General features: G+C 54.5%; 47 protein-coding genes and 3 pseudogenes (1 of these 50 cut by a window edge). 23 read left to right on the top strand and 27 right to left on the bottom strand.

Annotated elements, in window-relative coordinates; genetic code table 11:
* From HMPREF1024_RS0125805 to HMPREF1024_RS20410, 4 genes and pseudogenes are all read left to right on the top strand, one after another.
* Window positions 1-228, top strand: a pseudogene (locus HMPREF1024_RS0125805) (transposase); the annotation flags it as partial.
* Window positions 210-419, top strand: coding sequence for a hypothetical protein (locus tag HMPREF1024_RS32050; RefSeq protein ID WP_317978289.1), 210 nt, complete (start codon window positions 210-212; stop codon window positions 417-419). The pseudogene HMPREF1024_RS0125805 and the gene HMPREF1024_RS32050, both read left to right, overlap by 19 nt.
* A gap of 147 nt (window positions 420-566) precedes the next feature.
* Window positions 567-680 (top strand): annotated as a pseudogene (locus tag HMPREF1024_RS31685) (DNA mismatch repair protein MutT); the annotation flags it as partial.
* A 245-nt stretch (window positions 681-925) separates the two neighbouring features.
* Window positions 926-1,963 (top strand): aldo/keto reductase, encoded by a 1,038-nt coding sequence (locus HMPREF1024_RS20410; protein ID WP_004176170.1) that lies wholly within the window; start codon window positions 926-928, stop codon window positions 1,961-1,963.
* Window positions 1,964-2,014: 51 nt separating this feature from the next.
* Here the strand turns inward: HMPREF1024_RS20410 and HMPREF1024_RS20415 are convergent, their stop codons facing one another.
* The 3 genes from HMPREF1024_RS20415 to HMPREF1024_RS20425 all read right to left on the bottom strand — a co-directional run bounded on the left by HMPREF1024_RS20415 (window position 2,015) and on the right by HMPREF1024_RS20425 (window position 5,239).
* Window positions 2,015-2,959, bottom strand: a complete 945-nt coding sequence (locus HMPREF1024_RS20415; protein WP_009307859.1) for an SMP-30/gluconolactonase/LRE family protein — start codon at window positions 2,957-2,959, stop codon at window positions 2,015-2,017.
* Window positions 2,960-3,024: 65 nt separating this feature from the next.
* The gene (locus HMPREF1024_RS20420; RefSeq protein ID WP_009307858.1) at window positions 3,025-4,206 is read right to left on the bottom strand and encodes an aldo/keto reductase; all 1,182 of its coding nucleotides are present in this window, start codon (window positions 4,204-4,206) and stop codon (window positions 3,025-3,027) included.
* Between the two features lie 46 nt (window positions 4,207-4,252).
* A complete protein-coding gene (locus HMPREF1024_RS20425) occupies window positions 4,253-5,239 on the bottom strand; it encodes an aldo/keto reductase (protein ID WP_009307857.1) in 987 nt (328 codons plus the stop codon).
* A 216-nt stretch (window positions 5,240-5,455) separates the two neighbouring features.
* On the opposite strand from HMPREF1024_RS20425, the gene HMPREF1024_RS20430 reads away from it, so the two are divergent.
* Window positions 5,456-6,364 (top strand): LysR family transcriptional regulator, encoded by a 909-nt coding sequence (locus HMPREF1024_RS20430; protein ID WP_002904893.1) that lies wholly within the window; start codon window positions 5,456-5,458, stop codon window positions 6,362-6,364.
* Window positions 6,365-6,544: 180 nt separating this feature from the next.
* Here HMPREF1024_RS20430 and HMPREF1024_RS20435 read toward each other — a convergent pair whose 3' ends face one another.
* The 4 genes from HMPREF1024_RS20435 to pgtC all read right to left on the bottom strand — a co-directional run bounded on the left by HMPREF1024_RS20435 (window position 6,545) and on the right by pgtC (window position 11,657).
* On the bottom strand, window positions 6,545-7,063 hold the full coding sequence (locus HMPREF1024_RS20435; protein ID WP_009307856.1) for a GrpB family protein: 519 nt from the start codon (window positions 7,061-7,063) through the stop codon (window positions 6,545-6,547).
* A 127-nt stretch (window positions 7,064-7,190) separates the two neighbouring features.
* Window positions 7,191-8,441 carry a two-component system response regulator PgtA gene (gene pgtA / locus HMPREF1024_RS20440; protein WP_002904899.1) on the bottom strand — a complete coding sequence of 417 codons (1,251 nt, stop codon included), beginning with the start codon at window positions 8,439-8,441 and terminating at the stop codon, window positions 7,191-7,193.
* On the bottom strand, window positions 8,431-10,425 hold the full coding sequence (pgtB, locus tag HMPREF1024_RS20445; protein WP_009307855.1) for a two-component system sensor histidine kinase PgtB: 1,995 nt from the start codon (window positions 10,423-10,425) through the stop codon (window positions 8,431-8,433). Before pgtB ends, pgtA begins: the two co-directional genes overlap by 11 nt.
* Before the next feature lie 11 nt (window positions 10,426-10,436).
* Window positions 10,437-11,657 carry a phosphoglycerate transport regulator PgtC gene (gene pgtC / locus HMPREF1024_RS20450; RefSeq protein ID WP_009307854.1) on the bottom strand — a complete coding sequence of 407 codons (1,221 nt, stop codon included), beginning with the start codon at window positions 11,655-11,657 and terminating at the stop codon, window positions 10,437-10,439.
* A gap of 406 nt (window positions 11,658-12,063) precedes the next feature.
* Here pgtC and pgtP point away from each other — a divergent pair, with 406 nt between their 5' ends.
* The gene (pgtP, locus tag HMPREF1024_RS20455) at window positions 12,064-13,455 is read left to right on the top strand and encodes a phosphoglycerate transporter PgtP (protein WP_004184088.1); all 1,392 of its coding nucleotides are present in this window, start codon (window positions 12,064-12,066) and stop codon (window positions 13,453-13,455) included.
* A gap of 136 nt (window positions 13,456-13,591) precedes the next feature.
* Here pgtP and lysM read toward each other — a convergent pair whose 3' ends face one another.
* The gene (gene lysM, locus HMPREF1024_RS20460; protein WP_004184091.1) at window positions 13,592-14,041 is read right to left on the bottom strand and encodes a peptidoglycan-binding protein LysM; all 450 of its coding nucleotides are present in this window, start codon (window positions 14,039-14,041) and stop codon (window positions 13,592-13,594) included.
* A gap of 454 nt (window positions 14,042-14,495) precedes the next feature.
* Here lysM and HMPREF1024_RS20465 point away from each other — a divergent pair, with 454 nt between their 5' ends.
* Complete coding sequence (locus HMPREF1024_RS20465) at window positions 14,496-15,368, top strand: alpha/beta fold hydrolase (RefSeq protein ID WP_004151646.1); 873 nt, start codon at window positions 14,496-14,498, stop codon at window positions 15,366-15,368.
* A 52-nt stretch (window positions 15,369-15,420) separates the two neighbouring features.
* Here HMPREF1024_RS20465 and HMPREF1024_RS20470 read toward each other — a convergent pair whose 3' ends face one another.
* Both HMPREF1024_RS20470 and HMPREF1024_RS20475 read right to left on the bottom strand, forming a co-directional pair.
* The gene (locus tag HMPREF1024_RS20470; protein ID WP_009307853.1) at window positions 15,421-16,065 is read right to left on the bottom strand and encodes a TenA family protein; all 645 of its coding nucleotides are present in this window, start codon (window positions 16,063-16,065) and stop codon (window positions 15,421-15,423) included.
* Window positions 16,065-16,910 carry a BtpA/SgcQ family protein gene (locus HMPREF1024_RS20475; protein ID WP_009307852.1) on the bottom strand — a complete coding sequence of 282 codons (846 nt, stop codon included), beginning with the start codon at window positions 16,908-16,910 and terminating at the stop codon, window positions 16,065-16,067. The genes HMPREF1024_RS20470 and HMPREF1024_RS20475 overlap by 1 nt, the downstream gene beginning before the upstream one ends.
* A 26-nt stretch (window positions 16,911-16,936) precedes the next feature.
* Between HMPREF1024_RS20475 and HMPREF1024_RS20480 the strand changes: the two genes are divergently transcribed.
* Entirely contained in the window at window positions 16,937-17,809 is an 873-nt protein-coding gene (locus tag HMPREF1024_RS20480; protein ID WP_004213032.1) for a PfkB family carbohydrate kinase, read from the top strand.
* A 1-nt stretch (window position 17,810) separates the two neighbouring features.
* On the opposite strand, the gene HMPREF1024_RS20485 is transcribed toward HMPREF1024_RS20480, so the two are convergent.
* Entirely contained in the window at window positions 17,811-18,764 is a 954-nt protein-coding gene (locus HMPREF1024_RS20485) for a substrate-binding domain-containing protein (RefSeq protein WP_004176159.1), read from the bottom strand.
* A 347-nt stretch (window positions 18,765-19,111) separates the two neighbouring features.
* Between HMPREF1024_RS20485 and HMPREF1024_RS20490 the strand changes: the two genes are divergently transcribed.
* From HMPREF1024_RS20490 to HMPREF1024_RS20520, 7 genes are all read left to right on the top strand, one after another.
* Window positions 19,112-20,134, top strand: coding sequence for a LacI family DNA-binding transcriptional regulator (locus HMPREF1024_RS20490; RefSeq protein WP_004176158.1), 1,023 nt, complete (start codon window positions 19,112-19,114; stop codon window positions 20,132-20,134).
* Between the two features lie 380 nt (window positions 20,135-20,514).
* A complete protein-coding gene (locus HMPREF1024_RS20495; protein ID WP_004198552.1) occupies window positions 20,515-21,261 on the top strand; it encodes an ATP-binding cassette domain-containing protein in 747 nt (248 codons plus the stop codon).
* An 18-nt stretch (window positions 21,262-21,279) separates the two neighbouring features.
* Window positions 21,280-22,281 (top strand): ABC transporter permease, encoded by a 1,002-nt coding sequence (locus HMPREF1024_RS20500; RefSeq protein WP_009307851.1) that lies wholly within the window; start codon window positions 21,280-21,282, stop codon window positions 22,279-22,281.
* 3 nt (window positions 22,282-22,284) lie between these two features.
* The gene (locus HMPREF1024_RS20505) at window positions 22,285-23,364 is read left to right on the top strand and encodes a phosphotriesterase (RefSeq protein ID WP_004176149.1); all 1,080 of its coding nucleotides are present in this window, start codon (window positions 22,285-22,287) and stop codon (window positions 23,362-23,364) included.
* A 14-nt stretch (window positions 23,365-23,378) separates the two neighbouring features.
* Window positions 23,379-24,134, top strand: coding sequence for a glutamine amidotransferase (locus tag HMPREF1024_RS20510; protein WP_002904983.1), 756 nt, complete (start codon window positions 23,379-23,381; stop codon window positions 24,132-24,134).
* Window positions 24,134-25,276 carry a M20 family metallopeptidase gene (locus HMPREF1024_RS20515; RefSeq protein ID WP_004199916.1) on the top strand — a complete coding sequence of 381 codons (1,143 nt, stop codon included), beginning with the start codon at window positions 24,134-24,136 and terminating at the stop codon, window positions 25,274-25,276. The genes HMPREF1024_RS20510 and HMPREF1024_RS20515 overlap by 1 nt, the downstream gene beginning before the upstream one ends.
* Window positions 25,277-25,388: 112 nt before the next feature.
* Window positions 25,389-25,817, top strand: coding sequence for a cell envelope integrity protein TolA (locus HMPREF1024_RS20520; RefSeq protein WP_009307850.1), 429 nt, complete (start codon window positions 25,389-25,391; stop codon window positions 25,815-25,817).
* A gap of 104 nt (window positions 25,818-25,921) precedes the next feature.
* Here HMPREF1024_RS20520 and attM read toward each other — a convergent pair whose 3' ends face one another.
* Complete coding sequence (gene attM, locus HMPREF1024_RS20525) at window positions 25,922-26,716, bottom strand: N-acyl homoserine lactonase AttM (protein WP_072198141.1); 795 nt, start codon at window positions 26,714-26,716, stop codon at window positions 25,922-25,924.
* 160 nt (window positions 26,717-26,876) lie between these two features.
* On the opposite strand from attM, the pseudogene HMPREF1024_RS20530 reads away from it, so the two are divergent.
* A pseudogene (locus tag HMPREF1024_RS20530) lies at window positions 26,877-27,765 on the top strand (LysR family transcriptional regulator).
* A 41-nt stretch (window positions 27,766-27,806) separates the two neighbouring features.
* Here HMPREF1024_RS20530 and HMPREF1024_RS20535 read toward each other — a convergent pair.
* Window positions 27,807-28,709, bottom strand: a complete 903-nt coding sequence (locus HMPREF1024_RS20535; RefSeq protein ID WP_009307847.1) for a LysR family transcriptional regulator — start codon at window positions 28,707-28,709, stop codon at window positions 27,807-27,809.
* 103 nt (window positions 28,710-28,812) lie between these two features.
* Here HMPREF1024_RS20535 and HMPREF1024_RS20540 point away from each other — a divergent pair, with 103 nt between their 5' ends.
* Window positions 28,813-30,021, top strand: a complete 1,209-nt coding sequence (locus HMPREF1024_RS20540; RefSeq protein WP_009307846.1) for an MFS transporter — start codon at window positions 28,813-28,815, stop codon at window positions 30,019-30,021.
* Window positions 30,022-30,078: 57 nt separating this feature from the next.
* Here HMPREF1024_RS20540 and HMPREF1024_RS20545 read toward each other — a convergent pair whose 3' ends face one another.
* The 8 genes from HMPREF1024_RS20545 to HMPREF1024_RS20580 form a co-directional block, all read right to left on the bottom strand.
* The gene (locus HMPREF1024_RS20545) at window positions 30,079-30,699 is read right to left on the bottom strand and encodes a LysE family translocator (protein WP_004190051.1); all 621 of its coding nucleotides are present in this window, start codon (window positions 30,697-30,699) and stop codon (window positions 30,079-30,081) included.
* Between the two features lie 205 nt (window positions 30,700-30,904).
* The gene (locus HMPREF1024_RS20550) at window positions 30,905-32,011 is read right to left on the bottom strand and encodes a PTS fructose transporter subunit IIC (protein WP_009307845.1); all 1,107 of its coding nucleotides are present in this window, start codon (window positions 32,009-32,011) and stop codon (window positions 30,905-30,907) included.
* Between the two features lie 42 nt (window positions 32,012-32,053).
* On the bottom strand, window positions 32,054-32,365 hold the full coding sequence (locus tag HMPREF1024_RS20555) for a PTS fructose transporter subunit IIB (protein ID WP_004176139.1): 312 nt from the start codon (window positions 32,363-32,365) through the stop codon (window positions 32,054-32,056).
* A gap of 56 nt (window positions 32,366-32,421) precedes the next feature.
* Window positions 32,422-32,892, bottom strand: a complete 471-nt coding sequence (locus tag HMPREF1024_RS20560; protein ID WP_002905131.1) for a PTS sugar transporter subunit IIA — start codon at window positions 32,890-32,892, stop codon at window positions 32,422-32,424.
* A 116-nt stretch (window positions 32,893-33,008) separates the two neighbouring features.
* Window positions 33,009-33,689, bottom strand: coding sequence for a D-allulose 6-phosphate 3-epimerase (gene alsE / locus HMPREF1024_RS20565; RefSeq protein ID WP_004179925.1), 681 nt, complete (start codon window positions 33,687-33,689; stop codon window positions 33,009-33,011).
* A gap of 20 nt (window positions 33,690-33,709) precedes the next feature.
* Window positions 33,710-34,972 carry a PTS ascorbate transporter subunit IIC gene (locus tag HMPREF1024_RS20570; RefSeq protein ID WP_009307844.1) on the bottom strand — a complete coding sequence of 421 codons (1,263 nt, stop codon included), beginning with the start codon at window positions 34,970-34,972 and terminating at the stop codon, window positions 33,710-33,712.
* Window positions 34,973-35,002: 30 nt separating this feature from the next.
* Entirely contained in the window at window positions 35,003-35,269 is a 267-nt protein-coding gene (locus HMPREF1024_RS20575) for a PTS sugar transporter subunit IIB (RefSeq protein WP_004176134.1), read from the bottom strand.
* 11 nt (window positions 35,270-35,280) lie between these two features.
* On the bottom strand, window positions 35,281-35,718 hold the full coding sequence (locus HMPREF1024_RS20580; protein ID WP_009307843.1) for a PTS sugar transporter subunit IIA: 438 nt from the start codon (window positions 35,716-35,718) through the stop codon (window positions 35,281-35,283).
* Between the two features lie 217 nt (window positions 35,719-35,935).
* Between HMPREF1024_RS20580 and HMPREF1024_RS20585 the strand changes: the two genes are divergently transcribed.
* On the top strand, window positions 35,936-36,988 hold the full coding sequence (locus tag HMPREF1024_RS20585) for a LacI family DNA-binding transcriptional regulator (RefSeq protein WP_004151868.1): 1,053 nt from the start codon (window positions 35,936-35,938) through the stop codon (window positions 36,986-36,988).
* A gap of 110 nt (window positions 36,989-37,098) precedes the next feature.
* Here HMPREF1024_RS20585 and HMPREF1024_RS0125795 read toward each other — a convergent pair whose 3' ends face one another.
* Window positions 37,099-37,317, bottom strand: a complete 219-nt coding sequence (locus HMPREF1024_RS0125795) for a hypothetical protein (RefSeq protein WP_074186409.1) — start codon at window positions 37,315-37,317, stop codon at window positions 37,099-37,101.
* 217 nt (window positions 37,318-37,534) lie between these two features.
* Here HMPREF1024_RS0125795 and oxlT point away from each other — a divergent pair, with 217 nt between their 5' ends.
* Window positions 37,535-38,833, top strand: a complete 1,299-nt coding sequence (gene oxlT, locus HMPREF1024_RS20590; RefSeq protein WP_009307842.1) for an oxalate/formate MFS antiporter — start codon at window positions 37,535-37,537, stop codon at window positions 38,831-38,833.
* Window positions 38,834-38,870: 37 nt separating this feature from the next.
* Here oxlT and HMPREF1024_RS20595 read toward each other — a convergent pair whose 3' ends face one another.
* Entirely contained in the window at window positions 38,871-39,449 is a 579-nt protein-coding gene (locus HMPREF1024_RS20595; protein ID WP_014907574.1) for a GNAT family N-acetyltransferase, read from the bottom strand.
* A gap of 70 nt (window positions 39,450-39,519) precedes the next feature.
* Window positions 39,520-39,708 carry a hypothetical protein gene (locus HMPREF1024_RS0125790; RefSeq protein ID WP_004148407.1) on the bottom strand — a complete coding sequence of 63 codons (189 nt, stop codon included), beginning with the start codon at window positions 39,706-39,708 and terminating at the stop codon, window positions 39,520-39,522.
* A 338-nt stretch (window positions 39,709-40,046) separates the two neighbouring features.
* On the opposite strand from HMPREF1024_RS0125790, the gene HMPREF1024_RS20600 reads away from it, so the two are divergent.
* Window positions 40,047-40,625 (top strand): TetR/AcrR family transcriptional regulator, encoded by a 579-nt coding sequence (locus tag HMPREF1024_RS20600; RefSeq protein ID WP_009307841.1) that lies wholly within the window; start codon window positions 40,047-40,049, stop codon window positions 40,623-40,625.
* On the opposite strand, the gene HMPREF1024_RS20605 is transcribed toward HMPREF1024_RS20600, so the two are convergent.
* Complete coding sequence (locus HMPREF1024_RS20605; RefSeq protein ID WP_004148409.1) at window positions 40,601-41,701, bottom strand: iron-containing redox enzyme family protein; 1,101 nt, start codon at window positions 41,699-41,701, stop codon at window positions 40,601-40,603. The genes HMPREF1024_RS20600 and HMPREF1024_RS20605 overlap by 25 nt on opposite strands.
* 200 nt (window positions 41,702-41,901) lie before the next feature.
* Here HMPREF1024_RS20605 and HMPREF1024_RS20610 point away from each other — a divergent pair, with 200 nt between their 5' ends.
* Entirely contained in the window at window positions 41,902-42,816 is a 915-nt protein-coding gene (locus tag HMPREF1024_RS20610) for a DMT family transporter (RefSeq protein ID WP_004224889.1), read from the top strand.
* 40 nt (window positions 42,817-42,856) lie between these two features.
* Here HMPREF1024_RS20610 and HMPREF1024_RS20615 read toward each other — a convergent pair whose 3' ends face one another.
* Window positions 42,857-44,089, bottom strand: a complete 1,233-nt coding sequence (locus HMPREF1024_RS20615; RefSeq protein ID WP_004148411.1) for an MFS transporter — start codon at window positions 44,087-44,089, stop codon at window positions 42,857-42,859.
* A 275-nt stretch (window positions 44,090-44,364) separates the two neighbouring features.
* On the opposite strand from HMPREF1024_RS20615, the gene HMPREF1024_RS20620 reads away from it, so the two are divergent.
* Both HMPREF1024_RS20620 and HMPREF1024_RS20625 read left to right on the top strand, forming a co-directional pair.
* Window positions 44,365-45,972 (top strand): FAD-NAD(P)-binding protein, encoded by a 1,608-nt coding sequence (locus tag HMPREF1024_RS20620; protein ID WP_009307840.1) that lies wholly within the window; start codon window positions 44,365-44,367, stop codon window positions 45,970-45,972.
* 107 nt (window positions 45,973-46,079) lie between these two features.
* Entirely contained in the window at window positions 46,080-47,180 is a 1,101-nt protein-coding gene (locus HMPREF1024_RS20625) for an NADH:flavin oxidoreductase/NADH oxidase (protein WP_002905225.1), read from the top strand.
* Between the two features lie 231 nt (window positions 47,181-47,411).
* Here HMPREF1024_RS20625 and HMPREF1024_RS20630 read toward each other — a convergent pair whose 3' ends face one another.
* On the bottom strand, window positions 47,412-47,546 hold the 3' end of the coding sequence (locus HMPREF1024_RS20630) for a hypothetical protein (protein ID WP_004179939.1). The gene runs 399 nt beyond the window's last position; the window shows 135 of its 534 coding nt (coding positions 400-534); its start codon lies off the right edge, out of view; its stop codon occupies window positions 47,412-47,414.

Raw genomic sequence — 47,546 nt, 5'->3', positions numbered from 1 at the left:
GAAGCAGCATCCGCGCAAGACAAAACGGCCATCAACATCGAATACATGAAAGCCAGCATCCGTGCCAAGGTGGAGCACCCGTTTCGCATCATCAAGCGGCAGTTCGGCTTCGTGAAAGCCAGATACAGGGGGCTGCTGAAAAACGATAACCAACTGGCGATGTTATTCACCCTGGCCAACCTGTTTCGGGTGGACCAAATGATACGTCAGTGGGAGAGATCTCAGTAAAAACCGGAAATAACGCCAGAAATGGTGGAAAAAATAGCCTAAATAGGCTGATTCGATGTGTTTGCGGGAAAAAAATCGGCCCAGATCCGCGAAATTTTAATCAGCGAGTCAGCTTGGGAAGAAATGACCTGCTTATTCGCACCTTCCCTAGACAACGTCCGCCTCTGGCACGGAGTGGGCGGATTCGCTGAGCAGAAAGTCCGCTATGAGCGAGAAGCGGACGATAAGCGCAGTTGACGTGGTAAGAAAAGGTATTCTCAATGTGCACTTATAGACTGTAATCTATATTTATTGGAAAATCCGAAATGAGGGTTTAAATTTTATTTAAGAGGGATTACATGCGTACTCGTCCAGCCTCTCGATTGATAGTCCTTTCACCTGAAAATCACGTTCTGCCCTTTAGATTCTGCCATAAAGATGATGCTCTGGAAGGAAAAACATGCTGGGCAACGCTTCAATATCTTCTTGCAGCGTGTAGTTCAGGTAAATAACAAACGTTAAGTTGAAAATATAGCAGGGATGTTTGATACGATCACCGATGTTACTTTGTCGGGACTGTACTTCGATTTTAATTCCATTGTCGACTACTTGTGAAAAAAACTCATAACACCATTCAATGGCGCATGCTGGTTCCCTTCATACCAGTGCAATACCCTGTCACATACATAATTGCTGGCAATAAAAGAAGGAACACCGAATGAAGTATGTGAATCTGGGTCGTAGCGGGTTGAAAGTCTCCCGTCTTTGTCTCGGTTGTATGAGTTATGGCGAACCTGAACGTTTGCCTCAACCCTGGTCCCTGGATGAAAAGGCGTCACGACCGCTCATTCGTCAGGCGCTTGAAGCCGGCATTAATTTTTTTGATACCGCGAATATCTACTCGGGCGGTAGTTCAGAAGAAATTACAGGAAAAGCGCTGAGAGAGATGGCCAGACGCGACGAGATCGTTGTAGCGACAAAGACCTTCTTTCCGTGGCGCAACTCACCCAATACCGGGTTTCTTTCCCGCAAGGCCATTTTTCAGTCTATTGACGATAGCCTGATGCGCTTAGGCATGGATTATGTGGATCTCTTTCAGATTCATCGCTTTGACTACTCCACGCCTGTTGAAGAGACCATGGAGGCTCTGCATGACGTCGTTAAAGCAGGAAAAGCGCGTTATATCGGCGCATCTTCTATGGAAGCCTGGCGCTTTGCAAAAATGCAGCATACCGCTGAGCGTAACGGTTGGACCCGATTTATCACGATGCAACCGCAATACAACCTGCTTTACCGGGAAGAAGAGCGCGAGATGCTGCCCCTGTGTGAAGACCAAGGCGTTGGGGTGATCCCCTGGAGTCCGATGGCACGCGGCAGGCTCACGCGCGACTGGAGTGTCACGTCCCGACGAACGCAAAACGATGCCTTTGCGTTAAAAATGTATGAGAACGCAGCCCTTCTGGATAAGCCCGTGATTGATGTTGTTGCCAGCATTGCCGAAAAGCACGCGGTGCCAAGAGCTCATGTTGCAATTGCCTGGCTGTTATCAAAATCCGTCATCACAGCACCGATCATTGGCGCAACGAAACCAGAACATCTTTCCACGGCTATCAGCGCGCTGGACTTTTCACTTAGCGATGCCGAAATCACGGAACTGGAAGCTCGCTATCTGCCACACCCCGTTGACGGGATCATTCCCCCGCTTCCGGATACGCCGCCTTCCCTCACGCCACCTTCAGCGATCCAGAACTATTAACACCCTGCCCTGGCCCGGCGTTGCCGGGTCTCCCAGACCACTCATTCCCGGTCACTGATGTGAAAAGGGAAACGGTGCCGGCGCGAATGCGCCCGATCGAAAAATCATCGCTCCACCAGGTTCGGTCCCGCTGTTAGCGACAATAAACAACTCGCGATGCCCGGGGCGGATCGCCAGGCTTGTCGATTTAAGGTTACGGCCTTTGTCGCGGTCAGGCAGCACAATTTGCCCAATAGGCAGTCCGTTGCGGTTGAAGACCATGACGCGGCCCTGGCCTGAGATGGCCACATATACATTGCCTTCGCTGTCGACACGGGCCCCGTCTGGCGCCGGCCCGGTGAACTGATAGGTAACAACTGAACCAAACGGGGCGACCGTGGTGGCGTCTGACAGTCTTACGCGATGAAGCCTGTTTTTAGCGTGTTCTGTGGCCCATATCTGAGAGCCGGCGGGGTCAATCGCTATGCCGTTCCCGACCGCTAGTCCAGGCAGGATGGCATGAATTGACCCGACATTGGGACTAACGTAGAACACCCCACCCTGTGGATCGGCTGAATTTCCCCGGCTGTCAGTGAAATAAAATCCGCCCTGATTATCAAAGACCAGATCGTTGACAAGAAATCCAGTATCAGGGGCAACAATCATCTGCTCACGGGTGCCGTCGGGTTCGATAGCCCGGACAGAACCTCGCTGCATATCGCCCACCGAGGCGATAAAGATCCGTCCATCTTTGTGTACCGCCAGGCCGGAAGCACCGAATGAATTCTCCTTAAGGACAATGGAAAGCTGCCGCTCCGGGGTTAGCTTAAACACGCGCCCCGTCGCCACATCAACAAACAGGAGGTTATTGTTCCGATCGAACACGATCCCTTCGAGCACGAGCGACGCCTGTGAAACGCTGAAGTACGGCTGGGCCTCCACGGTCTGGAGAGGACGCTCCCAGGGCGGTATGGGGACGGCACTGCATGTAAGCGCGTTATGATTTAGTCCATTCATGTGGTTTATCCCCGGCAATAATACAGAGGGAGACTTCACCTGCAGTCTCCCTGTGACAGCAGGTATTAACTTTTATCAAACTGACTTTCGGTAAACGGATCGGCGCGACCGCCCTGCAATGGGATTTTGGCAAGCGCCGCATCGATTTCGCGTAGCTCGCTGTCCGTCAACCGGACTTGCGGTGCACCGCTGTTTTCTATCAGGTGCGGATATTGCGTCGTACCCGGGATAGGGACAATCCAGGGCCGCTGCGCCATCAGCCAGGCCAGCGCGAACTGAACCGGAGTGGTGTTTTTGCGACGGGCCCACGACTGCGCAAATTCAAGCAGCACCATGTTTTTGGCCAGGGCATCGGGCTGGAAGCGTGGCAGGTTATGCCGCCGATCGGTGCTGTCGAACCGCTGGCTTGGATTGACTGCTCCGGCGAGGAAGCTGCGGGCAGTCGGGCAGTAAGGTACGAAACCGATACCCAGCTCTTCGAGCGTTGGAAATATCCGCGTCTCCGGTTCCCGCCACCACATGGCATACTCACTCTGCACCGCAGTCACAGGGAGTACCGCATGTGCGCGGCGAATTGTCCTGGCACTCGCTTCCGACAGTCCCCAGTGTTTCACTTTACCCTCCTGGATCAACGCCTTCACGGTTTCCGCCACATCCTCGATCGGCACATTCGGATCGGGGCGATGCTGATAGAGAAGATCGATGTGGTCCGTTTTCAGACGCTTTAGCGAGCCTTCTACGGCGCGGCGGATATGGTCAGGATGGCTGTTAAGGGAAGTGGGCTTCCCCTCCTCCACGCCGAAGCCGAACTTGGTGGCAATCACCACACGATCGCGAACAGGGGCCAGTGCTTCCCCGACAAATTCTTCACTGAGATGGGGGCCGTAGACCTCGGCAGTATCAAAGAACGTGATACCTTGTTCGAAGGCTGCCCGGATAAGCGAAACCATGGCTTTACGATCGCGCGGACCTCCGCCGTAATAACCCACCATCGGCAGGCACCCGAGTCCCATGCTGGACACCTCCAGCGAGCCGAGTTTACGCGTGGTTAAGGTTTCCTTCCGGACGGGAGCAGCATCCGAAGGGGCGTTCGGCGTGTCCTGACCAGCCGGTTTCGCCATCACGGCGCCGCTCCTGCCAAGGGTGGTTGCGGCCAAAGCCAGACCGGCGCCGGCGATCAGAAAATTGCGCCGGTCCCGGGAAGCGGGTACGGCAGCAGAAGGCTGGTCATGCATCATCTTGCTCATAAACTGGAACTCCCTATAACGAAGAAAGGATTCATTAATTTGGTCATTACCAGGCATAAGCCTGGGGCGCTTCTCCCCCGGGGCCGGGCCAGATTTCGTCGAGACAGCTCATGGTGTCGTCTGATAGCGTGACTGTCGTTGCGTGAAGCGCCTGCTGGAGTTGTTCGACCGTACGAGGCCCAATCAGTGGAGCGGTAACGACAGGATTCTGCAGGAGCCACGCCAGGGCCACATCGGAGGGGGTTTCGCCGAGGTCCTCACATAATCCCTCGTAGGCTTCCAGCTGCGGACGATACTGTTCGATTAGACGGGCAAACGCGGGCCTGGCACGGCGCCCGCTTGCCATCTTTTTCAGTACGCCGCCAAGCAGCCCTCCGGCAAGCGGGCTCCAGGGGATCAACCCCAGGCCAAAATGGCGGCATGCGGGAATGACCTCCAGCTCAATGGTGCGGGCTGTCAGATTATAAAGACTTTGCTCGGCGACCAGGCCCAGGAAATGACGGGCCGTGGCGACTGACTGCGCAGTCGCAATGTCCCAGCCCGCGAAATTGCTGCTACCGATATAAAGAACCTTTCCCTGCTGAACAAGCAGTTCCATGGCCTGCCAGATCTCTTCCCACGGCGTATGACGATCGATGTGATGCATCTGATAGACGTCAATATGGTCGGTCTTAAGCCGTCGCAAACTGTCCTCGCAGGCTTTGCGAATATGGTAAGCAGAAAGCCGGCGATCGTTCGGGCCCGGTCCCATAGGCTGATAGACTTTTGTCGCCAGAACGATGCGTTCACGGCGGCCACCCTGCTGAAGCCAGCGACCAATAATTTCCTCGGACAGCCCCGAGCCTTGCTGGATATCGGGAGATTGTTCAGTGCCATACACGTCTGCTGTATCAATGAAATTGATACCCGCCTCAAGCGCCTCATCCAGAATGCGGGCGCTGGTCTTCTCGTCGGTGACGTCACCAAAATTCATGGTTCCGAGACAAAGGCGGCTGACTTTCAGGCCGGTGCGGCCAAGATGCGTATAGTTCATAAACGGCTCCGTTAGATGAGTGTTCCGCCCTGGCCTACCAGCCAGAGCGCATGATTTTCAAGAATAACGAAGCACAACGTGTACAGTGAGTGGACGTGCATGAATGGACTTGTGAAAAAAATTCAGCAATGGATTAGCCCTAATCGGTCTAAGGTGTATATCATTTCTTCATCAACGCATTCGGGTTTTAACGCCGCATAAGGAAAACTATTCTGTATGCAAATAAGCAGAGCTGATGTTGCCGATCTTATTTATTTCATGGCGATTGCACGTCATCGCAGCTTCAGCCGTGCGGCAATTGAATTAGGCGTCAGTGCATCAGCGCTGAGTCATGCCCTGAAGGGACTGGAAACCCGGCTCGGAGTTCGCCTGCTTAATCGCACGACCAAGAGCGTCACCCCTACGGCAGCCGGCGAGGAACTGGTTCAGTCTGTTCTTCAGCCTTTCGACACCATAGAAGGCGCGCTTGAATCGCTTAACCGGTATCGCAATACCCCTACCGGACGTATCCGCATCAATGCAGCCGTTGAAGCGGCAAATCTTTTGCTTGCGCCGGTCATGCCCGCTTTTATGGATCGCTATCCCGATATTGAAATCGATATTGTGGCCAGCAACCGTATGGTTGACGTGACTGATGCGGGCTTCGATGCCGGCATCCGCTATGGTGGCACCGTCCCGGAGGACATGGTTGCCCGGCGTTTATCTGCCGATATTCGCTGGGTTATCGCGGCCTCCCCTGATTACCTGGAACGCTACGGAACGCCTGAACATCCGGATGATTTATTACACCATCGCTGCATCAGCAATCGTCTCGGTGACGATCGGGTTTATCGCTGGGAACTTGCGCGAGACGGCGAAACATACCAAATGACAGTGCCAGGCTCAGTGACGGTCAATCATGCCGAAACGGGTCTGGTGGCCGTATTGGGCGGGGCTGGCCTGATGTATTTTCCGGAGCCTCTTGTTGCACCCTATGTCAAGGATGGACGGCTCCGTCTGGTGCTTACGGAATGGTCCCCACTGGAGGAAGGTTTTCATATCTATTATTCAAGCCGCCGGCAATTGCCGACCGGGCTTCGCCTTCTGATTGAGTTCATACAGGAGGCCAGGCCGCTGGGGTTGTGAAATGGTGCCTCCATACTGAACGATGCGTTATCGGCTTTATCGCCCCGTCGCTTATTCAGAAAGCTCAGTTGCAGGAAGCCGCAGGTAGTCTGCAAGGCGTGCTGTTTGCTAATAATGGAGAAACAAGAGGTAACGCTGTGAAAAATTACAAAAAAACATGGGTTGTAATTTATTTGAAGGCTAGCCCAGGTGACCTGCATCAATAAGCGCCATACGAAGATGTTTCTGAATGAAATCCGCTTTATAAATGCTGTATCGGTGGCTGTCATTTTCACATAATAACATCGCGCTTTTTTTCATTAAAGCGTACTGAATGGCTACGTCATTGTGTTTAATAAGGTAATCACGGAATGCCAGGTGTTTTATGATTTGAGCATCCCCGGTGGTAAACGCATGGATATGATGACTACGCTGACTTCCACCTTTTGTAAAGTACCTACGATTTAAAATGCCGTTTTCACCACGCACAGTATATCCTACACCCTCCATTGCCTGATTCAAACTGTCCAGTTCTTCAAGATTAGCAACTTCGATTAATATATCTATTACTGGCTTAGCTGATAATCCAGGCACCGAGGTGCTACCAATATGATGAATCCGGGATATCACTTTACCAAGCGTCATCTGCAACAGAGTACGTTCGTTCTCAAATAAAGCCGGCCACATCTCATCATAATCAACTACAGTCAATATTCGCATGTTCAATAGTCACACCTTTTAAGGAAATTTAAGCAGTCACAATAACATAAATCGCCTCTGCTGACTTGAAGGCATTTATAATCTGTATCTGTCCTCATAATTTTCAACCATCGTCTGACAAGATGCCCTAAACCCCTTTGTAGTGCTCTTTATTCAGACCATACTTCTTCATTCTGAGATAAAGTTTTTTACGCGGTATCAGCAGATACTCCGCCACCTCATTAATACGTCCCTGGTGGATATTCAGCGCTTCGGTGATGATCTGCCGTTCGACGTCCTCAACCCGCTGATCCAGCGGCGTCGGTTCGCCGATGTGCATCAGCGGATTAACCGTTTCTGCGAGCGGTAATACGCCCACTGCAAACAGCTCAGCGGCGTTCGCCAGTTCGCGAACGTTATTTGGCCACACCCGGCGCATCATCCCCTTCAACAGACCAGCATCCACCTCCGGGACGGGATGATTCAGCCGTTGACAGGTTTTTTGCAAATAGTGATGAAACAGCGGCTCGATATCATCAGGTCGCTTTGACAGAGGCTGGCAGCCAATTTGCGTCATCGCAAAGCAGTAATAGAGTTCCGCCACTATCTGGCTGCTGGCGGCCAACTCCACCAGCGAAGCGCTACCAATACCAATCAGGCGAAAAGGCCGCTTCTCATGACTCTGCAGCTGTACCAGCTGATGCTGTTGCTCGTGAGTCAGATGCTCGGGGTGACTTAAGACTAGCGTCCCGCCCTGGGCCTGGGCGATCAGTTCATTAAGCGTATGGGCGTTAGCCGGAGTCAGCTCGCAGGCGATAAACGGACCTTCAGCGTGCCGTCCTAACTGGTGCAGGTAACGCGCGCCGGTCATGCGGCCGGTTCCCGGCTCGCCGTAAAGCCATACCGCAATATCCGTTTCTGCCAGCTGCTGAAGGCGCTGGCGATACCGAACCGTCCATTGGCTGCGGCCAATAAGCTCAACCTGTAATTTTTGCTGACAATACTGGCGACGGGCGATAACCGATTGCCTCTGACGCAGCGCGGCGTCCACCAGCGTGAGCAGTTTGCCCGGATCGATCGGCTTTTGCAGGAAATCCCAGGCCCCTTTTTTCACCGCCTCCACCGCCATCGGCACATCGCCGTGACCGGTGATAAGCAGAATCGGCAGCAGATCGTCATCCTGATGAAACAACGTCATTAAATCGATACCGGAGCAGCCGGGCATGCAGACATCGCTTAAAACGATGCCGGGCCAGTCCTTCGGCACCTGCTCCCGCGCATCAAACGGATTATTACAGGCACTGACATGATACCCCGCTTGCTCAAGCAGCTGCGTATAGGCATCCAGCACATCGGCATCATCGTCAATCAGCAGAATCGAACAGTTATTACTCAACATCTTTCACATCCGTCAAATTGAATTCCAGCACCACGCAGGCACTGCGTGTAAAGGTCGACGCCAGGCGCAACGCCCCTTCCATTTGCGTCATCAGCGAAACACATATCGAAAGCCCTATTCCGAGCCCCACGGTTTTACTGGTAGTGAACGGCTTTAACAGCGAAGGGAGTAAGGCCGCAGGCCAGCCAGGGCCGTTATCGGCAATCAACACGCACAGCCTTCCGCCCTGGATTTGCCAGCTCACGGTGATTTGCGCGGCGTGCGGGCAGGCGTCGAGGGCATTGGACAGCACGTTCACCAGCACCTGATGGACGCGCACTTCGTCCCCCTGAATCCAGACAGTGTCATCCGGTATCACCAGCGTCCCCTGCTGAGGCTTATGACGCATCTCCAGCAGTTCCCACGCCACGGTAAACGTCTGACGCAAATCGACCGGATGCAGCGGCGTTTCCAGTTCTGCGCGGCGGGTAAACTGGCGCAGGGAGCGGATAATCGCGTCAATGCGGTTGATCAGCCCTTCTGCTTTGCTTAACGTCGTCCGCGCCTGCTCCGCCTGTCCCTGTTCGATCGCCCTTCCCGCCGTAAAAAGATACATCGACAGCGCGTTCAGCGGCTGATTAATCTCATGCGCCAGGGTGGTCATCGTCTGCCCCACCACCGCCAGTTTAGCGGTCTGGATCAGCTCGTCCTGCGTGGCGCGCAGATCGGCCTCAATCGCTTTTCGCTCGCCAATCTCCTGTTCCAGCTGCTGTTTTTGCGCATTAAGCTGACCCAGGGTATGACGAAGCAAACCGGCAATACGTCCCAGCTCGTCGCGCCCGTAAACCGGAATGGTCGCCTCGGTCCGGCCCAGACCAATCTGCACCACCGCCTGATTCAGCGCGGTAAAGCGTTTCACCAGCCGCGAGCGAATAAAATAATGGTTCAGCCCCCATGCCAGCAGCAGCGCCAGCAGCGTCGCCACCAGGATTAACCCGCCGCTGACCCGGACAATCTGCGCCATACGCTGATTAAACATCTGCATCTGCTGGTGACTGCTGCCAAGCTGGGCTTCCAGCAGCGTTCTGAAGCGCCCCAGCGTCGCTTCTCTGGACCGGCTGGCTTCCACGAGCGCTTTTTGCGCGCTAACATAGTCGCGCATGGTATCCGGCATATTATTTTTCACCATGCCAATTTCCAGCAGCTCATCTATCGTTTGTCGCAGGGTAATGGTGCTCGGCCAGTCATCCAGCGCACGGATATTTTCATCCGCCGTTTTTTTCAGGTTTTCAAGATAGCGGATATGCGTCTCCACCAGCATGCCGTCATCATTCCCGGATTTCAGTTCATTGAGCCTGTCGCGCAGGTCGTCAACGATCTGATTTTCAATACGAGCCAGGGTATAGACCTGCTGCTGTTCATTCTGCACTTCCCGGGCGCGTTTCAGATACTGCCTCGCATCCCCCTGTCGGGCTTCAATCTGATCGAGCAGCGTTCCCTGTTGCCAGGTAAAATCCTGCACCAGCGAATTCAGCTCGGTGGTGAAATCATCGTGCAGCCAGTCGATCCGCGCCGCAAGCTCTCCCACCTTTTCACGAACCAGAAACATGTTGTAGAGCACGCGATCCAGTTCCGCCAGCAGCGCGCGGCTGTCCTGCAATATCACCCCCAACTGCTGGCGTTCTGCCGGCGACAACCCCTGACTTAGCCGTTCTATTTTGTCCAGATGCTGGATAATCTGGTTGCGCAGCTGCAGTCGTACCGTGGTATTTGGCGCCAGCAGAAATTCATTGAGCTGATCGACCACCAGGTTGAGATTCCCTTCAATCAGAAAAGCCGCATGGATGCGCGGAAAATACTCATCCAGCGAATAGCGGATCTGCGAACTTTGTTCATGCCAGGAATAGAGGCTTACGCTGCTGACAATCAGCGTAAGCAGCGCCCCCGTCAGAAATGCCCCGCGCAGACTGCTACTGATACTGATTTGCCGCAGGCGTTGCAGCATGGACCTGTCCGTCATTTCAGTTCTTCCAGTTTAGTAATCGCCTGCCGCTGGTTGTTGAGAAACCAGAGCTGCCACTCCATCATCTGCTGTTCCGCAAAACTTTTGTTGTCGAACTGAGCCAGCCAGGCTTCATCCTCGCTGCTGGCCGGATCCACCGGGACACGGGTGAGCAGCGCCCGTATCTCGGGTAGCGGACGCTTAAGACGGACCTCCGCGCTATGCAGCGCTCGCCAGGCGTCTTTGAGCTGAGCAAGACGAAAGCTAATCGCCGTATCAAACATCCGCTGAACCAAACGCTGACGTTTGAGGATCAATCGATAGTTTAATGGCGGTTGATTCATCAGCATCGCCTGCTGCGCCGCCCGTGGATTGCCTGGCGCCAGCGGTGTTACCGGATACTTCCCGGTATTAGCGTCGGCGAGGATCGTCTGGCCCTCCGGACTTAACAGATAGCGAACAAACCGCCGCGCTTCGCTGGCGTGCTGGCTGTTTTTAAGCACTGCGACATAGGTCGGCGAAACCGCCGACTGAGGGAAATAGGTAAAAGCCAGGTGCGGATCGTTCAGCAGCAGATTGGCGTAATTATCAATCACCGGACCAGCCACGCCCAGGCCGCTTTTAATCTTATCTGCCACCCCAAAGCTACGGGATGAAATGGTCACGAGGTTTCCCGCCGTGGTCAACAGCGTTTCCCATCCTTTAATCCAGCCTTTTTGTTGCAGCAGCGACTCCACCATCAGATGGTTGGTATCCGAACGCGACGGACTGCTCATCAGCAGCGCCCCCTGATAACGGGGATCGGTCAGGTCATCCCAGTCCGCTGGCGCAGGCAGATGCCGGGTCATCAGCGCTGAGCGATTCATCAGCAAACCGAACCCGGAGATCGCCACGGCCACGGAGGTGGAGCGAATGGATTCCGGCACCAGATGTTGGCTGCCTGCCGGCGCACCGCTGAACGGCGCCAGTTTTTGATGCTCCTGAAGATGCTGCAGCAGCATCGGCGACGAAGTCAGGATCAGATCGACATTTTCGGCATTTGCCGTATCAAGCAACTGTTCCAGCGAGGCGCTGGTGCGGTTGAGCGTCCTTATCATCACCGACCCCGGCTCTTGCTGCCAGCGATCGATAATCCACACGGTGGCGCTGGGAGAAAATGTCGTCGCCATCACCAGCTCATTGCCTTGCGCCGCACAGGGTCTCAGCCATGCGCTCAGCAGCAGCAGCGCGAACATTTTGCTCATTATCCCGACCCCACGAAGAAATATGTTTGTGATCCCGTTCATAAATATTGAAATACCGTAAAAACCGCGTTGAGACAAAACTTACCCGTTTATGACATCTGGTGAATTAATCGCCGCGAGCGGAAAAATAGTCAAACGGGCGTCCGGGAATATCGGGAAAGATTACCAGATAATGATTAGGCAATTTGTTAGTGTCCGCACAAGCCGGACATAAAATCAGCGCAAAATTAATTGCGCAAAATCTCGCTCATGCCAGAGGGGTCAAAAACAACCCGTCCCTGCATTATTTTGAGTCAATTTTGACTCATTTCGACGATTTGAATTTTTTTAGCCGCTTATTTCACCCTTCGGGGTAATTACTCCTGATGTTCATATCAATATAAATACAGGTGACGACATGTTATCATTATTAAAAAAAGGCCCGTCGGCGAATAAAGTTCCTGCTGAGAAAATTCAGGCAACCTATGGTCGATACCGTATGCAGGCGCTGCTAAGCGTATTTCTGGGATACCTGGCGTACTATATCGTGCGCAATAACTTCACCTTATCCACGCCCTATCTGAAAGAACAGTTAGACCTCAGCGCCACGCAGATCGGTTTGCTCAGCAGCTGTATGCTCATCGCCTACGGGATCAGTAAAGGCGTAATGAGCAGCCTCGCGGATAAAGCCAGCCCGAAAGTCTTTATGGCCTGTGGCCTGGTGCTGTGCGCCATCGTCAACGTCGGGTTAGGATTCAGTACCGCATTCTGGGTCTTCGCTGCGCTGGTTGTCCTGAACGGCCTGTTTCAGGGTATGGGGGTCGGCCCCTCTTTTATTACTATTGCGAACTGGTTCCCGCGCCGTGAGCGTGGCCGCGTAGGGGCGTTCTGGAACATTTCCCATAACGTCGGCGGCGGAATTGTCGCCCCGATCGTCGGCGCCGCATTCGCCATTCTCGGCACCGAGCACTGGCAGAGCGCCAGCTACATTGTACCGGCCTGCGTGGCGGTGGTATTCGCCATTAGCGTACTGGTGCTGGGTAAGGGTTCGCCGCGCGAGGAAGGTCTGCCTTCGCTGGCAGAGATGATGCCGGAAGAGAAAGTGGTGCTGAAGACCAAACACGGCCAGAAAGCGCCGGAGAACATGAGCGCATTTCAGATCTTCTGTACCTACGTACTGCGTAACAAAAACGCCTGGTATGTCTCCTTTGTGGATGTGTTTGTCTATATGGTGCGTTTCGGCATGATCAGCTGGCTGCCAATTTACCTACTGACGGTGAAACATTTTTCCAAAGAACAAATGAGCGTCGCATTCCTGTTTTTTGAGTGGGCGGCAATTCCGTCTACTCTGCTGGCCGGCTGGCTCTCCGACAAGCTGTTTAAAGGGCGCCGGATGCCGTTAGCCATAATCTGTATGACGCTAATCTTCATCTGTCTGATCGGCTACTGGAAAAGCGAATCGCTACTGATGGTCACGGTATTCGCGGCGATTGTGGGCTGCCTTATTTATGTCCCGCAGTTTCTGGCCTCGGTCCAGACCATGGAAATCGTCCCCAGCTTTGCCGTCGGTTCAGCCGTGGGTCTGCGCGGATTTATGAGCTATATCTTTGGCGCATCGTTAGGCACCAGCCTGTTCGGCGTAATGGTCGATAAAATGGGCTGGCACGGCGGGTTCTATCTGCTGATGGGCGGGATCGTCTGCTGCATACTCTTCTGCTACCTCTCTCATCGCGGCGCGCTGGAACTTGAGCAACAGCGTAAAATCACCGAGCAGGAAGAGGCCCGACTGGCACTGGCTGACGCACAGTAAGCGCCTGAACCCGGGGGAACAAAGAGCCAGCTTGCTGGCTCTTTTGCCGTTGATAGAGGAATAGATGTCCGCGGCGGCTTCCGACAGCGGTATAAAGCAAGTATTCCTGCCATCACTGATGTTGCTGCTGAGTGGCCTACTTCGCCGGGATAATCAGCACCTGACCCGGATAGATTTTGTCGGGATGGGTCAGCATCGGTTTATTGGCTTCAAAAATGCGTTGATACTCATTGGCCGAGCCATACATCGCTTTTGAGATTGCGCTCAGAGTGTCACCGGATTTGACCGTGTAAAAACGACTTTCCGCCCCGCTTTGCGTCACCTTAACGCCGTCACTGACCTGGCCTACGCCAGTGACATTCCCGACCGCAACCAGAATTTTTTCCTTATCCTCCTGCGAAGCGACATCACCAGTGACCGTTGCGGTGCCATCTTCCGCAACATCAATATTGACCTTTTCGGCGCCAGGCAGATTAAGTCCATCGATATGTTTTTTCAGCTTATCGGCCCGATCTTCTTTACTGTCGCCGGAGACGGCATCCCATATTTTCTCGCCCGCTTCTTTCACAAAATTTAATAATCCCATCTTTCCATACCTCCACGACTGTTACATGAACACATGTTCCTCGGCCCCGTTGACCCAATGTTCGGGATACTGGTTTTGATATCCACCATCGCGACAACTGCTTGAGGCAGCACAAGCTGCCATCAAAGTATAATCAATAAGCGACTAAGTGCAGGATATTTGCCCCGCTACGGCAGGAAAGTCTGTATTCCGGCAAGGTGACACGAAACTAAAGCGGACATTATCCCCCCTAACACAAGGCACCTGGCGCAGAGGCTGATTGATTGTGAAAGGATATGGGACCTTAAATGGCAGGCTGGGAGTTGGCACCCCGCCTGAGGGCTCCTGATTCTGGTCGCCAATGCTTTCAGGACGTTTTTCTTACTGAGATCGTCTCAAAAACATTCGCTGATTTCTGACGCAGCAGCTACAGTAAATCCAGGTTAAACTGGTATGACCACACAAGGCGAGACTCATGGAATCTGTCATCATCCCCGTAAGCCAGGGCGGCTTTGTCGCCGCCACGCTCTGGCAAAGACACAAAGCCAAAGCATTGGTGATCGTTCACCCGGCGACGGCCGTTGTACAGGGATTTTATAAAGGATTCGCTGAATACCTTTATAAAAGGGGGTTTAGTGTCATTACTTATGATTACCGGGGCACTGGTCTTTCGAAGTCCGGGAGAGTCCGTCACAACAAAAACACCATGTCCGACTGGATCGAGCAGGACGTCGGATGCATCACCGCGTGGGCGAAAGCCCGAGCCCCTGGCCTTACCCTGCTGGCGATTGGGCACAGTATTGGCGGGCATGCCGTGCTGTTATCTTCCGCCTCCACCGACCTGCGAGCCGCCGTCATGGTTGCCTCACACGCAGGCGTGACAAGCACTATCAGCCAAACGAAGGAAAAGCTGCGAGTATGGTGCTTACTGCGCGTTTTGGGGCCGGCACTTTGCCGGCTCTTTGGGTATATGCCAGCCAGACGTCTCGGGCTGGGTGAAGATTTACCGGCTCCGGCGATGCTTCAGTGGGGACGCTGGAGCGCGATGCCTGAATATTTCTATGACGACCCGGAGTGGGATGCGCGTCAGCGGGCAGGAAAGATAACCTTACCTATTCTGGTGTTGGGTTTTGATGACGACCCCTGGGCTAATACAGAAGCCATCTCACGTCTGCTTGCTCCAGCGCAAAACGCAAAAATAGAACGCCGTGAAATACGGCGGGCGGATTACGGACTTTCATCCATTGGTCATATGGGCTTCTTTCGTACCCGGAATGCGGAGAAATTATGGCCCCTCGTCGCACAATGGCTGGAGAGACATTGCCCCGATAAGAGGCGGACGACCTGAGCAATATTTCAGGAGACGCCGCTTCCGGCGCCTCCTGTTCTTCACCTCGCGGCTACTCCTCGTACGCCGCGTGATGGAAATCAATTTCCCACTGCAGCACCTCGCCGTAAAGCGCCGATAACGCCTGCTTTTCGTCTTCACTCAGCGCCATGGCGCAGCGGTCGAGTTCGTTTTTTAGCCAGAGAGCCTGCTGATAAAATTCGTCCTCCGCGTGCATTTCCACCCAGCGTCGTAAATCAGCATCGCTCTGATAATGTTCGCTCGCCCGTCGGCACCAGAAATAGTACATCCATTCCGCACCGAACATCAGGGTCACAATCTGCTCATAGCTGCCCTCGTGGGCGGTCCGCAGCATACCGTCGCGAAAGCGCCGTACCCCGGGCAAATCATCCGGGTACTCAGCGGGATCGATCTGCCGCACTGACAACACCTGTTCAAACCACGCGATCTGTATATCAACCAGGGCATTCAGCACGCCAATCAGCCAGCGCTGCTGTTGAATACCCGGCGCTTTGCTGACCCCGAGGGCAAAAATCGCGATTGCCGTCGCGACAAAGTTGCCCTCAAACACCAGATAGCGGTTGAAGACGACTGTCGGCAGACGATCCTGTTCGATATCAGTCACAAACGGGTGCTGCTGCATCGCCTGCCACGCCGGTTGATGTTCGCGCAGCAGGCGTTCGCTAAACGCTTCCATTAAGCTTCCTCCAGCGCGGCCTGCGCGACCGACATAAAATGTTTCACCCGGGCCAGCTCAACATCGTTCCACCAGACGCCATCGACCTTCATTGTACTGGCCACAATGACCCCCTGAGTCCGCCCGAGGATCTGCTTCACGTTAGCCGGTGTCACCCCGGAGCCCACCAGGAGCGGTAGTTCCGTCGCCGCGCGGATCTCGTCAATTTCCGCCATCGTGGCGCTATCGCCCGTACGCTGGCCGGTGGCGATCACCGCGTCAGCCTCGAAGAAATCGACATCGCGCGTCAGTTCCTGAATCGAACGATCGGCGACAATGGCATGGCTACCGTGCTTAACGTGGCTATCGGCAAAAACGCGAATATGTTCAGCGCGCAGCATACTGCGGTAGCGCAGCGCCTTAGCGGCCGCCCCTTCTATAAATCCTTCGTTGGCGATATAGGCGTTGGCCCACTGGTTGACGCGGACGAAATCGGCGCCTCCCGCCAGGGCGATCGCCATTGCCGGGATCGCCGCGTTAGCCAGAACGTTAATGCCCAGCGGCACAGCAAAACGTTCACGAACTTTCTCGGTAATGACCGCCATCAGCGCTGAGGTTTCATGGCCGATATCCTCAGGTTTAGAGAAAGGAATATCGCCATGATTTTCAATAATCAGACCATGAACACCGCCTGAAATATAATTTTCAGCATCGCGAAGCGCACGTTCAACAATATCCGAGACTGATTTTCCTCGATATTTTGGCGAGCCAGGAAATGGGTCGCAATGAATAACACCAATAACAGCCTTGCTTCGTGAAAAAATAGCTTGTGTTGCATTCGTTTTTTCTGCTGAGATAGCAACCATCTTATCCATCCTGTTAAGGGAACACTATGCGTGTTTACGTTACTGGTAATATTACCGTAGATGAAACCTGGTCCATTCCGGATATACCGAAAAAAGGAGCCTCCATTCACGGCGTTAAAGTGTCGCAGGATATCGGCGGTAAAGGCGCGAACCAGGCGATTATATTATCCCGCTGCGGAATAGAGACGCGTTTAATTGCCGCCACGGGAAATGACAGCAACGGCGCGTGGATCCGCCAGCAGATAAAAAATGAACCACTGACGCTACTACCCGACGGCCATTTCAATCAACATAGCGATACCTCGATTATTTTAAATAGCGCTGATGGCGACAACGCCATCATTACCACTACGGCGGCGGCCGATACATTCAGCCTGGATGAAATGATTCCGCATATGGCGGATGCCGTCGCTGGCGATATTCTGCTACAGCAGGGCAATTTCTCCCTCGATAAAACGCGGGCGCTGTTCCAGTACGCCAGAAGCCGCGGCATGACGACGGTATTCAACCCCTCACCTGTCAATCCTGACTTTTGCCATCTGTGGCCCCTCATCGACATCGCGGTGGTCAATGAATCCGAGGCCGAGCTGCTCCAGCCATACGGGGTGAAAACCTTAGTGATTACCCAGGGCGCCGCAGGCGCCTGGCTGGTCCAGGAGGGCCAGCGTCAGTTTTGTCCCGCCGTGCCCGCCGAGGCGCTTGATACTACCGGCGCGGGCGACACGTTCCTCGCCGTCATGTTGGCCTCCGCCCTGCTGCGCGGCGTCGCGCCGGATGCGCTGGCGCTGGCGCACGCCAGTCGCGCTGCCGCCATTACGGTTAGCCGCCGGGGGACGCTCAGCGCGTTTCCCGGCAGCCGTGAGCTCGCCGCCCTGTTAACCACGGACGGGGCGCGCTGACCTACTTAAACAGCGGACGGTATGAATCGACGTTCGCTTTGGTTACCACCGTCGCCGGAACCAGAATGGTTTTCGGCACGGTTTTACCCGACGTGATGCTGTTCAGCGCATTCAGGGCTTCGGCGCCCATCTTTTCCGGGTCCTGCTGCAGTACGGCGGTGACGTAGCCGCCGTCAATACCGGAAATCGCCTTCGCCGTCAGATCCCAGCCAAAGACTTTAATATCCTTCTGCCGCCCCTGGTTTTCTACGGCGGCGATAGCGCCGAGCAGCGCGGGTTCGCCGGTGGCATAAATCGCTGTCAGATCCGGATTACCGGTGATCAGGTTTTCCGCCGCGGTCATTGCTTTATCCTGCACATTCTGCCCGTCGACCACGTTAGCGATAGTAATCTTCGGATTGCTTTTCAGCGTCTCTTCGAACCCTTTCTGCCGCTGGTTCTGAATGGCCGAATTCAGCGCGCCGACTATACCCAGTCGCGCCTGGCCGCCCATCTCTTTCTGCACGTAGTCCACGAAGTATTGACCGATAATTCTGCCGCCTTCAATATTATCAACGCCGACCTGAGCTGCCTGTGGCCCGGCCGGTAATACGGCATCAATCGCAATCACCGGAATGTTTGCGGCGGCGGCTTCTTTAACCGCTGGCATGATCCCGTTAACGTCGATAGCAGCAACCAGAATGCCTTTAACGCCTTGCTGAATATAGTTTTCTATCGCGTCGTTTTGCGCCACGGGATTATCGTTAGAGTTAAAAATAACTAAATCCTTGCCACTGGCTTTGGCCGCATCTTGTGCGCCTTTATTCATCAGATTAAAGAACAGCGCCTGTTGGTTGATTTGTACCAGCGCATAAGTCGGACCGGCAGCGCTGGCGGCAGAAATAAAACTCATGGATGCCAGCATGGTCGTGGCGACAGCAAGGAAACGCAGTTTTCCGGTGTGAAATAACATCATCAGTATCCTCGTCGGGAATAGTTGATAGCCAGCAGAGTTCCGCGCCGCATGCGAACGCAGAAGGATTATTTTTTTTTGGCGGGCAAATATCGTCTATATCGCCAGAACAATCATTGAACGTTCGGCGGATACCTGCTTAATGTCATCCCGGCAACCGGTCCGTGTCGGTGCGCGACTGGAATAACTTAAACGGGGTTGGGAATGACTTCCCGGATGATGCGGTAAACTGCCTATACAATTCTCTGCTGATTAAAATTTGTCAAGCATTTATTTTTGGTGATTGTTCGCAGAGAAATTGCTGTATCCACCGCGCTTAACTATGTTACAGATAGCCGATTCTGGCAGAAATGGCGCAGGAAATGAGTATAAAACGTGTATTGTTATCCGATGTGGCAAAGCTGGCCGGGCTGTCGAAGGCGACCCTGTCGCGCTATATGAACAACAGTATTGTGCTGCCGCAGGACACCATCGACCGCATCGAAACCGCCATTCGCGAACTGGACTATCGCGGCAATAGCCTGGCACGCCGTCTTAGCAAAGGCGGCAGCGAAACGCTTGGCCTGGTGCTTCCCGATATTACCAACCCCTTCTTTGCCGAACTGGCCGACGCAGCCGAAGAGGCCGCTTCTGCCAGCGGCTACAGCCTGGTGCTGTGTATCACCCGCAACAATCCGGAAAAAGAGTGCCAGTTCATTCGCTGGCTGGATACCTGCCAGGTCGACGGTCTGCTGTTCACCACCAACCGCCCCGATAATGGCCTGCTGCGCAAGGAAGTCCAGCGTCACGAACGGATTGTCCTGCTGGATGAAGATATTCCCGGCAGTAAGGTACCGAAAGTGTTTGCCGATAACGTCCAGGGCGGGCGGATCGCCACCGAAAAACTGATCGCCGCCGGGCATCGCCATATCGCTTTCGTCGGTGGCCCGGACAAGCTGATGAGCGTCCGCGAGCGCTATCAGGGCTTTTGCACCGCGATGGAGCAAGCGGGCCTGAGCTGGCCGCCCGAATGGGTGATGTATGGCGACTACCAGCGCGAGTTTGGCCAGCAAGCGTTGCGGTACCTGTTCAGCCAACAGGTTCGCCCTACCGCCGTCTTCGCTGCCAGCGACTATCTGGTGCTCGGTCTGCTCGACGGCTTGCGCGCCAGTGGGCTCCAGGCGCCAGAGGCGCTATCGTTAGTCGGCTTCGATGACGCCAACTATGCCGATTTTACCCAGCCGCGGATCTCCACTATCCGTCAGCCCGCCCGCGAACTGGGCCGCACTGCGGTGAACATCATGATGCGCCTGCTAAACGACGATCCGGATATCCCTGCGGAAACCCGCCTGCCGGTTGAATGGATTGGCCGCGACTCGATCAAGATTTGTTAAGCCCGTCCCAAAATGGCGCAAAAGCGCCCGCTTTTGGCGCAAAAAACGATCAATTAACAATTTATTCACTATAATCAGTAAACCGGTTTACCGGATTGTATTCCATTAAGTGTATTGAATACATAAGGTTAAGTTACAGGGCTGCTGTGTGGTTACTGCCCTGGCACGGATGCTGCAATGTTCTTACTGGCGAACAAATATCTTACATAGCGTTTGTCCTGACTGCACTGGCGAGTGCTCTGGTCCGCAGGTAAACCGGTTTACTAGATTGTAAACCGTGTCGGATAGAGTCTCTCCCGCAGGATGGCGAACATTTTCCCGGCCACAGCGATGGGAGTTATCAGATGCAGCAGCCACAAACTACCCCGCCAAGGGTAGAGATGATCAATATCACCAAGACCTACGGGTCGATACGCTCATTGCGCGGAGTCAACCTTGAGCTGGCCCCGGGCGAAGTGCTGGGCTTAGTGGGCGATAACGGCGCGGGGAAATCCACCTTGACCAAAGTGCTCTCTGGCGCGGTGATCCCCTCCAGCGGCACGATTCGTATCGACGGTGAACAGCAACAGTTTACGAATCCGGCCGATTCACGCCGTTGCCATATCGAGATGGTCTACCAGGATCTGTCGCTCTGTGACACGGTCGATGTCGCGGGCAATCTGTTTATGGGCCGTGAGCCGATGAAATCGGTCCTCGGCATCCCCTTTCTCGACGAGGCCAAAATGCACGCCGATGCCAGAGAGATGCTTAAAGGGCTCGGGATCTCCATTCCGGATACCCGGCTGCTGGTGCGAAATCTCTCCGGCGGCCAGCGCCAGGCTATAGCCATCGCCCGCGCCGCGGCCTTTGACCCGAAAGTGCTGATTATGGATGAACCCACCGCCGCGCTGGCCGTCGCGGAAGTTGAAGCGGTTCTGGAGCTCATTCGCCGCGTTTCCGCTCGCGGGGTGAGCGTGATTCTGATTACCCACCGCCTGCAGGACCTGTTCCTGGTCTGCGACCGGATCATGGTGATGTATGAAGGTACCAACGTCGCCGACAGACGGGTGTCCGACACCAGCCTGAGCGATATCGTTAACCTGATTGTGGGCGAAAAATTCACCGCCCGCTCTGCGGCAGCACATTGAGGTAACAGGATGAGTATCATGAATTTAAGCAGCTCACGCATGATCCAGCATTCGCTGCCGCGCCGCCTGCTGCATAGCCATTCAGGCGTAGTCAGCATCGCGCTCTTTTTCGTCTTCTGCTGCGTGGTGTTTTCGCTGATCACCAGCAACTTTCTCACCGGCACCAACTGGCTCAACATTATCCGTCAGAGCGCCCCGCTGCTGATCGTCGCGACGGCAATGACTCTGGTCATTACCACCGGCGGTATCGATCTGTCGGTAGGCTCCACCCTGGCGCTGGTCGGCGCGCTCTCCGCTATCGCCCTGAATAGCTGGGGTCTGCCGTGGCCGGTGGTACTCCTCGGCGGCCTGCTGCTAGGCGGATTCGTTGGTGCCATCAACGGCTTCTTTATTGCCTATGAGGGCATTCCGGCGTTTATCGTCACGCTCGCCACCCTGGCCGTAGTTCGCGGCATCGCGCTGCTGGTCACCCAGGGCTACTCGATTCCGGTGCCGGCTGACAGCCTGTTTACCTTTATCGGACGCGCGTGGGTCGTCGGAATCCCCATGCCCGCACTGCTCGGCATTCTGATTCTGCTGATCGGGCATATCGTTCTCAACCATATGCGCTTTGGCCGCTACGTGACCGCCATCGGCGCTAACGCCGAAGGCGCGCGGCGCAGCGGCATTAACACCAAAGCGGTCACCATGAAGGTCTATATCATCAGCGGAATGGCCGCCGCGCTGGCGGGGATGATCATTACCGCACGCCTCGGCAGCGGCTCCTCCAACCAGGGCGAAGGCTTTGAACTGCAGGTCATTGCTGCCGTTGTGCTAGGCAGCACCAGTCTGTTTGGCGGCTTCGGAACTATTATTGGCACGCTGCTGGGCGCACTGTCGATTGCGGTCATTCAGAACGGGCTGATCCTGTCGCATATTTCGCCGTTTTACACCCAGATAGCCACCGGCACCATTATCCTGCTGGCTATCTGGCTGAACACCCGCATTCTCAACCCGACGCGCTCCGCGGCAAAAGGATAGCTGATGAAAGGATCAATTTTTCGCCATCCCTCCCCGCTGCCGGTTGGCGTTAGCAGCGGTTACGTAATGACTGTGCTTGGCCCACTGCCGATTAACGAAATGGGCGTTACTCTGATGCATGAGCATATTCTGCTGGATGCCTCCGGCAAATGGGTGCCGCCCTGCTGCTGCAGCGATCGCCATCTTGCCGAAATGCCGGTGAAAATGGAAAACCTTGGCGAACTGTCGCTCAACCCGCTGATGAGCCGCGATAACTGTCAGCTGTTTGATGTCGACGTTGCGATTGACGAGCTGACTAAATATCGCGCCCTTGGCGGAGAAACGGTAGTCGACCCGACCAATATCGGCATTGGCCGCGATCCGAAAGCGCTGGCGCGCATCGCGCGGCTGACCGGTCTGAACATCATTATGGGTACCGGGCTCTATCTGGAACCTTCGCACCCTGAGTGGGTAAAAATCAGCAGCGTCGAACAGCTGACCGAACGGCTGATTTACGATCTTGGCGGCGCGGAGGAGAAACCGGAGGTGCTCGCCGGGCTCATCGGCGAAATCGGTATCTCCAGCCGCTTTACGCCGGATGAGGAGAAATCCCTGCGCGCTGCGGGTCGGGCCAGCGCCGCGACCGGCGTGCCGATCGAGGTCCATCTGCCCGGCTGGGAGCGGCTGGGCCATCGGGTGCTGGATATTCTCGAGCAGGAAGGCGCCGATTTACGCCATACCGTGCTGTGCCATATGAATCCCAGCTTTGCCGATAAGCGCTACCAGCGCGAACTGGCGCAGCGCGGGGCGTTTCTCGAATACGACATGATTGGCATGAGCTATTACTACGCCGACGAGTCGGCGCAGTCGCCCTCCGACGAGGAGAACGCCCGCGCGATCCGCGAGCTGATTGACGACGGCTACATCCAGCAAATTCTGCTGTCGCAGGACGTCTTCCTGAAAACCATGCTCACCCGCTACGGCGGCCACGGTTATGGCTACATACTCAAGCATTTTGTTCCCCGTCTGCGGCGCCACGGCGTCAGCGGCGAACAACTTGAAACCTTAATGATTGGAAACCCCCAGCGGGTCTTTGGCGGATAAAAGGAAACGTCATCATGCAGAAAAAAATCTTACTGGTCGGTGAGTCCTGGACCAGCACGTCAACGCACGTTAAAGGCTTCGACCAGTTTGCCACCGCCACCTGGCACACCGGCGCAACGGACTTTCTGGCCGCGCTCGCCGACAGTCCCTATGCCATTACCTATATGCCCGCCCACGCGGCGGCGACCGACTTTCCGCTGACGCTGGAAGCGCTGCAGGAGTGGGATGCGATTATTCTCTCGGACATTGGCGCCAATACGCTGCTGCTGCATCCGGACACCTGGCTGAAGAGCCGCCGAACCGCCAACCGTTTAACGCTCCTGCATGATTACGTGGCCGGCGGGGGGGCGCTGATGATGATCGGCGGCTATTACAGCTTCCAGGGAATCAACGGCGGCGCGCGCTACCGCCATACCGAGGTGGAGAAAGTGCTGCCGGTACGCTGCCTGGCCTGGGACGATCGCATTGAAACCCCGGAAGGCTGCTATGCCGAAGTGACGGAGTCTCACCCCCTGTTTAACGATATTCCGGGCGAATGGCCGTGGCTGCTGGGCTATAACGAAGTTGAAATGCACCCGGAAGGCAAACTGCTGGCGACCGTGGCCGGTACCGGTCATCCGCTGTTGGCTGTTCGCGAATATCAGCAGGGACGCTCGCTGGTGTGGACCAGCGACATGTCGGCGCACTGGCTGCCGGAAGAGTTTGCCAAATGGCCCGGCTATCGCCAGCTGTGGATTAACTGCCTCGACTGGCTGACGGAACGCCGCTGATGACCGCGACCCTTGAGCTCGCCCGGCAGCTGCTGGGCTTTAACACCATCAACCCGCCGGGCAGCGAAGCCGACTGCATGCGGTTCTTCGCCGACTGGCTTGACGATAGCGGTTTTGAGGTTTCGCTGTCGTCGTTCGGTGAAGGACGCTGCAATCTTATCGCCAGCCTGCCCGGGGCGAAGAGCGGTAAACCGCTGGCCTTTACCGGACATCTGGATACCGTCCCGCTGGGAAATGCCCGCTGGCAGTACGATCCTTTCGGCTCGCAGATGGAAGACGGGCGTCTTTATGGCCGCGGATCCAGCGATATGAAAGCGGCGATAGCGGCGTTTGCCGTCGCCTGCGTTCATCAGCGGGAAGCGATCCTCGCCGGACGCGGCGCGGTATTGCTGATAACCGGCGGAGAAGAGACCGGCTGCGACGGCGCGCGGGCGCTGATCGCCTCCGCAACGTTGCCGGAGGTGGGCGCGCTGATCGTCGGTGAACCCACCGCCAACTATCCGGTTATCGGCCATAAAGGCGCGCTCTGGCTACGCTGCGAAACGCGGGGGAAAACCGCCCACGGCGCGATGCCGGAGCTGGGGATCAATGCTATTTATCTTGCGGCGGATGCGTTGGGTAAGATTCAGCATTTTTCGCCAGGCGCGCCGCATCCGCTAATGAAGCAACCCACCCTCAACGTCGGACGCATAGAAGGCGGACTCAATATTAATTCCGTACCGGACCGCACGCGTTTTGATGTCGATATCCGCAGCGCGCCCAATTTACAGCACGCCACTATCCGGGAGCGCTTGACGACGCTGCTTGGCGAAAGCGTCACCGTCTCCACGCTGGTCGACCTGCCCGCCGTCCTCAGCCGGGAGGATCATGCGTGGATTAAGCAGGTTTATCAACGCTGTCAGCCGCTGCACGCTGAGCCGATTGCGCCGCGCGTGGTGCCCTACTTTACCGACGCCTCGCTGCTGCTGCCTGCATTGGGCGATCCGCCCTGTATTATTCTCGGCCCCGGCGAGCCGTCGATGGCGCATCAAACCGACGAATACTGCCTGCTCAGCCGACTGGCGGAGGCCGAACAGCTATACGGTGACATCATTCGCGACTGGATGGCATCACCGCCCGCGACGAAAGTAAAAAATGAGTGACACTGTCACTGAAAGCGCGTGCCATGCAATTCAGCGTTTGAATAATATCGCGGAATAACAGAGGATAACCGCCTCGTACACGACGGTATCCCCACCAGCAAGGAGGCTTAGCATGTCCGTGAAAACCAACGCTGTGCTCGTTTGCACCCTCTCTTTACTCCTTTCCGCCTGCTCGGGTCGTGCTTCTGCGCCGGGCAGCGCCGAAGACGCTAAAATATCGGCTGAAGTGGATAAGATACTTCGCGATTATCAAACGGGTTCCGATACTTCACCCCAGGCCAATGCCTCACGCTATCTGGCGCGGATCCAGGCGGCTATCTTCGCTAACATAGACCAGCCGGCCTCCTGGCAAGGGCAAAAATGCTCGGTGCGCTTTATGCTGCAGCGTGACGGGACGGTGCAGGATCCAACGGTCGAGAGCGGCGATCGGCCATTCTGCGCGCAGGTGATGTCCGCGCTGATAAAAGCCAACATCCCGCCCGCGCCGGACGAAAAAACCTATCAAACCTTCAGTCATGTCGTGCTGGACGTGAAGCCCTGAGCTTGCCCGCAGAAATGGCCCCGGCCATCACCAGGGCCATTTCGAACAAGATAAGCTGACAGCCCTGCTTAACAGACGCTTTTTGGCGATCAGTGAGGAATGATTCAATAGTAACAGGCTGGCGCAAGCCTGTTTTTTTTCCATTCTTCAGGATCGTGGCCGGGTATGAATACCGCATGATATCGCTCGGTAAGCTGACGCAGCTTTCGCACAGACTGAGCGACATCAGTAGCAGACGTCATTAGCCCCGGGAGAGCCTTCTCATGGTAATGATCTAAGGTATAAGCCGCATCAATCGCTAGCGTAAAATTTGTACCACCCGGTAAGCGGATAAGAAAAGATTGATGGCCCGGTGAATGCCCTGGGGTGAAAATACATTGTAACGTGCCATCACCGTAAAGGTCATAGTGATCATCGGACAACCCGTTCAGAAATAGCCAGTTAAGTTGGGGACGATCGAAATCGCGTCGGCAATAGGCTCCCGAAGTAAACCAGTCAGGGGCAAAGGCATATTCATACTCTTGCCTCTGGACAACATGCGTAGCATGGGGGAAGCGACCAATTGCTCCCGTATGATCAGAGTGCAAATGGGACAGGACCACATAGCGGAGATCCTCAGGAGCAATGCCAATCCTCTTAAGTTGTTCCACGCAACCCTGTTCTTCTGACATCACCGGTTTAAACTGCTCTACAGCACTTCCCCAATAACCGCTGGGATCTTTCAATCCTTCGACAGCCAGACCGCCGTCAATCAGCGTAAACCCATCCGGATGGGTCAGCAGAAACCAGGGGACAGGGATCTCATAATGCTCTCCCACGCCCTGATTCATCCGGATATGCTGATATCGACAATGCTGTGTTCCTGACTGGAACATGAAAAGCTTTATCTCTGGCATCATTATTTTCCACCAATAAATCAATTAAATAGATTGAAATTTAGCCTGACTCAGGCCTTGAGTCTGGATTTTTCATCATTTCGCAGTAAAGCAGTAGATACCTGTCCCCACTTACATTTATCGGTAAAGCCAATATAATTGGTGAATGGATCTCTTCTCAGCAATGCGCATATTTATCAGGGTGGTTGAACGGGGCAGCATGTCGGCTGCAGCCCGCGATCTCGGTATTGGCCAGCCCGCCGTGAAGTGAAAGAATAGAAAAACTGGAAGCTCATCTTGGGACACGTTTGCTTAGGCGCAACACGCGTAACATGTCTCTAACGCAAAGCGGTAACGTGTTTTATGAGCGAAGCAAAACGGCCGTTCAGGCGGCAGAGCATGCTCTTTCTGTGAATGAGGAAAATCAGGGGCTGCAAGGCAAAATCCGTATTGCCGCGCCCTATTCCGCAGGAGAAAGCCTGCTGATGCCTGCATTGTTGCAGCTTCAGAACGAGCATCCGGAGCTACAGGTCGATGTCATTTTTAACGACCGCGTCATCGATCCCGTCACCGAGGGGGTCGATTTATCGCTGAGATTAGGTGATGTCTCCGAAGGTTTTTTTGTCGCACGCCCGCTTGGCACCGTGCGCAGAGTGTTACTCGCCTCTCCGGCTCTGCTGGCGAAAATGGGTCATCCTGACACGCCGGATGCGCTGACAGATTATCCATTTGCTGCTGTTTACGGTGTATTCGCCAGTAATCGCATTCAATTGGTCGCTTCCGAAGATCAACTCATTAATGTTCCCGTCAATATTCAATTTCAGTCCACGCACTGGCGGAGTGTCCTCTCCTGGTTATTAGCGGGACATGCCATTGGTGTTTTGCAAAGTCCGGTTTGCAGAAAAGAAATGGCAGACGGCGCGCTCATCCCCCTCTTAAGCCACTATCCGATCCCGCCATTTAGTGCCTGGTTGCTCCATCCACCAGCTGGGATGATGTCGTATGAAACGCGAATTTGTGCCTCCCTGCTGGAGGGCTATATCAGAGATTTGTTGCTTGAGCCGGCCGGCTGAATAAAACAGCGCTGCCCTGGCGCGCTGAAGATGGCCTCTTGTTAATGACTCAATCTCTGATGCATGAAATCAATAAGCGCTCTTGTTTTTGCCGGCAAGTAACGCCGATCTGAATACAGAGCGAACAATTGCAAGGGGGCTGCCGATTGTTCAAATTCAATCTCGATTAACCGCCCATCATCAATATAGGGTTGGCAGGCTTGTTTCGACAGGATGGCAAAACCGACACCTGAGATGGCCGCTCGCCCTGCCATCTCTCCGCTGTTGACCCGATAACGACCGTTAACCTTGATCGTCTCGAATCCGCCCTTTTTATTCACAAACTGCCAGGGAGCGCCTTTAAGCGCATTCACCGTTGTAATACAGGGTAACTCTTCAAATTGCTGTATTCGAGAAGGCGTGCCATAACGCTGGATGACGGAGGGGGCCGCAACGATGGTGCAAGGGATCGTCACCAGATGACGGGCGATGTAGTCACTGTCATCCATCTTACCACGGCTAACAATGACAGCTAAATCCAGATCATCTCGCAGGGATTCATAACCCGACAAATTTGTGACGCAACTTATCTCCAGATCCGGATGCTGACAGGCGAAATCAGCAACAACAGAGCCCAGCAATACAGGACCGATTTCATTGGGAATACAGATACGTAATGGCCCCTTGAATTGCATTTGTCGCAACGTTAATTCGGTTTCAGTTTGCTCAAGTGCTTCCAGTAATGGCTTCGCCCGGGTATAGAGTAGATGCCCAGCCTGTGTGAGCTTCATATGTCGGGTACTGCGCTCAATGAGCTGAAGGTTCAGTTTGTCTTCTAACTGAGAAATGCAACGGCTCACATTTGATGTCGGCATTTCCAGGGCTTTCGATGCCCCGACAAAACTGTCTCTTTCCACCACAGCAATGAAGATTTTCAGCGCATTAAAGTCAAGAACTGGCCGCATCAACTATCCCACATATGATAATAATGAGTGCCATTTTTACCATCTAATCGACAAGTTTGATAGCAGTTAAGCTAGGATATCTTTCATCCACAGGTCGCTTGCTATGCCACTGGTCACCACAACATTTAATCAAAAGACGCTCATTCGGATTGCTATGGTAATCGCTTTTGTCCAGTTTACTAATGCGCTGGAATATATGATGTTCAGCCCTGTTTTTACATTTATGGCTGCAGATTTCGCTGTTCCCGTCACCTTCTCAGGCTATGTATCCGGTATGTACACATCTGGAGCCGTCCTGTCGGGAATTATCGCCTTTTACTGGATTGATCGTTGCAATAAGAAGCATTTTTTAATCGCTAATATGGTACTGCTAGCCATGGCGACACTGTTGACGACATTCACTACCAGTTTTCCTCTTCTTCTTACATTGCGCTTCTTCGCAGGACTGGTTGGCGGTACGACAATGGCTGTGGGGATCACTATTTTGATAAACCACACACCGGCTGACTTGCGCGGAAAAATGTTGGCGACGGTGATTGCGTCATTTTCGATGGTCAGCATCGTGGGGATGCCCGCTGTACTATTTTTGTGTACTCATTACGGTTGGCATGTCGCGTTGTGGTTAATTTGTACACTGTGTTGGTTGGCATTGCCACTGATCGTCTCCATCATCCCTCAGGATCCCGTCACTTTCGACACGTCCCACGCGCTGCCCCTCGATGTAGATACTTTACTGTTTGCTTCCGGTAATGCGCTGGTACAGTTTAGTCCAATGCTGATTATCCCTGTCCTGGCGGCATTAATGACGCAGCTGTTGGGGGCTTCTCAAGGTCTGCTGCCCTGGTTGTTCTTCGGCGGGGGCCTGGCGGGGTATCTGTCTACCAGAATGACAGGCGCATTAACCTCTCGTGTTTCTGCTTTGAGTTTGGCGACCGGGTCGACCCTCGTTTTTATCCTGAGCTTACTGATACCCCTGATGGGCTATCCGCATCCAGCGCTATTTATTACGTTATTTCTCGGCGCAGCTTACAGTCGTCTGGTGTCATCGTCGGCGGTGACGATTCAGTTTCCTGATAACAAGCAACGAGCGGGATTCTCTTCATTACAGACATCCATGATGTATCTGATGACAACTGCCGCATTTTTCCTGTCTGCTTTTTTGTTACCCGACCATCGCATGGCGCTACAAAATATGGATACGCTGTTGGCGGTATGTGCAATTACCGCATCAGGAACCCCAATTATTGTCATCATTTTGCAAAAGAAACTGGCTAAACGTACGTTCGAGCCCGATCGTTTCACCACTGAGTAGTACTCCACGGGTTGCTCATTTTTTAAGGCAAAAACAGGGGCATACGCCCCTGCGTGACTACCGCCGACTCATGGCCAGCTTCGCGGCAAACAACAGAAACAGGCAGCCGGTCGTTCGGTCCATCCATTTCACTACGGCCGGTTTTTTCAGGATGCCGGCGGCATAGCGAGTGGCGGTAATCAGCGTTAACGACCACAGCGTCCCTATCAATACATGGATAGCGACCAGGAGAAAAGTCCAGCTCACGGGTGAATGCCCGGCGGGGATAAACTGAGGTAAAAACGAAACGTAGAAAACACCCATTTTGGGATTAAGCACATTCCCCAGCATCCCACGCAGAAACCAGTTACTGGTGGTAGTGGATTCTGCCGGAGTGGTGTTAAATTGCTGGCGCGGGCGCAGAAGCAACTGGATGCCCAGCCAGCAAAGGTAGCCCGCTCCGCACCATTTCAACAAGGTATAAGCCAACTCAGAAACCGCCAGCAGCGCCCCTAAGCCAAAGGCCACCACGGCGCCCCAAATAAAGCATCCGAGATCAATGCCTAACGCGGCATGCAAGGCTTTGCGTCCACCTTCAGCGGTCGCCGTGCGCAGGATGAGCGCGGTATCGAGACCTGGTGTAAGAGTAAGCAGTGTGGCAGCGAGGGTGTATGCAAGAAGTGAATCAGTGACGAGCATTTCCTGTCTCCGAAAGAGACAAGGCTACTGAAGGGTTCACATTTTTGCAATAAAATTATTTCCCCTGATCTTCTGCTTACCCTGCTCCATTTTACTTCGGGGATGGCAGATGCAAAGGGTAGCCCATGACTAAGTAATGCTTAGTCATGGGCTGATGTTCTTACAGGAAGAGCTTAATGTTGATTTAAAATAACCCTGGGATACGTTAGCTCACTTTAATATCATCCAGGTCGATATCCTCTTCTTCGTAATCATTATCAACAATCACGTCGCGAGGGATATCTTTTTTGATGACGGCATAGACCGTGGCGGTAACAACGATATTCACCAGCAGGGCCATGATGCCTGCCATCGGATGTGACATCGTGGGGATCATCAATACTCCGCCAAAAGGAACCGTCGCATCCGCACCATAGACCATGGTGACCGCCCCGCCGCACGCGCCGCCGATAGCCGCCGCCGCGATACCGCGCACAATATCATTCATGACGATCGGAATAGAACCCTCAACGATATTCACAATCCCCATCGGAACCGCTGATTTTAAGGTTTCCACTTCTTCACGGTTATAGATAGTTTTACGCAGCAGTTTGGCAATAAAGAAAGCCAGGCCAAATCCGATAGGCGTAGCGGTGTTAACTAACTGAAGTGCGGTAATGGGTTCATTTATCCCCTGCGCCTGCAGGGTCAGCACGAAAGCAAAGCATGTCTTATTTAGCGGGCCGCCAAAGTCAACAATACACAATGCGCCTATAACTGCGCCTAACACCAAATTCGACGACGTGCCCATGCTTCTCAGGAAAGACGTAAGCGCTTCCGTAAAGATACCGATAGGCGTACCGATGATATAGACCATAATCAGGCAGCTGATAATGGAGGCAAAAAAGGGAACGATCAGCGTCGGCATCAACCCGCGGGCCCAGTCAGGCACCTTGACGTTTTTAATGATCGCCAGCGCAATATACCCCGCAATATAGCCACCAATCATCCCACCGATAAAGCCTGCGCTGATGGTATTCGCCGCCAGGCCGACGACAAATCCTGGCGCGATGCCTGGTTTGCCGGCGATCGAGCCAGATATTCCCACGGCAATCACCACCGGCAACAGCCCAAGCGCCTTGGCGCCCAGGGTGGCCATCGCCTGCCATACATCAAATTGTCCCGGAGTTAACGTGTCCTGCACCGTTCCGCCAAGCCCCATGCCGATGGCGATAATAAACCCAGAGCCACAGACAATGGGGATCAGAAACGAGATAGCGGTCAGCAGATGTCCTTTAGGGTTTGCTGCTTGCCATATTTGTTTTAGAGACATAAGTCACGCCCTTTAATGTAGAGTCGCCAGGCCGAAATAAAATTATGAATTGACTATTTCACTGAGTTTTTCAATCAACTTATTGGGGGATTTGACTGCCGTTTCCGTCGCGACTTTAACGACTTTCTTGCCGGCAAATCTCTCCTCGCCCGTTACTTTGACATCGGCAGCAAGCAGGACAATATCTGCCGCAGCAATCTCATCAGCGGTTAACGGGTTCTCAATGCCGATGGTTCCTTGCGTCTCGATTTTAACGTTATGTCCGGCTTTTTTAGCCGCAGTTTCAATTTTCTTTTGCGCAATATAGGTATGTGCAATCCCCACCGTGCAGGCGGTAACGCCGACAATATTCATAATGTTTCTCCGTTAATTAATTTAATAAATTACAAATCGATATTAGCAAGTTGGTATTAAGCATCGGCGTTTTCAGTTTCTGAATTGAAAAGCGCAATGATTTTATGTGGATCAGATTCAACAAGTAATTTAGCGATAATGTCTTCATCCGCCAGTGACCCAGACACTTGTGCCAACAGGCGAATATGGGTGGCATTTTGATCCACCAGGCAAACCGCAAATAAAATAACACAGCGGACGTCGCTGCCATCCATGGTCTCCCAGGGAATGGCATGTTGCGTGCGTCCGATGGCTAATGCGGTACGGGAAACACCGGAAGATTTACCATGTGGAATAGCGATATGGTTTTCAAAGCCGGTAGAGCCTAGCTCCTCGCGTAACCAGACATCACGAATAAAGTCTTCCTTATTGGTGACGGCGCCATCCTGGATAAGTAAATCGGTGAGTTCTTCTATCACCTCTTCTTTGGTTCTGGCGGTCATATTTAACTTGATGTTTTTAACATTAAGCACTGTCGAAATATCCATGATTCACCCGCATTCATATAGAGTGGTCGTTAAATAACAAACCAGCATCGCTGGCGTGATGCAGATCTTTTAAGGCTTATTCAAATACACACTGTGGTTCGAAGAGAAATAACCCGTTATGCAGCGACAGTTTCCCGCTGGAAGATCTCGATCATTCTGTCCCACGCCTGGCTGACATCCTCATGGAGCGAAAACAGACCCGATGTGCCGACGATAAAGACATCTACCCCGGATTCAGCAATCTGACCGAAGGTTTTCTCATTGCAAGAGCCATCAATTTCCGTCAGATAGTGATAGCCATTATTTTTGCGCATGTTGATGAGCTTTCTAATCTTGTTCAGCGACTCAGGAATAAACTTTTGTCCGGCATAGCCAGGGTCAACCGACATGACCGTCACTTTATCCAGCAGATGCGCATATTCGGCAATGCTTTCTGCCGGTGTCGCCGGGTTCAGCACCACCCCGCACTTTTTGCCCGCATCCTTGATCTGATTCAGCAGGCGGAATATTTTGTTATTCGCCGTCTCGGGATGAAAGCTGATGATATCGGCGCCGGCCTCGAGACACATGGGAATGATATCTTCCGGATGATTCACCATCAGATGAACATCAATGGGCACAGTAGTAATTTTTTTCAGATTCTCAATAAAAAAGGGAGACAGTGTGATATTGCGGACGTAATTGCCATCCATTATATCAACATGGTAAAAATCCGCTTTTTTATTCATTGCCGTGATCTGCTCTTTGAACTGCGTTAAATCCATGCACATCAGTGACGGTGAAAATTTAGCGCTCATAAACCACCTCCGATAAATAGTTAGTTAAACATTGCGATGATATGACCCAGCACGATGCCGACAACGCCAAAGTCTGCGTCTCCAAAGGTTGTGGAGCCCAGTCCCATATCCCCCATCATGGGCAAGAGAATGGCAGGCAGGAACGAAATGAGCAGACCGTGAGCAAAAGCCCCTACCACCGCCCCGCGACGTCCGCCGGTAATGTTGCCGTAAACCCCCGCCGTGGCCCCGCAGAAAAAGTGGGGAACCAGGCCCGGGACGATGACGCTCAAGCCGAACAGCGGGCAGAGGAACATACTGACCAGCCCTGCGACAAAGCTTGCGAGGAAGCCGACGATAACGGCATTCGGAGCGAAGGGAAACACCGTCGGACAGTCCAGCGCCGGCTTCGCGTCTTTAACCAGTTTGTCTGCAATCCCTTTAAACGCCGGGACGATCTCGGCAATCACCATCCGAACCCCGGCGAGGATGATATAAACTCCTGCAGCAAACGTGAGGGACTGAATAATGGCGAAGATAATAAAGTTCTGACCAGCGCTCAGGGTCTCCTCGACAAAGGATTTGCCCGCAACGAGCACCAGCACCAGAAACAGAATCATCATAGTGAGAGAGATGGCCACCGACGAGTCGCGAAGAAAATTGAGTGACTTAGGCACTTTAATTTCTTCAATCGAGGGGCTACCTTTCCCGACGACTTTGCCCACCAGCGCGGAAAGCAGATAACCAATAGAGCCAAAATGGCCGAGAGCCAGATCGTCGGTATTGGTAATTTTACGGGTAAACGGCTGCAAGATAGCCGGGGAGATGACCATCATCGCACCGAGAATAACCGCCCCGATGGCCACCACCCATCCCCCTGACAAGCCCCCTACAGACAGGATAACCGCCAGCATCGCAGCCATATAAAGCGTATGATGTCCGGTCAGAAAGATGTACTTTAATGGCGTTAGACGCGCCAGGGCGATATTGATCAGCATGCCCAATACCATAATGGTGGCGGTTTCCGTGCCGTAATTCTTCTGCGCCAGAGCGGCCATGGCATCAGTGTTGGGCACCACGCCCTGAATATGGAAAGAATGTTCAAATAACTGGCTAAAGATGGTTAACGTATAGGCTATAATACCGGCGCCGGCGGTCAATATGACAAAACCCATGATGGTTTTCAGCGTGCCTGAAATAACGTCTGAAATTCCTTTTTTTTGCAACAGCAGACCGATCAGTGAAAATAAACCAACCAGTATCGCCGGTGTTCCTAGCACATCATAAATAAGAAAATGAAGCATGTTAAACTCCACGAATCAGATAGCCGTTGCTTAAATGTTTTCTGCTAAAATTTCTTTAATTTTATTGTTATCAAGTAAATTACTTAATCCAACGACCTTTGCAGAGTGACTGCTAAGATGTTCTGCAATGTCTTTGGCGCTGAGAATAAGATCGGCAGTTTCGCTTTTTGCCGACGTCAGATCGGTATGTGCGACTTCAGCTTCTTTATTCATTTCGGCAAGGATCTTTTTGACATTCATTTCAACGATGAAGCTGCTGCCTAAACCATTACCGCACACGATAAGCACTTTTTTCATTCTGTTTTCCTTCAGTCAATAACGGCCTGAATCGCCTTGCTATCATCGGCATTTAACAATCGGTGTAACTTTTGCTGATCGCTAAAGATTTCAGCCAGTTCACCGATCATCGTGATATGTTCATTCCCGGAACGAGCGCATAGCATGATTACCACGTATATCGGATCGTTCTCTTTCGAGCCGAACGACACCCCTTCTTTAATATGAAGAAGCGATAATCCATTTCTTAATACCCCCTGTTCAGGACGGGCATGAGGCATCACCAAGCCGGGAGCTAATACGTAATAGGGCCCAAGCTCTTTATGGCTTTGCAAAATCGCCTCAATATACGACCCGGCTATATACCCTTGCATCAGCAAGGGTTCTGCTGCAAGTCGAACGGCATTTTCCCAGCTATCTATTGAGTTAATGACTTTAATTTTATCCGGGGTTAACCAGTCTCTGATCATAATCTCTCCCGAGGGGGTCTATGTGCTGCACTATAAACAGCTAAATAAAATGCAACTGTGATACACCTCCCAAAGTTAGCGCTAACAAAGAAAAATGTTAAAAAGTGCGTTACCGCTAACACTGGCTATAATGTGCTTTCCCCCTCGCTGTGGTAAGTTATAATGCGATTCGCAGATATACTTTCGTTATATTTTATTTTTCAAACGGTTGGTGATTTTGGTGAAGAGTTTAGACGCGGACGGTAGCCCGAAAGAAAAACGACGTAAAGGAACGGGTAAGATAACCCTGACCGAGGTGGCTGAGTTTGTCGGTGTGAGCGCCATGACCGTCTCGCGAGCGCTGAGAATGCCTGAAAAAGTGAATCCTGAGCTTCGCGATCGCATCGATGCGGCCGTCAGTCAACTCGGCTATGTCCCTAATCTGCAGGCACGTAATCTGGCGTCGGTCCATTCCGATCTTATTCTCGCCGTCGTTCCCACCTTCTCTTCGCCGGGTTTTTTGCCGGTCTCTGAAGCGCTGCAAAAAGTGCTGACCGAACGCGGATATACCATGATGTTTATGGAATCCGGGCATGACGGTCAAAGTGAACAAAAGACGTTTGAAAAAATGCTCGCCTATAACCCGGCGGCCATTATTCAGTTCAATATCGATACCATTGAGAGCTGCACCCAGTTGCTGGCCAACGTGGATGTTCCTATTCTGGAAATTGGCGCGCTAAATACCCACCCTGTGGGTATGTGCATCGGCGTGGATTACGGTAAGGCCGTAAAACAGATCGTGACTCATCTGGCCGACGCCTCATTAAAAAACATCGCACTGCTCTGTACCCCGGCTAATAACACAATGTTTCGCCAGTTGCTGAGCGGTTGGAATACGGCGATGCTCGCTCTGAACCGCTCCCCGCACCGGGTGGTAACCACTCATTTGCCATCCACCATCGCCACAGGCGTCAATATATTCAAGGATATGATGATTACCTGGGGCGATCTGGATGCGTTAATTTGCACGTCGGATGAAATGGCCTGTGGATGTATGATGGCCTGCCACAGTGCCGGCATCAAGGTGCCCAATACCGTAGCCATTGCGAGTTTAGGCGGAGGAGTGTTATCGACAGTCTGTTCCCCTGCCCTGACAACCGTTGAGTTTCCCTGGCATGACATTGGGGTGAAAGCCGGTAAAGCCCTTCTCGAACTGCTTAACGATAAGCCTGGTGAAAAGTTCATTGAAATTCCGTCAGTGCTCAAAGTCCGGGCCAGTACCGCGGCATGAGTTTAATATAGGGCGATAAGGCTTCCCCTATCTAGTATCTGTGTGTGGTAGCCAGGGTTTCTACCAGGAAGAATGTCTCTCTGCGAGAGTCCATACAATAAATGCCCAGCTCATAAAGCAAAAAATAGTCGGGACAGTAGCGTTTTTTCGCTACTAAGCGGGTAAACCGCCAGCCTCATTTCCCGTTTATCTTGCCAGCCGCCCCAGGCGGTGATTTTGTAGCCTCGACCCGCCTGGGCGGCTTTGCACTGAAGTCCGTCTAGCGCCAGTCCAGGATATACGATGTCTCCTACGCCAGTTAGCAGGTAAAGCGCACCGCGATAATTCATTTGCACCGCCCTGGTGCCGCACATTCACCATGCCGCCCCCCCGTCAGACATGCCCTCATTACATTAACCAGTTGAATATAAAAAATTATTTTATATGGCACGTTTAATGCTCTTCGCTTGTATACCGCAATGTGGACAAGAACGTATGCCATATGGCCAAAACAGGTCGCCAGTCTGCGGTCGCAACCTTCCCCTTTCTGTGAGGCATCCAGGGTGGATGCGTTTCACGGAAGCCTGCTTACTGAAAACGGAGAACAACATGACGACACTCAGCGAACCGTTGGTTACCCCGAAATATGGCAAGTGGCGCCAGCTGGTGCTGGGCCTGATCTGTATGGCCGCCATCTCCAGTCCGCAATATGTCTGGACGCTGTTGACAAAACCCCTGGCCGCCAAACTTGGCGTCGGTCTGCCAGAATTGCAAGTCACCTTCTCGCTGCTGATCATCCTGCAGACCTTCTTTTCCCCTTTTCAGGGACGGTTAGTGGAAAAATTTGGCCCGCGGCGGCTGATCGCTATTGGCACGGTGATGGCGGGAATGAGCTGGGTGCTTTCCGCGCAGGTGAATGGCCTGGCAACGCTCTGGCTGGTTTATGGCTGCATGGGCGGCCTCGGGACCGGGATCGTCTACATCGGCGTTGTCGGCCTAATGGTCAAATGGTTCCCACAACAGCGGGGATTCGCCGCCGGCGCGGTGGCGGCGGGCTACGGGATGGGGGCCATCATAACCACTTTCCCCATCTCCCTGTCGCTGACCACTAACGGCCTTGAACACACGCTGACGACTTTCGGGATCCTTTTCGCCCTCGTCGGCTTCCTCGCCAGTCAGGGGCTGAAGCTGCCGCCCCCAGCTGTCTCCCAGCCCGTCAGTCAGACGGTGGCGCAGAGCAGCAGATCGTTTACTTCCCGGGAAATGCTGCGCCAGCCGCTGTTCTGGCTGATGTTCGCCATGATGGCGATGATGTCGACTTCCGGGCTGATGGTCACTTCGCAGATGGCGGTGTTCGCCGAGGATTTCGGCATTAGCCAGGCGGTGGTGTTTGGCATGGCGGCGCTGCCGCTGGCGTTAACGATAGACCGCTTTACCAACGGCTTAACCCGGCCGCTGTTTGGGTTTATTTCCGACCGCTTCGGCCGCGAGCAAACCATGTTTATCGCCTTTGCGCTGGAGGGGGTGGCGATGATGCTCTGGCTGGCGTGCCGGGAAGATCCGCTGCTGTTTGTCCTGCTCTCCGGGGTGGTTTTCTTTGGCTGGGGGGAGATCTTCTCGCTCTTCCCGTCGACGCTCACCGATACGTTCGGCAGCGAACATGCCGCCAGCAACTATGGCTGGCTGTATATTTCGCAGGGCATCGGGTCAATCTTTGGCGGTCCGCTGGCGGCACTGCTCTATCAGTACACTCACGGCTGGCATGTGGTCTTCAGCTGCGCGATTGGCCTTGATTTTGTCACCGCCGCCCTCGCGCTGTGGGTGCTAAAACCGTGGCGCGCGCGCTTTATCCGCCAGCATAGCTAATCGTCCGCCGGGCAGAAGTGACGGCTCGCCCGTCACTTCACTGATATTCGCTACGCAACAGCGCGTACAGGTACTCATCGCCCCACTCGCCTTTAAAAAAGATATTCTGCCGGTAATGCGCCTCGCGACGAAAGCCCAGCCCTTCCAGGAGTTTGATCGCGCCGGTATTGCGGGTGTCTACCACCGCTGTCAGCCGGTGGTGGGCTAACTGTTCAAAGAGTAAGGCCATCACCGCCCGCATGGCTTCCCGGGCATACCCCTGATGCTGATACGCAGGGGAAAAGGTCATCCCCAGCTCGGCTTGTCTGCCGTGATCTAAGAAGTGGATCCCCACATCTCCCGCCAGCGCACCGTTGGCCTGAATCTCTACGGCAAGCTGGAACCAGCTCTCATCCTCAGCAAAGGCCTGCGAACGCTGTTGTTCATAGAAGGCTGTCGCCTCTGTCATGCCGTAGTGGGTCCAGCTCTGAAAGCGGGCCACCTCCGGCAGATTGCGATAATGGCTGAAAGACGGCAGATCTTCCGTTCTGAACCGGCGCAGCAGCAGCCGGGGCGTGGTCAGGGGTAATTTCATCTCTTCTCTTCTTCTTAATGAGACGGGCAATGGCGGGGCCATCTTAACCTGCGCAGCCTCAACCCAGCCATCGCACTTCCTTGTCAATTTAATATAAAGTTAAATTTCGATATTAAAATTTCACAAACCGATAAAACATTACAATAACAAATACGAAAAACAGGGGAACAAGCCAGAGAGGCGTCTCTGGAAAAAAGAGCCCTTGCGCCACGGCGAAGAGGATGGTCAGTACAGCAGGGCCATAAGATGAAATTAACGACCTGAATATTCTTCGCAGCAATCTTTTAATAAGATTCATCATAGTTATCGGATCATCCTGGTAATGATGTCTGTAATACCCTCATTCGATGCCTGTCCTGCTGTAACCGTCTCAGACTTCAGAAATAATGCCTATCAGAAAGTACATCATTCACAGCTTATGTGTATAAAGGTCCGAATAATACGCCGGTTCAGAAACATAAGGACATGACTTGTGTATGTCTACGCAATCTTGTTTTTATTGGGGGAACCGACGCCGCATAAACCGCGGCTGATTTACTTTTTGCCCGTCTGGCGGCAAGATCCGGCATAATGCACCGCTGTCGCAGGACGGCCGTGTCACCGGCAATCGTGACAGCGAACCATTCGACAGGAAAACGCATGAAGCCAAAACAAGCGGACATTCTCCGCCACGCCAGCACGCTGTTTAATCGCGAAGGATATCAGTCGCCCAGCATCGAGCGGATTGCTGAACATGCCGGCATCTCCAAAATGACCTTCTACCGCTATTACGCCGATAAAGAGGCGCTCATTCTGGCTATCCTCAAGCAGAAAGAGAGCGAATTTATGCAGGATCTGGCGCAGATCACCGCGGATAAACCCAGCGCGCGGGAAAAGCTGTTCGCCGTGTTCGACTACTACCATCGCTGGTTTACCTGCGAAACGTTCCACGGCTGCATGTTTACCCGCGCGCTGTTTGAATATGGCGCGTCATCGCCGGCGATCCGGGAGCAATGCTCCCGATTTAAGTCGCTCCTCTGGCAGTTCTTCCGCGATATCCTCCTGCAGGTGTTAAAACCGGAACCTGCCGAGCGGGTGGCCATGATGATGGTGATGCTCATCGATGGCGCCATCGCCGCCCAGCAGGCCGAGTCCGCCGAATGCCGGGAGGTCCCGCCAGGGATGACCGCCTGGAGCGCGGCCAAAGCGCTTATTTACTCAGAAGGCGGTACGCTGTGAGATGATAAGCTGCCGCCCAGCGACTGCAGGGCCGCCAGCAGACCATCATAGTAATCGTTGCAGGTTTGCAGACGCAGCGCGGCGCCAAAGAAGACCTCCTCCATCGCCGCCGGATGTTTTTTGCCAATCGGCACAATCACATTGTTCAGCCAGCCATCCGCATGACCGATGTCGACCGTGATATGTTCGGCATAGTAATGCACGTCGCGCTCGGAAAGCCCAATCCGCCGACAGCCCGCCACCAGTTTTTCATACTGCGGCGGGTCGAGCAGCTCGGTCATCGCCATCACGCCCAGCGATTTGTAGTAATGCTGACGGTTTACGCCGCCCAGCATAAAGGCGTTATACCCGGCCAGCCCCTGCCACTCGTACAAATGGGCAAAATGATTGTCCGGTAAGGCGATATTTCGCCGCTTCAGTAAATCCTTATACAGATTAACGTGGGTGATCTCGGTGCTGCCCTGGCCTATCTCATCCCACAGATTTTGCGCAATCTCAGCGCGGGTTTCCGGCAGCGAGCCCACCAGCCCCATCGCCACCAGATCGAAGAAAAGCAGATTGAGGGCGCTGTCGCTTTTGAAGAAATAGTCGATTTGCGCCGCAGAGGCCTCGCTGGCAAGGAAATCGAACAGCGGATGATGAGACGCCGGGTGCTGCTGGCATAAGGCGCGCAGTTCGTCGACGATATTGCCGGCGTTAAGCATTGGTCTCTGGTGGTGGAAGCGTTTGCTTTCCGCCCGCAGCCACTCAGACTCGATGTAATTTCTGATCCCGGAAAGCAGCGGATGAAACTGATTGGCAGCCGCTGGCGAGAGCGGGTCGGCAAGCCAGGACTGATAAAGAATGAACAGCGCGTGGTGCGCACGCTTTTTGGCCTGTGGATCGTCAGCGGAGAAGGCGCGGATGCAGGTATTCTCAGTGAGATGCCAGGCTCTGTCGGCCACCAGCGGGTTGGCCGTCAGCTTCAGCGACAGCGCGTTGCTGTGCAGAAGCTGGTCAATTAACTCATCCAGCGCCAGCCTGGCCATCACCGCGGTCTGGTCGCTTCCAATCACCCCATTATCTGTGTTACGCATGATTTATCCCTGTGAAATACATGGCTACTATACGGTATAGTACCGTCCATGATGCGGCAACGTGAATTTCACACGCGCTTTCAATTTACTGTTTATTAAAGAATTTAAATGAATACAATAAAACCACTAAAATATTATTGATATTATAAAAACAATAACATTACCATTCAGTACAGTGACAAACGACACAAGGAATCATCATGCCTTATCTGTTACTGACGCTGGCGGCTCTGTTCTGGGGCGGGAATTATGTTGTCGGGCACGTGCTGGTGCAGGGCGTGGATCCGATCCTGATGACCGAAGCGCGCTGGGCGCTGACGGCGCTGCTGCTGGGCCTGCTCTACCGACGGCAAATCGCCGGCAGTCGCCACCTGCTGCGGGCAAACGCGCCAGCGGTGGTGGTGCTAACCCTCTGCGGCCAGGTCAGTTTCCCGCTCACGCTCTATATTGGCCTGCAAACCACCTCCGCGCTCAACGCCGCCATCTATATGTCCGCCACGCCGAGCATGGTACTGTTGATTAACCGACTGTTTTTCCGCGATCCGGTATCAGGGCGTAACTGGCTTGGAGTGGCTTTTAGCACCCTCGGCGTGATGATCCTCTTATTTCAGGGAAATCCGCTGCACGCCGCCTCTCTGCACACCTTTGCCATCGGCGACCTGTGGGCGATGGGGTCGGCGCTGAGCTGGGCGCTCTACTGTTCGCTGTTACGTCTGAAGGACCGCCGTATCCCGGCGAATGGCTTTGTCGCCGTCAGCTCGCTGCTCGGCGCCCTGATCCTGGTGCCAATCGTCATCTTCTGGCTGATGCGCCACCCGGCGCAGGACTGGGCAGCCTGGCGCGAGCCGTTTTTCCTCAGCGGCCTGGCGTATCTGGTAATTTTCCCATCGTGGCTGGCCTATTTGTTCTGGAACAAAGGTATCGCCACCATTGGCGCCACGCGGGGCGAAATTTACACCCACATCATCCCCCTCTCCGGCGGGGTGTTGAGCATCCTGTTCCTGCATACTCAACCGCAGGCCTGGCATCTGTTTAGCGCGCTGTTCATCATGGTGGGGATTGGGATCTGCTCGCTGGAGAAACGCCAGGCGGCGTCTATTCGTCTGCGTGACTAATGTATGCGACCGGGCGCCTGGCCACGCCCGGTCACAAATGTTAACGGCTGGTGGAGAGCGGCTGGTGATGTCCCGCTCCTGCGGATTGGATCACCCGGCCTTCGCGACCAAAAAAGGTCAGGACGGTAATGACAATCGCCACCGTCCCGGCCACCAGGGCCATTGCCAGGCCGTAGTTATGCCCATGATGCTGGGCGATTGATGCCTGGAGAGTGGCATTCACCGAAGCCAGCAAATTACCCAGCTGGTAGACGAAGCCGGGAAGCACCGCCCGGGTGTTGGCCGGGACCAGTTCATTGAGCCAGGTGGGGATCACCCCCCAGGCCCCCTGGACCATAAACTGCATCAGGAACGCCCCCGCCCCCAGCGCCAGCGAGCCGCTGGCGAAAGCCCACAGTGGAATGACCGGCAGCGCCAGCAGGGCGGCAATCATAATCGCTTTGCGTCGGCCAATCTTCTCCGACAGCGAACCGAAGAACACTCCACCAATGATCGAGGCGATGTTATAGCAGACCGCGATGATGCTGACCGTTTTAGGCTCGAAGCCGTGCTGAACTTTCAAAAAGACCGGGTAAAGATCCTGCGTCCCGTGGGAGAAGAAGTTGAAAGCCGCCATCAGCACCACCAGGTACAGGCACAGCTTCCAGTGGCTACGCAGTACCGGCAGCAGGGCCGTACTCTCTTTATTCTGCCTGGCCGCCTGCCAAACCGGAGACTCCTCGACGCAGAAATAGATAAACGGCAGCAGAAGCACCGGCGCGGCGCCAATGACAAACATCCCGCGCCAGCCGAGTTGTTCAAACAGCAGCCCATAGGCGACGGCCGCCAGCAAATAGCCGAAGGGGTATCCCGCCTGGAACAGGCCGGACATCAGGCCGCGCGAGCGGTCGGGGATCGTCTCCATCGCCAGCGAAGAGGCCACGCCCCAGATCCCGCCCATCGCCACGCCGTACAGCACCCGCAGCAGGAAAAACAGCATCAACGACGGCGCGGCGGCGGAGAGCAGCTCAAAAGCCGAGAAGAACACAATGTTGAGCATCAGGATTGGTTTGCGACCAAACTTCTCCGCCGCCCTGCCGAAAATTAGCGCGCCGACGGGCCGCACGGCCAGAGTCAGCAGAATCGCCAGGGTGACCTCCTCAAGGTCGACATGAAACGAGTGGGCGATATCGCTCAGTAAAAAAACTAACAGGAAAAAGTCGAAAGCATCGAGCGTCCAGCTTAAAAAACTGGCTATCGCCGCATTACGCTGTCGTGAGGTCCAGCCGTGCATCTTGTCATCCCTATCCCGACGGCATTGCCGGGAGTGTGCGCGGCGTCCAGCAGAGCGAGCTGGGGTTACCGCTTGTGTAAATTGTTTGTATAGAAAGTTGCTCTTTTGTTAATTACACCCCTTTTACGACAATCGGCAAGTTTATTAGCATGCTAATTTGTTTCAAATTGCGTGTTCCCCTCACCGGTTCGGTAATTTTCGACCAGAATTAAAACCAGGTTCGCTTAAGCGAAGCGTCATCAATGCCGCATCTGCCCACAGGAAGGGAGAGAATCATGAAGAGAATTGCCATCGTCGGCGTGGGGCCGACGGGGATTTACACCTTTTATGAACTGGTGAAGCGCGGTGAGCCGCTGGCCATCACCTTGTTTGAAAAAGAGGCGCAGGCCGGGGTGGGTATGCCCTACAGTGACGATAATACCGCGGCGCAAATGCTGGCCAATATTGCCAGCATTGAGATCCCCCCCATCGACCTGACCTACCTGCAATGGCTGCAGCAGCAAAGCGATGACTGGCTGGCGGCGCGCGGGCTTGAACGGCACGCCCTGCATGAGCGCCAGTTTCTGCCGCGGGTTATCCTCGGCGAATACTATCGCGACCGTTTTCTTTACCTCGTTGAGCGGGCCCGGGACGTCGGCTTTGTGATTAGCGTTTGTGAATCCTGTGAAGTCACGGATATTGCGGTTCAGTCCACCGGGATCGCCATCCACACCGATAGTGCAGCAGACCCGGTAATCGTCGACCTGGTGGCGATTGCCACCGGCCATCTGTGGCCTGAAGAAGAGCGCGCCAGCCGACAGTACTTCCCCAGCCCGTGGACCGGCCTGATGGAGGCCCGCATTGCCCCCTGCCGGGTGGGGATCCTTGGGACTTCATTAAGCGCGATTGATGCCGCCGTGGCGGTAGTGGCCCGCCACGGCGTTTTCCATACCGAGGACGACAAAACGACCCATTTTTCCCTCCATCCAGGCAGCGAAGCGCTGGAGATCACCCTGATGTCACGCCACGGCGTGCTGCCGGAGGCCGATTTTTACTGCCCGATCCCGTGGGAGCCGCTGGAGATTGCCACTCCCGCCGCCCTCGAAGCGGCCATTGCGGAGGGTAGCGACGCTCTGTTAGATCGGATTTTTGAGCTGATCGTTAAAGAGCTGGAATATGCCGCCCCCGACTGGAGCGAGGCGATCGGGCTTCGTCAGCTGACGCCTGACAGTATCGCCGACGCCTGGTTTGCCGACCGCCTCACCCACGAACCCTTTCAGTGGGCGCAGCGCAATCTGCAGGAGGTGGAGCGCAATAAGCGCGAACACCACACGGTGCCCTGGCGCTATGCCATTCTGCGCCTGCATGAGGCGATTGAAACCGTGGTGCCGCAGTTCAACGACGCGGACAGCCGTCGCTTCCGCCAGGGCCTCGCCCGGGTATTTATCGATAACTACGCCGCCATTCCGCCGGAGTCCATACGTCGGCTGCTGGCCCTGCACCGGGCCGGCATTCTGCGGATCCTGACGCTGGGCGAAGATTATGAGCTGCAGCGGGAGCCTGACCGGACGCTGATTGTTCATCATCGTCAGCGCTGCGAATTCGATGTCTTTATCGATGCCCGCGGACAAAAAGCGCTGAAAACCCGGGATCTGCCCTTCCCTTCACTGCGCCAGCAGCTGCTGGCCTGCGGCGACGACATTCCGGACGTTGGTGATGACTACACGCTGCAGGCGCCGGAGACAGTGCGCGGTCGGGTCGCCTTCGGCGCCCTTCCCTGGCTGATGCACGATCGCCCCTTTGTGCAGGGGCTGACGGCCAGCGCCGAGATTGGCAGCGCAATGGCCCGCGCCGTGTCGCAGCAGGCCGCCGGCCGACGGCGCCGTCTCTGGTATATCGAATAGCGGAGCGCTTAAGCGCAATATCCGAATACTGGGGGGGTGAACAGGCGTGCTATAAACAGCAACTGTCCGTCCCCTGCACGACCACGTTTAACATTTACGAGGTATTCATGAGTCATCTTTTTAGCGCGACGCGAATTGGTCAACTCACCCTTGATAACCGTATCGTTATCGCCCCGATGTGTCAGTACTCCGCCGACGAGGGTAAGGCGACCTCCTGGCACCGGATCCATCTTGGCCAACTGGCTTTCTCCGGCGCCGGCCTGTTAATTCTGGAAGCCACGGCGGTAGAGCCTGCGGGGCGTATCTCCCCGGGGGATCTGGGGCTGTGGGATGATGAAACCGAAAACGCCCTGCGCGGCGTAGTCGAAGATATTCGGGCCTGGTCGCCGATCCGTCTGGGGATCCAGCTGGGTCATGCCGGACGCAAGGCATCCTGCGCCGCCCCGTGGCAGGGAGGCCATCAGCTGGCGCTCAACGATGGTGGCTGGCAGACCGTCGCCCCTTCCGCCGTGGCGTTTCACGATGGCGATCGCGCTCCCGCTGAACTGAGCCATGCCGATCTGGCGCGCATCAAAGCGGCCTTCGTCGCCAGCGCGCTGCGCGCCCAGCGGCTGGGCTTTGAGCTGATTGAACTGCACGCCGCCCACGGCTATCTGCTGCACCAGTTTCTCTCGCCGCTCAGCAACCAGCGCCGCGACGAGTACGGCGGTTCGCTGGAGAACCGAATGCGCTATCCGCTGGAAGTCTTTAAGGCGATCCGCGAGGCAGTGGGCAACACCATGGCGGTGGGCGTCAGGCTGTCGGCTACCGACTGGGTCGAAGGCGGCTGGGACTGCGAGCAGTCCATTAAGTTTAGCCAGCAGCTGGAAACGCTGGGCAGTGACTATATTCACGTCTCCAGCGGCGGTTTGTCGCCGCAGCAGGCGATCACCGTTGGGCCGGGATACCAGTTGCCTTTCGCCCGCGATATTCGCCAGCAGGTAGCCATCCCGGTGATTGGCGTGGGGCTGATCACCGACCCGCAGCAGGCGGAAGCGGCGCTGGAGAATGGCGATGCCGACCTGATCGCCCTCGCCCGCGCGGTACTCTACGATCCGCACTGGCCGTGGCACGCTGCGGCCAGCCTTGGCGCCCAGGTCCGTGTGCCGTCGCAGTATTTGCGCTCGGAGCCGCACGGCCTGAAAGGCACCCTGCTGCCAAACCGTTGAACCCACGGCGGGCATAAAAAAGGGGTATCGTAAGATACCCCTGAGCAGGATGTTATTGCGGTCCATGTGCCGGGCGGCGGCGACGCCTTGCCCGGCCTACAAAAGGGTGATACCCGGTCATTGCGCAGCCAACGCGCTCCTGCGTAGGCAGCGCAAGCGCAGCGCCGCCGGGCAATCTATCAGGCTCCGCTCCCTATATTTCCGGGCGGCGGGTCAGGCAAACACCGCGAGTTACTGCTGTGCGGCAGGCGGCGCGGCGTTCTGTTTATCCTTCGCGATACTGTCCTGGATGGCTTTGGTTTTGCTCGCCGCTTCAGCCGAGAGCTGATTGGCGTCACCGATGGCGTTGTCTTTGATCTGACCCGC

Origin of the sequence: Klebsiella sp. 4_1_44FAA, from assembly GCF_000238715.1 — a bacterium.
GTDB classification, from domain to species: domain Bacteria; phylum Pseudomonadota; class Gammaproteobacteria; order Enterobacterales; family Enterobacteriaceae; genus Klebsiella; species Klebsiella pneumoniae.
Note: the sequence above shows the minus strand (reverse complement) of the source record. Positions and strands in the feature narration are given on the sequence as shown.

Bases quoted from the DNA above. Each gene is read 5' to 3' on its own strand.
- HMPREF1024_RS20410 (WP_004176170.1), top strand. From the start codon at position 926: ATGAAGTATGTGAATCTGGGTCGTAGCGGGTTGAAAGTCTCCCGTCTT.
- HMPREF1024_RS20415 (WP_009307859.1), bottom strand. From the start codon at position 2,959: ATGAATGGACTAAATCATAACGCGCTTACATGCAGTGCCGTCCCCATA.
- HMPREF1024_RS20420 (WP_009307858.1), bottom strand. From the start codon at position 4,206: ATGAGCAAGATGATGCATGACCAGCCTTCTGCTGCCGTACCCGCTTCC.
- HMPREF1024_RS20425 (WP_009307857.1), bottom strand. From the start codon at position 5,239: ATGAACTATACGCATCTTGGCCGCACCGGCCTGAAAGTCAGCCGCCTT.
- HMPREF1024_RS20430 (WP_002904893.1), top strand. From the start codon at position 5,456: ATGCAAATAAGCAGAGCTGATGTTGCCGATCTTATTTATTTCATGGCG.
- HMPREF1024_RS20435 (WP_009307856.1), bottom strand. From the start codon at position 7,063: ATGCGAATATTGACTGTAGTTGATTATGATGAGATGTGGCCGGCTTTA.
- pgtA (WP_002904899.1), bottom strand. From the start codon at position 8,441: ATGTTGAGTAATAACTGTTCGATTCTGCTGATTGACGATGATGCCGAT.
- pgtB (WP_009307855.1), bottom strand. From the start codon at position 10,425: ATGCTGCAACGCCTGCGGCAAATCAGTATCAGTAGCAGTCTGCGCGGG.
- pgtC (WP_009307854.1), bottom strand. From the start codon at position 11,657: ATGTTCGCGCTGCTGCTGCTGAGCGCATGGCTGAGACCCTGTGCGGCG.
- pgtP (WP_004184088.1), top strand. From the start codon at position 12,064: ATGTTATCATTATTAAAAAAAGGCCCGTCGGCGAATAAAGTTCCTGCT.
- lysM (WP_004184091.1), bottom strand. From the start codon at position 14,041: ATGGGATTATTAAATTTTGTGAAAGAAGCGGGCGAGAAAATATGGGAT.
- HMPREF1024_RS20465 (WP_004151646.1), top strand. From the start codon at position 14,496: ATGGAATCTGTCATCATCCCCGTAAGCCAGGGCGGCTTTGTCGCCGCC.
- HMPREF1024_RS20470 (WP_009307853.1), bottom strand. From the start codon at position 16,065: ATGGAAGCGTTTAGCGAACGCCTGCTGCGCGAACATCAACCGGCGTGG.
- HMPREF1024_RS20475 (WP_009307852.1), bottom strand. From the start codon at position 16,910: ATGGTTGCTATCTCAGCAGAAAAAACGAATGCAACACAAGCTATTTTT.
- HMPREF1024_RS20480 (WP_004213032.1), top strand. From the start codon at position 16,937: ATGCGTGTTTACGTTACTGGTAATATTACCGTAGATGAAACCTGGTCC.
- HMPREF1024_RS20485 (WP_004176159.1), bottom strand. From the start codon at position 18,764: ATGATGTTATTTCACACCGGAAAACTGCGTTTCCTTGCTGTCGCCACG.
- HMPREF1024_RS20490 (WP_004176158.1), top strand. From the start codon at position 19,112: ATGGCGCAGGAAATGAGTATAAAACGTGTATTGTTATCCGATGTGGCA.
- HMPREF1024_RS20495 (WP_004198552.1), top strand. From the start codon at position 20,515: ATGATCAATATCACCAAGACCTACGGGTCGATACGCTCATTGCGCGGA.
- HMPREF1024_RS20500 (WP_009307851.1), top strand. From the start codon at position 21,280: ATGAATTTAAGCAGCTCACGCATGATCCAGCATTCGCTGCCGCGCCGC.
- HMPREF1024_RS20505 (WP_004176149.1), top strand. From the start codon at position 22,285: ATGAAAGGATCAATTTTTCGCCATCCCTCCCCGCTGCCGGTTGGCGTT.
- HMPREF1024_RS20510 (WP_002904983.1), top strand. From the start codon at position 23,379: ATGCAGAAAAAAATCTTACTGGTCGGTGAGTCCTGGACCAGCACGTCA.
- HMPREF1024_RS20515 (WP_004199916.1), top strand. From the start codon at position 24,134: ATGACCGCGACCCTTGAGCTCGCCCGGCAGCTGCTGGGCTTTAACACC.
- HMPREF1024_RS20520 (WP_009307850.1), top strand. From the start codon at position 25,389: ATGTCCGTGAAAACCAACGCTGTGCTCGTTTGCACCCTCTCTTTACTC.
- attM (WP_072198141.1), bottom strand. From the start codon at position 26,716: ATGATGCCAGAGATAAAGCTTTTCATGTTCCAGTCAGGAACACAGCAT.
- HMPREF1024_RS20535 (WP_009307847.1), bottom strand. From the start codon at position 28,709: ATGCGGCCAGTTCTTGACTTTAATGCGCTGAAAATCTTCATTGCTGTG.
- HMPREF1024_RS20540 (WP_009307846.1), top strand. From the start codon at position 28,813: ATGCCACTGGTCACCACAACATTTAATCAAAAGACGCTCATTCGGATT.
- HMPREF1024_RS20545 (WP_004190051.1), bottom strand. From the start codon at position 30,699: ATGCTCGTCACTGATTCACTTCTTGCATACACCCTCGCTGCCACACTG.
- HMPREF1024_RS20550 (WP_009307845.1), bottom strand. From the start codon at position 32,011: ATGTCTCTAAAACAAATATGGCAAGCAGCAAACCCTAAAGGACATCTG.
- HMPREF1024_RS20555 (WP_004176139.1), bottom strand. From the start codon at position 32,365: ATGAATATTGTCGGCGTTACCGCCTGCACGGTGGGGATTGCACATACC.
- HMPREF1024_RS20560 (WP_002905131.1), bottom strand. From the start codon at position 32,892: ATGGATATTTCGACAGTGCTTAATGTTAAAAACATCAAGTTAAATATG.
- alsE (WP_004179925.1), bottom strand. From the start codon at position 33,689: ATGAGCGCTAAATTTTCACCGTCACTGATGTGCATGGATTTAACGCAG.
- HMPREF1024_RS20570 (WP_009307844.1), bottom strand. From the start codon at position 34,972: ATGCTTCATTTTCTTATTTATGATGTGCTAGGAACACCGGCGATACTG.
- HMPREF1024_RS20575 (WP_004176134.1), bottom strand. From the start codon at position 35,269: ATGAAAAAAGTGCTTATCGTGTGCGGTAATGGTTTAGGCAGCAGCTTC.
- HMPREF1024_RS20580 (WP_009307843.1), bottom strand. From the start codon at position 35,718: ATGATCAGAGACTGGTTAACCCCGGATAAAATTAAAGTCATTAACTCA.
- HMPREF1024_RS0125795 (WP_074186409.1), bottom strand. From the start codon at position 37,317: ATGAATTATCGCGGTGCGCTTTACCTGCTAACTGGCGTAGGAGACATC.
- oxlT (WP_009307842.1), top strand. From the start codon at position 37,535: ATGCGTTTCACGGAAGCCTGCTTACTGAAAACGGAGAACAACATGACG.
- HMPREF1024_RS20595 (WP_014907574.1), bottom strand. From the start codon at position 39,449: ATGGCCCCGCCATTGCCCGTCTCATTAAGAAGAAGAGAAGAGATGAAA.
- HMPREF1024_RS0125790 (WP_004148407.1), bottom strand. From the start codon at position 39,708: ATGATGAATCTTATTAAAAGATTGCTGCGAAGAATATTCAGGTCGTTA.
- HMPREF1024_RS20600 (WP_009307841.1), top strand. From the start codon at position 40,047: ATGAAGCCAAAACAAGCGGACATTCTCCGCCACGCCAGCACGCTGTTT.
- HMPREF1024_RS20605 (WP_004148409.1), bottom strand. From the start codon at position 41,701: ATGCGTAACACAGATAATGGGGTGATTGGAAGCGACCAGACCGCGGTG.
- HMPREF1024_RS20610 (WP_004224889.1), top strand. From the start codon at position 41,902: ATGCCTTATCTGTTACTGACGCTGGCGGCTCTGTTCTGGGGCGGGAAT.
- HMPREF1024_RS20615 (WP_004148411.1), bottom strand. From the start codon at position 44,089: ATGCACGGCTGGACCTCACGACAGCGTAATGCGGCGATAGCCAGTTTT.
- HMPREF1024_RS20620 (WP_009307840.1), top strand. From the start codon at position 44,365: ATGAAGAGAATTGCCATCGTCGGCGTGGGGCCGACGGGGATTTACACC.
- HMPREF1024_RS20625 (WP_002905225.1), top strand. From the start codon at position 46,080: ATGAGTCATCTTTTTAGCGCGACGCGAATTGGTCAACTCACCCTTGAT.